Source organism: Methylorubrum podarium, from assembly GCF_040270385.1.
Lineage (GTDB): Bacteria > Pseudomonadota > Alphaproteobacteria > Rhizobiales > Beijerinckiaceae > Methylobacterium > Methylobacterium podarium.
The window spans coordinates 109,943-151,122 of sequence record NZ_JBELQE010000050.1 but is presented as its reverse complement, the minus strand read 5'-3'; the positions used below and the strand labels follow the sequence as shown (position 1 = coordinate 151,122).

Sequence of the window (41,180 nt, the reverse complement as noted above, 5' to 3'; positions counted from 1 at the left end):
GCCCCGCGCCCCCCCCCCCCCCCCCCGCGCGCCCCCCCCCCCCCCCCGGGCGGGGCGGGCCCCCCCCCCCCCCCCGGCCGGGGGGGGGGCGGCCCCCCCCCCCCCCCCCCCCCCCCCCCCCCGGCCGCGGGCCCCCCCCCCCCCCCCCCCCCTTCTCATCTCGGCTCGAACCAGAGCGTCGCCGATCAGGGCGCGACGCGGCCGACCGCCGTCTGCGGGCCGTTCAGGAACGAGACCGGCATGTCGCAGAAGCAGCGGGCTCCCAGAGGGCGCGGACCGGGAAGCGGGCAGGAAAACGGCTGCAGGCCGCTGATCCCCGACTGCACGGCGTCGCAATTGAGGCCCATGGCGCGACGCGAAGGCGGCGGGCCGCCCCCGTCGCGATACACGCGGGCGCGCGGCGGCGCGTCGTAGCCGTCGTCGTAGTATTGTGCGTGCGCGGGCGTGAGGCTTCCGACCGCGATGGCGGCCAGGGCCGCGAGGCCGAGGGTGCGAACCGAACGCATCGTCTCCAGGATCTCCGCTGGGCCGTCCACTCGGAGACGGCACGGCCGCGAGCCTTGCGGTGTCCGGGCGGCGGAAAAGAGGCGAGTCGAGCCAGGACAAGACCGGACGATGCGCGAACGGCCCGCTCCGGGCGGAGCGGGCCGTCTGAGGCGGGATGGTTCGGGCCTAGGCCCGGACGATGGCTTACGAGGTCGCCTTTTGGGCGTCGTTGGCGTTCTCGCGGGCGGTCTCGACGCCCTGCTCGTAGGCCTGGCGGGCTTCCGCAGCACCCTGCTGCATCGCGCTCTTGGCGTTCTCGGCGCTCTGCTGAAACGCGCTCTGGGCGAGACCGCCGAACTCTTTGGCCTGCGCCTGGATCGCCGCGAACTGCGCGCGCACGAACTCCGCCTGATGCTGCATCGCCTCCTGGACGTCGCGGGCACGCACGAGCTTCTGCGCGAGGTCGAACGCGGCGTTGACGTTCTGCTCGGCGTACTCGAAGCCGCGGGCGGAGATGCTGGTGGCGTTGCTGCGGGCGAGGTCCGTCGATCCCTGGACCGTGTCGGCGGTGCGGCGGGCGGCGCCGATGAAGGAGTCGAACGCCTTGCGAGCCTGCTCGACGCTCTTCTCGGCGAAGTCGCGCATCTCGGTCGGGATCTCGTAGTTGGGGGTGCTGCTCATGTCTGTCTCCTCTGTCTCACACGGAACGCTCTTGTGCGGCGCACAATGTGCAATGCACAATAGCGCGGGGGCGACACTTTTTCCACCCCTGGGGGGCCGATTAAGGTTACCAGTTGATAAACGTGTGTCGGCGGCTTTCAGTGTCCACGTCCGTCGGCGGGTAAGTTACAGAGGAACTGTGTGTTCATGCCCCGACCGACCGTCGACAGGGCTGTGAAGGGGCTCATGACCAGGGTTCGGATGTCGGACCGCGCAGCGCAGGGTTCTTCTCTCGAGGACGATTCGGCCCTCCGTGCTGCCCTGGCGCGCTGGCGCAGCGATGCCTCGACGGCGCATCTCGTCCGCGAGGGCGGTGCGCTGCTCGTCCTCGACGGCGCTGCCGAGCGGATTCTCCATGCCGACGGCGCGGCTCTGTCGCTGCGGGCGGGGGTCGCCGATTCCGAAGGGTACATCCTGCCCGCTCTGCGGCTGTCGGCGCAGATCGGTCGTGCCGGCACTCTCGACGCGCGGCCGCGCATGGTTCGCCTGCGCCTCGATCCCCGCGGTGTCGCCCCGCCGGTGGTCGCCCTCGCCGCGCGCGTCGAGATCGCGCCGGGCGATCCCGTCCTCCTCCTCGCACCGATCGGCGCCTTGCCGGCCCTGCGGCCGTTCGAGACCGCGTTGGCGAAAGTCGATCCGGCGCCCGAGGCGGTGGTCTCCTCGGACGTCGTGCCGGAGGCCCCGAAGCCCGATCCGATGCCGGAGCCGGCCGCGGAGACGGGGGATCTGCCGGTGCGCCTGATCTGGCGCAGCGACGCCGGGGGCGTGCTGACGCACATCTCGCGCACCCATCCCGACCTTGCCGAGGCCCTGCTCGGCCGGCCCTGGGCGCTGCTCGCCGCCGACGGCGTGATCGAGGGTGCGGACCTGACGGAGGCGCTCTCGGCCCGCCGCACCTTCCGCGCCCTGCCGCTCGTGGTGCACGGGCGGTCCTACGAGCACGACCTCGAAATCTCCGGTGCTCCGTCCGGTCGCGCGACGGAGGATTTCTCCGGGTTCGGCGGTTTCGCGATTCTCGGCGAGCGGCGCCCGCGGACGATCGCGCACGAGGAGCCCGCACCCGACGACGGGCCGGAGGTGGAGCCCGTCCGCGAGCCGGAGCCGGACGCCGGCCTGTCGGTGAACGAGCATGCGGCCTTCCGCGAGGTGGCGCGCATCCTCGGCTTGCGGTTCGCGCCCGACGAGGCGGCCGAGGACGCGGCGCCGGTCTCCGCGCAGCCCGAGGCCGCGGCGAAAAACTCCGTCATGCCGTTCCCGACGCCGCCGTCCCGGCTCGCGGAGACCGAGGCCCGGGCCCAGGCGGCCCTGACGGAGCTGCTCGAAAGCCTGCCGGTCGGAGTCCTGGTCTACCGCGGAAGCGAGATACTGTTCGCCAGCCGCACCTTCCTCGGCCTCACCGGCTACACGGACCTGCCGGCCCTGCGTCAGGCCGGTCTCGCCCACCTCTTCCGCGGCCTCCCGCCGAGGGACCGTGAGATCGTCGGGCCGGTCCCCTTCGCCCGGCCCGAGGGAGGCACGGTGGCGCTCCTGGTCGATCGGGCCGGTCTCGTCTGGGAGGGTGCGCCGGCCGAGATCTGCCTCGCGCGGGCGATGCCGGCCGCCGGAGCGGGTCAGATTCCCGCCGTGCCGCCCAATGCCGCGCGGCTGCGGGCGGAGAAGGTGCTGGACAGCCTGGAGGAGGGAGTCGTCACCCTCGACGCCGAGGGCCGGGTCGTGGGCTTGAATCCGAGCGCGGCCGAACTCGTTCACGCCCATCCCAAGGAGGTCGTGGGCGGGCGCTTCGCCGATCTCTTCGCGCCCGAGAGCCTGTCGGCCCTCGAGACCGCGGTCACCAATTCCCGGCGCTCGGGTGCGAGCGAGATCCACGGCGTCACGCCGCGCACCGGGGCGGCGGCCCTGCGCCTGCGCATCGCCCGGCTGCTGGGCGAGGACGCGCCGGGCTACTGCGCCAGCCTGCGCGAGATCCGCGACGAGGACACCGCGCCTCCGGCCGCTTCCGTCGGCCAACCCGCGCCGCGGAGCGAGACAGAGGCGGAAGCCTCCTGGAGGGCCAACGCGCTCGCCCGCGTCAGCCGCGAGATCCGCCCCTCGCTCAACGCGATCCTCAGCCTCACCGACATGATGCTCTCCGACCGCTTCGACCGGGCGGATGCCGAGCGCCTGGAAGCGTATCTGCGCGAGGTGCGTCTCTCCGGTGGCCGGATCGCCGGGCTGATCGACGATCTGCGCGACCTCGCCGAGATCCAGGCCGGCCGCGGCAAGCTCACCTTCGCCGACCTTGCCCTCAACGATCTCGTCGCCTCCTGCATCGCCGCGCAACAGGCACAGGCGGCGCGGGACCGCATCGTCCTGCGCACCAGCCTCGCTCCGGCTCTGCCGGCCATACGGGCGGACGAGCGCTCGATCCGGCAGGCGACGCTGAACGTGCTCGGAAACGCCATCCGCGTGACCGAGGCCGGCGGGCAGGTGATCATCTCGACGACCCTCGCCGAACGGGGAGAGGTGGCCCTGCGGGTGCGCGACACCGGCACCGGCATGACCGAGGACGAGTTGACCAGCGCGCTCGAACCGTTCCGCGCCGATGTCGGCCCCGACGCCGAGGGCGAGGAGAAGGGGTTCGGACTGACGCTCACCAAGGCGCTCGTGGAGGCCAATCGCGGCCGCTTCCGCATCACCAGCCGCAAGGACGAAGGCACCCTCGTCGAGATGCTGTTTCCGGCCGCCTGACGGCCCGTCCGGCGCCGGGTCGGTTCCGGTGGGCCCGACGCGTCGGGCGCCCGATTCTTGTGGGACGACAAGCCCTTCCCGGATTTATCCGAGTCTCGCGACCGGAGCTGGACGGTCGGTGAAAAGCGCGCAATCATTTAGCGCGCAACTCGATTGCGCAAAATTACAGAACTCGACTTTTTGGTGCTTGCCGGGTGTCTTCAACTGCGCTTATGAGTTCTGAGGAAGCCCCGGCTGCGCGGACCTTCGCGATACGATCGGGCACCGGCAGGGAAGAAACCCAATGAGCGAGAAGGTCATCGACGTTCAGGATGCCTGGCGGGAACGGGCTCTGATCGACGACGCCAAGTACGAGGAAATGTATACGGCCTCCGTCTCAGATCCCGAGGCGTTCTGGGCCGAGCACGGCAAGCGGATCGACTGGTCGACGCCGTTCAGCAAAGTGAAGAATACGAGCTTCGCGCCGGGCAACGTCTCGATCAAATGGTTCGAGGACGGAAAGACCAACGTCGCACTCAACTGCATCGACCGTCATCTCGCGACCCGCGGCGACCAGACCGCCATCATCTGGGAGGGGGACGACCCCAACGAGTCGAAGCACATCAGCTACAAGCAGTTGCACGCGGAAGTGTGCCGGATGGCCAACGTCCTGCGCAACCGCGGCGTCGGCAAGGGTGACCGCGTCACGCTCTACCTGCCGATGATCCCCGAGGCTGCCTACGCGATGCTGGCCTGCGCGCGGCTCGGGGCCATCCACGCCATCGTCTTCGGCGGCTTCTCGCCCGACTCCCTGGCCAGCCGCATCAAGGGCTGCGGCTCGAAGCTCGTCATCACCGCCGACGAGGGCCTGCGCGGCGGGCGCAAGGTGCCGCTCAAGGCCAATGTCGACGAGGCGATCAAGCGCCTCGATCAGGATCTCGTGGACCACGTGATCGTGGTGAAGCGCACCGGCGGCAACGTGGCGATGGAGCCCGGCCGTGACGTTTACTACCACGAGGCCGCCGCGCAGGTGACGGACGAGTGCCCGGCCGAGGCGGTCGAGGCCGAGCACCCGCTCTTCATCCTCTACACCTCGGGCTCGACCGGCCAGCCGAAGGGCGTGGTGCACACCACCGGCGGCTACCTCGTCTACGCCGCGATGACCCACCAGTACGTCTTCGACTACCACGACGGCGACGTCTACTGGTGCACGGCGGATGTGGGCTGGGTCACCGGCCACAGCTACATCGTCTACGGCCCGCTCGCGAACGGCGCGACCACGCTGATGTTCGAGGGCATCCCGACCTACCCGTCGAACTCCCGCTTCTGGGAAGTCATCGACAAGCACAAGGTCAACATCTTCTACACCGCGCCGACCGCGATCCGCTCGCTGATGGGCGGCGGCGAGGGGCCGGTGAAGAAGACCTCGCGCGCCTCGCTCCGGGTGCTCGGCTCGGTCGGCGAGCCGATCAACCCCGAGGCCTGGGACTGGTACTACCGCGTCGTCGGCGATTCCCGCTGCTCCATCGTCGATACGTGGTGGCAGACCGAGACCGGCGGCATCCTCATCACCCCACTTCCCGGCGCGACAAAGCTCAAGCCCGGCTCGGCGACCCGGCCGTTCTTCGGCGTGCAGCCGGTGATGGTCGATGCCGAGGGCAAGGAACTCGACGGTCCTTGCGAGGGCAACCTCTGCATCAAGGACAGCTGGCCCGGCCAGATGCGCACGGTCTACGGCGACCACGAGCGGTTCGAGCAGACCTACTTCTCGACCTACAAGAACCTCTACTTCACCGGCGACGGCGCGCGCCGCGATGCGGACGGTTATTACTGGATCACAGGCCGCGTCGACGACGTCATCAACGTCTCCGGCCACCGCATGGGCACGGCCGAGGTCGAATCCTCGCTCGTCGCCCACCCGAAGGTCTCGGAGGCCGCGGTCGTCGGCTATCCGCACAACGTGAAGGGCCAGGGCATCTACGCCTACGTCACCCTCAACGAGGGCGAGGAGGGCTCGGACGAGCTGCGCAAGGAACTCGTCACCTGGGTCCGCAAGGATATCGGCCCGATCGCCTCGCCCGACCTGATCCAGTTCGCGCCGGGCCTGCCCAAGACCCGCTCGGGCAAGATCATGCGCCGTATCCTGCGCAAGATCGCCGAGGACGATTTCGGCTCGCTCGGCGACACCTCGACGCTCGCCGAGCCGGCGGTCGTCGACGATCTGATCGAGAATCGGCAGAACCGCTCGGCCTGAGCGCGTTCCGACAGGTCCGGCCGCGCCCCGCGCGGCCGGAGCCGTTTCACGCATGGTCCACGGACCGGAGAACACCGTGCCGGGCGCCCGCTTCGGGCGCCCCGGTCTCGGCTTGCGCTGGGGCGAGCGCCAACGCCCCGATTGTCATCATCACAGAATAAGCAACCGATCCCGGCCGGTCGCCGCCGGGATACGATTGCGCCGGAGGAGATTCATGAGCACCTTACAGACGGCGGGGCCGTCCGCGACGCCGGACGCCCGCTCGCTCCAAGGAGCGGGAGCCCTCGACATGCCCGAGCCCGATCACCGGCTCGACCGCATCGCCGAGCACCCGACCTTCAAGACCCTGGTCCACGAGCGCACGCGCTTCGGCTGGATCCTCACCGGCCTCATGCTGGCGGTCTATTTCGGCTTCATCGGCCTCATCGCCTTCGACAAGGCGCTGCTCGCCACCAAGGTCGGCGGCACCGCCTCGCTCGGCTTCTACATGGGCATGTTCGTCATCGTCTTCGCCTTCGTGCTGACCGGCCTCTACGTCGCCCGCGCCAACACCCGCTACGACCGGCTCTCGTCCGACCTCATCCGGAGCCTCGCCAAGTGAGCCGCAGCGTGATCCGTCTCATCCCCCGAGCCGCCCCGTTCCTCGGCGTGACGCTCGCCCTCGGCATGGGGTCGGCGCTCGCCGCCGGCCCCGAACTGGGGGCCGTGCAGAAGCAGGCCACGAACTGGCCCGCGATCTTCATGTTCCTGTTCTTCGTGCTGTTCACCCTCGGCATCACCTACCGGGCGGCGAAGGGCTCCAAGTCGGCGGCCGACTTCTACGCCGCGGGCGGCGGCATCTCGGCGCGCACGAACTCGCTGGCGATCGCCGGCGACTACATGTCGGCGGCCTCCTTCCTCGGCATCTCCGGGCTCGTCTATTCCTCGGGCTTCGACGGCCTGATCTACTCGACGGGCTTCCTTGTCGGCTGGCCGATCGTGCTGTTCCTGATCGCGGAGCGGCTGCGCAACCTCGGCAAGTTCACCTTCGCCGACGTCGCGAGCTTCCGCCTCGACCAGACCTCGATCCGCATCATCTCGGCCACCGGCACCCTCGTCGTAGTGGCGTTCTACCTGATCGCGCAGATGGTCGGCGCGGGGAAGCTGATCCAGCTCCTGTTCGGCCTCGACTACCTCTACGCGGTGGTGATCGTCGGCGCGCTGATGATCATCTACGTCGCCTTCGGCGGCATGAAGGCGACGACCTGGGTGCAGGTCATCAAGGCCTGCCTGTTGCTCGGCGGCGCGACCTTCATGGCCGGCGCCGTGCTCTACCTCTACGACTTCAGCCCGGAGAAGCTGTTCGCGGCCGCCGTGCAGACGCATCCGAAGGGCGACGCCATCATGGCGCCCGGCGGCCTCGTCTCGAACCCGATCGACTCGATCTCGCTCGGCGTCGGCCTGATGTTCGGCACCGCCGGCCTGCCGCACATCCTGATGCGCTTCTTCACGGTGTCGGACGCCCAGGCCGCCCGCAAGTCGGTGTTCTACGCCACCGGCCTGATCGGCTACTTCTACATCCTCACCTTCATCATCGGCTTCGGCGGCATCGCCCTGCTGATGTCCGATCCGAGCTACTTCAAGCTCGGTGCGGACGGCACGACCTACGACAAGGTCAAGGACATGGTCGGCGGCTCCAACATGGTGGCCGTGAACCTCGCCAACGCCGTCGGCGGGCCGTACTTCCTCGGCTTCATCTCGGCGGTGGCCTTCGCGACCATCCTCGCGGTGGTGGCGGGCCTGACGCTGGCCGGCGCCTCGGCGATCAGTCACGATCTCTACGCGCAGGTCTTCGCCCGCGGGCGGACCACGGAGCGGGCGGAGGTGAACCTGTCCAAGTTCTCCGCCGTCGCCATCGGCATCGTCGCGATCTATCTCGGCTACGTCTTCGAGAACCAGAACGTCGCCTTCATGGTTGGCCTCGCCTTCTCCGTGGCGGCGAGCTGCAACTTCCCGGTCCTGACCATGTCGATCCTCTGGCGCGGCACCACGACCTGGGGCGCCCTGGCGGGCGGCCTCGTCGGCCTGGTCGCGGCGGTGGTCATGGTGGTGCTGTCCGACGCGGTCTGGGTGAAGACCTTCGGCCATCCGGCGGCGCTGTTCCCCTACGCGAACCCGGCTTTGTTCTCGATGCCGCTGGCCTTCCTGACGATCTGGGGGGTCTCGACGATCGACCGGACCCGCCGGGGGGACCGCGAGCGCGCCGCCTTCGACGCCCAGTTCGTGCGCTCGGAGACCGGCATCGGCGCTTCGTCCGCCCACGCGCACTGAGCGTCGGCATAGATCAAGCTGGAAGGGCGCGGCCGTCGAGGCCGCGCCCTTTCTGCGTCCCGCAGGTCTTGATCCGTTACACCAGCCCGAATTCTGTCAACTACGCATCCTTCGCAGCGATTTACCTATTGGGCGTCTTTGAGGCATGCGGTAACACAGGCGTGTGCATGCGCCGAGCGCATGGAGCGGGTCGAAGCCGGAGAACCGGACGCCCGCACGCGTGTCACTGGAGGAACGACAAAGATGGCTGGGGCAACCGCAGTACCGCGGTCCGGGGAGGCAGTCAGGCCGATGACTGCCGGCGAGAAGAAGGTCATCATGGCCTCCTCGCTCGGGACCGTCTTCGAGTGGTACGATTTCTATCTCTACGGCTCGCTCGCCGCGATCATCGGTGCGCAGTTCTTCTCCGCCTACCCGGAGGCGACGCGCAACATCTTCGCGCTGCTGGCCTTCGCCGCCGGCTTCCTCGTGCGGCCGTTCGGCGCCCTGGTGTTCGGCCGGCTCGGTGACATGGTCGGGCGCAAGTACACCTTCCTCGTCACCATCCTGATCATGGGCATCTCGACCTTCGCGGTCGGCCTGCTGCCCTCCTACTCGACGCTCGCGGCCTACAATGTCGGCTGGATCGCGCCGGTGACGCTGCTCGCCCTGCGCATGCTCCAGGGCCTCGCGCTCGGCGGCGAGTACGGCGGCGCGGCGGTCTACGTGGCTGAGCACGCGCCCGCCGGGCGCCGCGGCTTCTACACCGCCTTCATCCAGACGACGGCGACCCTCGGCCTGCTGCTCTCGCTGATCATCATCCTGTCGACGCAGGGCTACGTGAACAGCGCCTACCCGGCCACCACGGTGACCAACGCGGACGGCACCACGACCACCCTGACCGCCTTCCAGGTCTGGGGCTGGCGCATCCCGTTCCTCGTCTCGGTGGTGCTGCTCGCCATCTCGGTCTGGATCCGCCTGCAGATGCAGGAGAGCCCGGCCTTCAAGAAGATGAAGGAGGAGGGCACCCACTCCAAGGCGCCGCTCTCGGAAGCCTTCGGCCAGTGGAAGAACGCCAAGTGGGCCCTGCTGGCGCTCCTCGGCCTCACAGCCGGCCAGGCCGTGGTCTGGTACACCGGCCAGTTCTACGCCCTGTTCTTCCTGCAGAGCATCCTGAAGGTCGATCAGTTCACGGCGAACGTCATGATCGCCTGGTCGCTGATCCTCGCCACCGGCGGCTTCTTGTTCTTCGGAAGCCTCTCGGACCGGATCGGCCGCAAGCCGATCATCCTCGGCGGCTGCCTGATCGCGGCGCTCACCTACTTCCCGCTGTTCAACATGCTGACCGCCCAGGCCAACCCGGCCCTGCACGCGGCCCAGGCGAACGTGCCGGTGGTGGTGAAGACGAACAAGGACGAGTGCTCGTTCCAGTTCAATCCGGTCGGCACCGCCAAGTTCACCAAGGAGTGCGACATCGCCAAGGCGCTGCTCGCCCGCTCCGCCGTGAACTACAGCACCGAGAACCAGCCGGCCGGCACGCCGACCGTGGTCAGCATCAACGGGAAGGACTTCCCCGTCGCCGACCCGAACTTCGCCAAGGCGGTGCCGGCGGCCCTGACCGAGGCGGGCTACCCGTCCGCCACGGCCAATCCCACCGTGATCAAGGCCGCGAACCCGATCGACATCTTCACGGGCCAGAAGCTCGCGGTCGTCGGCATCCTGACGATCCTTGTCCTCTACGTGACGATGGTCTACGGCCCGATCGCCGCCGCGCTGGTGGAGCTGTTCCCGACCCGGATCCGCTACACCTCGATGTCGCTGCCCTACCATATCGGCAACGGCTGGTTCGGCGGCCTCCTGCCCGCCACCGCCTTCGCCATGGTGGCCCAGACCGGCGACATCTATTTCGGCCTCTGGTACCCGATCGTGATCGCGCTCTTCACCTTCGTGATCGGCCTGATCTTCATCCCCGAGACCAAGGACCGGGATATCCTGGCCTGAGGCTGTCGGTTCTCGTCAGTCGACAAAGAAAAGGCCCCGCCGAGAGGCGGGGCTTTTTTTTGAACGCTGGCCTGGGTTTCCGTTCGCAGATGTCGTCGCGGCTGCTTCTCGGGACGCGATGGGGGCTCGCTACCGGATCGTCAGTTCGTCCGCCGGGGACACCACATCTTCAAGCGCTTCGCCGACGGCATCGGGCAGCCGATCGATGACCTTCAAATAGCTGCGCACCGCGGCGTCGGGCTTACGCCGCCCGGTCTCCCAGTTCTGCAGGGAATTGAGATCGAGCCCGTAGCGCAGCGCGAATTGTTGCTGCGTCAGGCCGAGGCGGCGGCGGACCGCCTTCACGTCGATCGTCGAGGCCTCGACGAAACCGGCCGCGATCGCGCAGGCGGACAATTCGTCCGACAGAGCCGAGCGATCCTCGACCGTGGGAACTTCCAGGATGGCGTGTCCGGTGTCGCGGCAGGACTCGACCGCACGCTTGGCAGGAAGAAGGCCCACGCCGCGCCGGACGAGGGCCGTGACGGCGGGGATCGCGGCAATGTCAGTCCCGCCGGGAGCCGGTCTCAGGACGAGCACGGCGGGCGAACCGGATCGAACGGGTTCGAGGGCCCGGGTTCGCGCCAGTCGTTCGAACCGCTCCCTCAATGACGAGTCCATCGCAGTCCAACTCCGCTAAGACCGCATCGATGAGGCATCGCAGGGCCGCGGGACCGATCTCGTTGGGCTCGAGCCCGGTGCCGTGGACGTGGATCGCGCCAGTATGCAGCGTCCGGCCTTCGATCCGCGGTTCTCCCATCACGAACAGCGTTCCGACCGGAGTCCCGATTGCGATCGTCGCGACCGGTCCGCCGCTCAGATGAACGACGAGCGCGATGCTCAGATCGGCCGCCGACCAGACCATAAACTTATACGCCAATGGCGGGCAGGATGGAAGGATCCATCCTGTCGAGAGGCGTCATCGAAGTCACGCTATCCGCGGGCGCCGCAAACAGCGTCAGTGGCGGAAGTGGCGCACCCCCGTGAACACCATGGCGAGCCCCGCCTCGTCGGCGGCGCGGATCACCTCGTCGTCGCGCATCGAGCCGCCGGGCTGGATCACGGCGGTGGCGCCGGCTTCGGCCGCGGCGAGCAGGCCGTCGGCGAAGGGGAAGAAGGCGTCGGACGCCACCGCGGAGCCCTTGGCGAGGCTCTCCGGCAGGCCGAGGCGCGCGGCGGCTTCCGCGGCCTTGCGCGCCGCGGTGATCGAGGAATCGACCCGCGACATCTGCCCGGCGCCGATGCCGACCGTGGCGCCGCCCTTGGCGTAGACGATGGCGTTCGACTTCACGTGCTTGGCCACGCGATAGGCGAAGCGCATGTCGGCGAGTTCGCCCTCGCTCGGGGCGCGCCGGGTGACGACCTTCAGGTCCATGTCGTCCACGCTCAGGGCGTCCCGTCCCTGGACGAGGAGGCCGCCCGCGACCGTGCGGATGGTCTCGCCCTTCGCCCGCGGATCGGCGAGGCCGCCGGCCAGCAGGAGCCGTAGGTTCTTCTTGGCGCCGACGATGGCCCTGGCCTCCTCGGAGGCGTCGGGGGCGATGATGACCTCGGTGAAGATCTCGACGATCCTTTTCGCGGCCTCGGCGTCGAGCGGGCGGTTGAGGGCGACGATCCCGCCGAAGGCCGAGGTCGGGTCGCAGGCGAGCGCCCGCTCGTAGGCGTCCAGCAGGCTCGCGCCTTCCGCCACGCCGCAGGGGTTGGCGTGCTTGATGATCGCGACCGCCGCCGTCCGGGCGGGGTCGAACTCGGCGACGCATTCGTAGGCCGCGTCGGTGTCGTTGAGGTTGTTGTAGGACAGCTCCTTGCCCTGCACCTGCCGGGCGGTGGCGATGCCGGGGCGCAGCGTGCCGGGCAGGCGGTAGAAGGCCGCCGACTGGTGCGGGTTCTCGCCGTAGCGAAGGCTCTGGGCCAGGGTGCCGCCGAGAGCCTTGAAGGTCGGGGCCTCGTCGCGCCCCTCGACCTCGGCGAGCCAGTTGGCGATGGCCGCGTCGTAGGAAGCGGTGCGGGAAAACGCCTTCTGCGCCAGCCGGCGGCGGGTCGCGGCGGCGAGTTGGCCGTCCTGTGCCGCGAGTTCGGCGAGGATCGCGTCGTAATCCGAGACATCGACCACCACGGCGACGTCGGCATGGTTCTTGGCCGCCGCGCGGATCATGGCGGGGCCGCCGACATCGATGTTCTCGACGCAGTCGTCGTAGGCCCGGCCGGCCTTCAACGTCTCCTCGAACGGGTAGAGGTTGACCACGAGCAGGTCGATGGCGCCGATGCCGTGGGCAGCGAGCGCCGCCTGATGCTCCGGGTTGTCGCGCACCGCGAGCAAGCCGCCATGGACCGCCGGATGCAGCGTCTTCACCCGGCCGTCCATCATCTCGGGAAAGCGGGTCAGCTCGGACACCTCCCGGACCGCCAGCCCCGCTTCCGTCAGCGCGCGATGGGTGCCGCCGGTCGAGACCAGCTCGACGCCCTGCCGGCTCAGCGCCGCGGCGAAATCCGTGAGCCCGGTCTTGTCCGAGACGGAGAGGAGGGCGCGGGTGACCCGGATCTGGTCGCGCGGCATGGATGTAACCTGTGTCATCATCGGGAGATTTGGAGCGCGCGGTAGCACGGAACCGGCCGGGGCGGCCAGTTGGGCACAAGGATGGCCCCGTGCGGAGCCGGCGGTTTCAACCGCTTCCGTCATCCGATGTCCGATCGATCCCTCCGGGATGGCGGATGTCGGCGACGCTCGAGCGCCGCGCGGGCTTGCTGGGACGGTTGCCGGACGATCACGTCGGTTTCATCATCCGCCGTCATTGCGAGGCGAAGCCGTGGCAATCCAGGGCGCGACATCTCTGAAAAGGGCGCGCGCTGGATCATCTTGGTTCGGCCCCACCCCCGTCATCCCGGGGCCGCGCAGCGGAACCCGGGATCTACCCGTGATGCGCGGCTCAACGTGGCATCACGGGTGGATTCCGGGTTCGCCTTCGGCGCCCCGGAATGACGGGAAGCAACACCGAAGGAATCATTCGGAAACCGTCTCAGACCTGCTCGATCCGCCAGCGCACCAGGGCATCCTCGTCCACCGACAGGTGCAGGACGATCTGCGCGGTCCGCCGCGCGCCGACGACGCCCGCGAAGTAGACGCTCTCCTCGATGGCCAGGGTCGCGCCCTCCGCCGAGAAGCGCCAGCGCTCCCCGGTCGGCAGGCCCAGGGCGACGCTGCCGTCCTCCTGGGGCTGGGCGGCGACGGCGGTGTGGAGATGGAAGCGCACCGCGACCGGCTGGGCCTGCGCGCGCTTGCCCTCGCGACGGAACGCGTCCTCACCCTCCAGCCGCACCGGGCCGCCGGAGAGGCGCCAGCGGCGCTCGTGCAGGATCCCGAACTCGGCGACGTAGCCGTCGTGGCGGGCGGCGAGGACGGCCGCCCCGTTCTCCGTGCGGCGCTCGACCGCGACGGGGCCGGGGCCGCGCAGCACGACCGGGCCGCGGCGCGCCAGCAGCCAGCGCGCGGCGAGGCGGCCGATCCACCAGTCTTCCGGCTGGTCGAGAAAGCGGCAGGAGGAGGTGTCGGCCACCGTCGCCGTCGAGTGCGCGGCGGTGCTGCGCGCCGCCCGGCGCAGCTCGCCGCCGCTCGCGGGAGCTCCGCAATTGACGACGATGCGCTGCGCCCCACTCGTCAGCTCGAAGGAGAGGCACCCGGCGCCGGCCTCGCGCGACTGGTCCATCGGCGGCGGTGCGCCGACGTCGCAGACCATGACGACCCGGCCCAGTTCCAGCCGGGCGTAGCCGGAATGCGACGCGTACATCAGCGTGTCGGTGCCGGACCCGTCGTAGACCAGCAGCGTGGCGAGATGGTCGGCCGCCGTCACGCCCATGCCGTTGAAGTGGCTGAGCGAGGCGTCGCCGTGGCGCAGCAGGCGCAGGGCCGGCAGCATCCGGTCGACCGCGCGCAGGAGCGCCTCGGGGGGATCGACGCTGCGGCTGAGGAAGCTCTGGCGCAGCGGCAGCAGGTCGAGCAGCAGCTCCATCGCGAAGCGCGGATCGCGGGAGCGGTGGCCGCCGTCGGGCAGGATCTGCGTGTCGAGTTCGCGCACGAGGATCCGGGTCGCCCGGCGCAGGATCGGCTCGATACCCTCGCAACAGAGGCCCGCGTAGGTCAGCGCCACCGCGGCGAGCAGGCGCGATTGCGGCGGCGCCGAGCGGCGCAGCGAGCGTTCAAGCTCTCGCGCGCCCTTGCCGACGGCCTTGAGGAAGGCTTGGTAGAAGGCGTGGTCGGCGCCCTCCAGCACCAGCGGCGACTGGCACAGGAACGAGATCAGCCGCCGGGAGGCCACCGGCACGGGGCTGGCGCGGACGGCCTCGCCGCGCCCGCTCATGAAGTCCGAGACGAAGGCGCGGGCGTTGGCGCGGGCGAGCGCCGTGTCGGCGGCGCGCAGGTGGCGCAGCCAGCCGAAGCCGTAGAGCGCGTCCGCCCATTCCGGGGAGGGGGGATCGTAATCGAACGGGGAGCGCCCGCTCACCACCAGCGAGCGGCCCGCGAAGACGAACAGGCCGGAATAGATGTCGTCGGCGAGCGAGGCGTCGCTGGTGCGCAGGTCGTGCGGCGCGATGACGAGGCCGGTCACCCGCGCGCGGGTGAGGATCTCGGGCCGCGCCGTGAGCCGTGCCGTCCGCTCGCGGACCGCGCGAACGATCTCGTGGCCGAGCAGGCGGTAGAGCTGCCAGCGTTCGGGGCCCCTGCCCAAGCCGTATCCTCCGAGCCTTCGAGATGGGCCGCACGGGTCGCCGCGCGGATGCCGCGCAGCGGCCGTCCGGAGGCCGGCTCCGGCCAAGCTTATGCGCTTCCTCTTAACCGCCCTTTAACGCTGTGTCGTCCTCTCGCCGGCCGGCATCCCCGCAATGCACGGATGGGAGGCGGGGGCGGTCCGGCCCTCAGGCGGGACCGCTCTCGACCGGGCGGGCGGGATCGGCGCCCCATTCCGACCACGAGCCGTCGTAGAGCGCCCGCGGCTCCTTGCCCAAGGTCTCGAGCGCCAGCGCGACGATGGCCGCGGTGACGCCCGAGCCGCAGGTGGTGATGACCGGGCGATCGAGGTCGACCCCGGCCTCGGCGATCGCCGCGCGAAGGGACGCCTCGTCCCGCAGGCGGCCATTCGCCTGGATCGCGGCGTAGTGCAGGTTCCGCGCGCCGGGCATGTGGCCGGGGCGGACGCCGGGGCGCGGCTCCGCCTCCTCGCCGCGGAAGCGCGGACCGGAGCGGGCATCGACAACCTGGGCCGAGCCGTTGGCGAGCGCCCGGGCGATGTCGCCCGCATCCGCCACGGCGCCGTTGTCGAGCCGCGCGGTGAAGTGGCGCCGGTCGCGCGGACGGCCCTCGCCGTCCTCGGTCGGGTAGCCCGCCGCGACCCAGGCGGGCAGGCCGCCTTCGAGGATCTTCACTTCGCGCATGCCGAAGGTCCGGAGCATCCAGCGGACGCGCGGGGCCGAGAACAGCCCCATCCCGTCGTAGACGACGACCTGCGCCCCGTCGCCGACGCCGAGCGCGCGCATCTTCGAGGAGAACACCTCGGGCCGCGGCAGCATGTGGGGGAGGGGGGACTCGGTGTCGCTCATCGCGTCGAGGTCGAAGCGGATCGCGCCGGGGATGTGGGCCGCGCGGTACTCGGCCTCCGCGTCGCGCCCCTGCGCCGGCAGGTACCAGGAGGCGTCGAGCACGACGATGTCCGGCGCGGCGAGGCGCTGGTGCAGCCAGTCCACCGTGACGAAGGGCGATGTGGTCATGGATGTCCTCGCCTGCGCGGACCCGCGGGGAAGACACCACATCCGGCATTGGCGGGAATTCGGCAAGGCCGGGGATCGGAAACCGCCGCGTCACCGGGTCCCGTTTGTTCGAAACCCTTTCGCCGGCCTGCGGGCGGCCCGATCTTCGGGTAAGCCCCATCCGGCGAGGCGAGGATACGGAACGACGTGCGCGAGACCTATCACATCGAAGTGCTCGGCCCCGAGGAGGCCGGCGCCCCGGGGGGCGTTCAGCAGCGGATCTCCGTGCGGACGTCGAGCCAGGAGGGCGCCGAGGAGCGCGCGCGGCGGCTCTTCGCCCGCGCCCGGGTGCCGCAGCGCAGCGGCACCGCCGCCGAGGCGGTTCGGGTGATCGACGGCGCGGGCGTCGAAGTGTTCCGGATGAGTCGGTTCGACGAGGGGTGAACGCGAGAAGTCGGACCCCGGCGCGCCGGGTGCGTCGTCTCGGCGACGATCCGGCGGCTTCCCGCCGGATCGCCCCGTGGCAGGCGGCGTCGATGGCGTCAGGCGAAGGTGCCGTCGCCGAAGGTCGAGCGTCCCTCGGCGGCGCCGTATTCGAGGTAGTGCTGCAGCGGATTGAGGCCGGCCGCCGCGACATCCCCGTACGCCGCCAGGTATTGTTTGGTGTCGAACTGCGCCGAGGGATCGCGCCCCTCTTTCCAGCCGTAGGTCAGGTAGTGCTCGAGGGGGTTGATGCCGGCGGCCGCCACATCCGCATAGGCCGCGAGGTACCCCTTCGTGTCGAAGAACGCGTTCGGGTTGCGGCCTTCCCTCCAGCCGAAGTCACGGAAGTGCTGCTCGGCGTCGTTGCCGTTGTTGAAGACGTCCTTGTACTGGCTCAGGTAGAACAGGTCGTCCACGAGCGCGTTGCCGTCGCTCTGCACGATCGAGCGGTCGGCAAATTCGAAGACCTCCGTATTCTTGACGGTGTCCGTCGAGCCTGGGCCGGCGATCACCGACAGGGTCCCGGCGGACGAGACGATGGCATCGGAGAAGTTGAAGGCGAAGACCGCGGTGTCGATGCCGGACGCGCCGTCGAGGATGTTGGCCCCCAAGCCGCCCGACATCCGATCCGCGCCGAAATCGCCGAAGACGGTGTCGTTGCCCGCATCGCCGAACAGCGTGTCGTCGCCGAGGTCGCCGTCGACGAGGTCGTCGCCATCACCGCCGCGGACGGTATCGTTGTCGTCGCCGCCGGCGAGGAAGTCGTTTCCTTCATCGCCGACAACGAGGTCGACGCCGGCCTCGCCGACCAGGAAGTCGTTTCCGAGCCCGCCGTAGAGGGTATCCTCGCCGGGATTGCCGGCGGCGTAATCGTCCCCGTCCTGGCCGTAGATCGTGTCGTTGCCGGCCTCGCCGATGATCTGATCGAAGCCGTTCCCGCCGAAGATCGAATCGTTTCCACCCCCACCGGCGATGTAATCGAGGCCGCTGCCGCCGGTGATGGTGTCGTTTCCGTCCTGACCATCGATCCGGTTGAAGCCGCCCGGATCGGTAATGACGTCGTTCCCGAGAAGGCCGAGAATGATGTCGTCACCCGCCGTCCCGGTAAGAACATTGTCTCCGTTCGTTCCCGAAATCGTCGCCATTGCACATCTCCTGCCCGAACGGCTGTCAAACAGCCGATCTGGCATCCGAGACGAGATTGATCATGTTCCCAAGCTGTGCTGATTTTCCGGGATCACGAAAGCGTTACTTTAATGTGTGTTATTATAGTAGATTAAGACCACGCAGTATTTGTTGATATTTGATCGTATTGCCGCTGTTCTTGCATCGCGAAGGCGCGGGGGCAGCGGCTTGTTCTCGCCGTGCTGTCACCCGGCGCGGTTGGGAAACCGGTCCGTGAAGCCGCGCCCGGCAGGCCGAACTTCGAGCGCCGTCACCGCGGGCGCGTGCGCGGCTCTTGACCGATCTGGAGAACGCGACCCGATGCGCAACCTGCGCATTGACTTCGCAGGTGCAACGTCGCATATCGCACCTGCAGCGTCAGCGGCCATACGGGGTCGCTTGAGGGGGCTGCGTGACGGTTCGCGCCTTTTTGAGGTCGCGCCCCGGCCCCTCTCTTCAACGTGCATGCACCCCAGGCCGCCCCATCACGCGGGCAGCCTCCCGGACCGACGGACCTCACTATTTCTCCGAGCGCGTGACGCCGGATCGCGGGTTCCGCTGCCTTTGAAAGTACCGACTTGACCCAATTCACCGATTTCGGCCTCGCTCAGCCCGTGCTCCGCGCGCTGGAGGAGGCCGGTTACGTCACGCCGACCCCGATCCAGTCGCAGGCGGTTCCGCCGGCGATGGAGGGCCGTGACCTCTGCGGCATCGCCCAGACCGGCACCGGTAAGACCGCCGCCTTCGCCCTGCCGATCCTGCACCGGCTCTCGCTCGACAACCGCCGCGCGCCGCGCCGCGGCTGCCGCGTGCTCGTGCTCTCGCCGACCCGCGAACTGGCCAGCCAGATCGCCGACAGCTTCTCGGATTACGGCCGGCACCTGCCCTACACCAACACCGTCGTGTTCGGCGGCGTCAACATCAACCGCCAGGAGCGGGCGATCGCGCCGGGCGTCGACATCCTCGTCGCCACGCCGGGCCGGCTCATCGACCTCGTCGACCGCCGGGCGCTGACGCTGGAGGGCGTCGAGATCCTCGTCCTCGACGAGGCCGACCAGATGCTCGACCTCGGCTTCATCCACGCGCTTAAGCGGATCGTGAAGATGCTGCCGGCGCGCCGCCAGAGCCTGTTCTTCTCGGCCACCATGCCGAAGAACATCGCGGGCCTCGCCGACCAGTACCTCACCAACCCGGTGCAGGTGGCGGTCACGCCGGTGGCGACGACCGCCGAGCGCGTCGATCAGCAGGTCATCTTCTGCCATACGGGTGCCAAGCAGGCCCTGCTCAACCACATCCTGCGCGATCCGAAGATCGAGCGCGTGCTCGTCTTCACCCGCACCAAGCACGGCGCGGACCGGGTCGTGCGCGGCCTTGACAAGGCCGGCATCGTCGGCGCGGCGATCCACGGCAACAAGAGCCAGCCGCAGCGCGAGAGGGCGCTCGCCGCCTTCCGCGACGGCTCGTGCCGGGTGCTGGTGGCCACCGACATCGCCGCCCGCGGCATCGACGTCGAGGGTGTCACCCACGTCGTGAATTACGACCTGCCGAACGTGCCGGAGAGCTACGTCCACCGCATCGGCCGCACGGCCCGCGCGGGTGCGGAAGGTCAGGCGATCTCGTTCTGCAACGACGAGGAGCGCGCCTACCTCCGCGACATCGAGCGCACCACGCGCCAGAAGGTGCCGGTCGCCGGCTTCCCCGAGGGCTTCGTGCCGCCGAGCCGCCAGGAGGCGCAGGACACCGCCGCCGAGGAGGCGCGCCGTCCGCCGCGCCAGCCGCAGGGTCGCCCCGGCCATCGCCAGGGACGTCCGGGCGGCGGTCGCGGCCAGGAGCAGCGCGGCGAGCCGCGCGGCCACGAGGCCCGCGGCGGACGTCCCGGCGGCCAGCCGGGCCACCGTCAGGACCAGCGGACCGGCGCGCCGCGCCCCGACGGTCAGCGTCAGGATCAGCGCCGCCCCGAGCGGGCCGGCGAGGGCCGTCCGCAGGGCGCGCGTCCCCAGGGCGGCCGTCCGAACGACGCGCGCCGTGACGGACGCCCCGCGCGCTCCGGCGGCGAGGGCGGCCGGGCGATCGGCTGGCTCGACCGCGCCCCGCGCTCCTGATCGCAGCGGGCTTCGACGCGATCCGAAGCGATCCTTTCGGCGCGGGATGCGTTCTATCCCGCGCCGTGCTCGTTCGAAGCGCGGCCCGGAAGGAGACAGGCGGGATGCGCTACGAACTCTATCGCGACGCGGGCGGGCAGTGGCGCTGGCGCCTGCGCGTCCAGAACGGCAACGTGATCGCCGATTCCAGTGAAGGCTACGTCCACCGCGAAGATTGCGAGCGTGGCATCGCGCTGGTGAAGAACAGCGGCGAGGCCTCCATCGTCGACATGACGACGAAGATCGCCTGAGGCGGTCCCGCCCGAGGGCGAGGCCGCATTTTCCCGCGCAACCGTTTCGGACCCTCGCGCGTTTCCGCTCCCGCGGCACGCCGGCTTCGGCGTGACCGTTCGCGATTGCCGCAGAGGGAATGCCCACTTGCTCAAGAAACTCCTCATCGCCGCGTTGATGGTCCTGGGCCTCGCCGCGGTCGCCCCGCAGGGTGCGTCGGCCGCCCCGGTCGGTCCGTCGGCCGCGCTGGTCACGGAGACCGCGCCCGCGACCGTCGAGAAGGCGCAGTACTATTACCGTCGTGGCTGGGGTCCGCGCCCCTACTACGGTCGCCGCTTCTACGGCCCGCGCCCGTTCTACCGTCGCCCGTACTACCGCCGTCCGTTCTACGGCCCGCGTCGCTTCTACGGCCCGCGCCGCTTCTACTACTGATCCGGCCTGAATCCTCGGGAGCCGCAAGGGTCTCCTGAGCGCGGTCATCCGAGAAGCCCGGAGCGTCGTCGCCCCGGGCTTTTTCGTGTTCGCGCGGTGCGGTTTCCGCCGCGAGGCCAAGCGCTTTCCGAAACGCCCTCGGCGGATGTAGGATGACAGCCGAGCGAGCGGGTCCGCGTCAGACGGGCCCCTCCGGAGGACGCCCCATGATCGATCTCGTGACGCGGCAGCGGCGCGCGATTGCGCCCCCTCGCACCTTGTCCTGGCAGGATGTTCCGCTGGAGCTGTACGTCTGCGCCGCGGCGATCTTCCTCGCCGCCGGGCTGGAGCTTCTCGGACTGATGCCCTGACGCAGCGCTCTCCGCCTCTGGCGCGTGTTCGGCGCCCGTGCTTGGCTGTCGTCCGAGACACCGTCGAATCGGAAGAAATCGGGGGGATCGATGACGCAGGCGATCGATGGGGGCGACGAGCGTCCCGTGGGCGATCTGACGGTGCGCACCATCGCCATGCCGGCCGACACCAACGCCAACGGCGACATCTTCGGCGGCTGGGTGCTGTCGCAGATGGATCAGGCCGGCGGCATCGCCGGGGTCGAGCGGGCGCAGGGGCGGGTCGTGACCGTCGCCGTCGATGCGATGACCTTCATCCGGCCCGTGCGGGTCGGGGACGTGCTGTGCGTCTATACCCGGATCGGCCATGTCGGGCGCACCTCGATGAAGATCCACCTCGAAGCCTGGGCCCGGCGCTTCCAGACGCAGGTCCGCGAGAAGGTGACCGAGGCGACCTTCACCTTCGTCGCCATCGACGAGGCGGGCCGTCCGCGCCGCATCCCGACCGAGGGCTGACAGCGCGGGCCTTGGCGCTTCCCGGCCCGACGGTCTAGAACCGCACACGACATCCTCCATCCGACGAGTCCGCATGCCCGCCACGCCCCGCGCCGCGATCATCCCGGTCACCCCGTTCCAGCAGAACTGCACCCTGATCTGGGACGACGAGACCAAGGCCGGCGCCGTGGTCGATCCCGGCGGCGACCTCGACCGGATCGAGGCGGCGATCCGCTCGCAGGGCGTGAGGGTCGAGAAGATCCTGCTCACCCACGGCCATATCGACCATGCCGGCGGCGCCGCGGAGCTGAAGGAGCGGCTCGGCGTCCCCGTCGAGGGCCCGCACGAGGCGGACCGGTTCCTGCTCGATTCCCTGCCCGAGACGGGCGCGAGCTACGGGCTCGACGGCGCCCGCGCGGTCACGCCGGACCGCTGGCTCGACGAGGGCGACACCGTCAGCGTCGGCGGCCTCACCTTCGACATCTGGCATGCCCCCGGCCATTCCCCCGGCAGCGTCGTGTTCATGAGCCGCGACGCCCGCTTCGCGCTCGTCGGCGACGTGGTGTTCCAGGGCTCGGTCGGCCGCACCGACCTGCCCGGCGGCAGCCACGAGCAGCTGATCCGGATGATCAAGGAGAAGGTCCTGCCGCTCGGCGACGACGTCGCCTTCATTCCCGGTCACGGACCGACCGGGACACTCGGGCAGGAGCGGACGACGAACCCGTTTCTGCAGGGATAAGGGCCGGGGTGCGCCGCTTCGGACGGTGTCGGATCCTGACGCGGCCGCCTTGCGCGCGAGCCTAACGGAGGATTAACGGAACCGCGTCAGAAAACGGGTTGCGGTGGCGCTTTCCCGACGCGAAAACCGATGCAAAATCAGAGGGGAACGCCTATATGAGATGGGCACGGACATAGCAGGCACGCCCGGTCCGTCCGGGCTCGAAAAAGGGCTCACGAGCCGCCTGCCCGAGGAATTTCATGGCTGACTCCCCCAACACCGAACACGCCGACAGCTACGGCGCGGAATCGATCCGCGTGCTGAAGGGCCTGGATGCCGTGCGCAAGCGGCCCGGCATGTATATCGGCGATACCGACGACGGCTCCGGCCTGCACCACATGATCTACGAGGTGGTGGACAACGCCATCGACGAGGCGCTTGCCGGCCACGCCGACCTCGTGACGGTGACGCTGAACCCCGACGGCTCCTGCACGGTCTCCGACAACGGCCGCGGCATCCCCACCGACATCCACAAGGAGGAGGGGGTCTCGGCCGCCGAGGTCATCATGACCCAGCTCCATGCCGGCGGTAAGTTCGACCAGAACTCCTACAAGGTCTCGGGCGGCCTGCACGGCGTCGGCGTCTCGGTCGTCAACGCGCTGTCGGTCAGCCTGAAGCTGCGGATCTGGCGCGGCGGCAAGGAACACCGGATGGAGTTCCACCACGGCGACGCGGTGGCCCCGCTCGAGGTCGTCGGCCCGGCGGGCGACCGCCGCGGCACCGAGGTGACGTTCCTGCCGAGTCCTGACACCTTCACGATGACGGAGTTCGACTTCGCGACACTGGAGAAGCGCCTGCGGGAGCTCGCCTTCCTGAACTCGGGCGTGCGCATCGTGCTGACCGACGCGCGCCATGCCGAGCACAGGCGGGAGGAGCTCTGCTACGAGGGCGGCGTCGAGGCGTTCGTGCGCTATCTCGACCGCTCCCGCAAACCCGTCGACGGCATGACCAAGCCGGTGACCGTGCTCGGCGAGCGCGATGGCATCCGCGTCGAGGCGGCGTTCTGGTGGAACGACTCGTTCAACGAGACGGTCCTGCCGTTCACCAACAACATCCCGCAGCGCGACGGCGGCACCCACATGGCGGGCTTCCGCGCCGCCCTGACGCGCCAGATGACCGGCTACGCCGAGTCCTCGGGGATCGCCAAGAAGGAGAAGGTCTCGCTCACCGGCGACGATTGCCGCGAAGGCCTGACCGCCGTCATCTCCGTCCAGGTCCCGGACCCGAAATTCTCCTCGCAGACGAAGGACAAGCTCGTCTCCTCCGAGGTCCGCCCGGCGGTCGAGAACATCCTCAACGAGGGTCTCTCGACCTGGCTGGAGGAAAACCCGGCCCAGGCCAGGTCGGTGATGGCCAAGGTGGTTCTGGCGGCGGCCGCCCGCGAGGCGGCGCGCAAGGCCCGCGAGACCATCACCCGCAAGGGCGCGCTCGACATCGCCTCGCTGCCCGGCAAGCTCGCCGACTGTCAGGAGCGCGATCCGTCGAAGTGCGAGATCCTGCTGGTGGAGGGCGACTCCGCCGGCGGCTCGGCCAAGCAGGGCCGCGACCGCACCTTCCAGGCCGTCCTGCCCTTGCGCGGAAAAATCCTCAACGTCGAGCGCGTGCGCGCCGACCGGATGCTGTCCTCGGCCGAGATCGGCACGCTGATCACCGCGCTCGGCGCCGGCATCGGCCGCTCCTCGACCGACCGCGAGGGCTTCAACCCGGACAAGCTGCGCTACCACCGCATCATCATCATGACCGATGCGGACGTGGACGGCTCGCATATCCGCACGCTGCTGCTGACCTTCTTCTTCCGGCAGATGCCGGAGATCATCGAGCGCGGGCACCTCTACATCGCCCAGCCGCCGCTCTACAAAGCCGAGCGCGGCCGGCGCGCCCTCTACCTCAAGGACGAGCGGGCGCTGGAGGACTACCTGATCGACCAGGGCGTCGAGGGTGCCGTGCTGCGGCTCGCCTCTGGCACCGAGTTCGGCGGCGCCCAGCTCAAGACGCTGGTCGAGGAGGCGCGCGCCTTCCGCGGCATCCTGCTCGGGCTCCACACGCGCTACGACCGCTCGGTGGTGGAGCAGGCGGTTCTGGCCGGGGCCTTCGCCAAGGATGCGGCCGAGCATGCCGGCGAGGCCGAGGTGCTGGCCGATCGGACCGCCAAGCGCCTCGACCGGATCGCCGACGAGATCGAGAAGGGGTGGACCGGCGCGGCCGCGGAAGGCGGCTACGTCTTCAGCCGGACGCTGCGCAGCGTCAAACAGGTCGCCACCCTCGACGCGACCCTGCTCGCGTCGCAGGAGGCCCGCCGTCTCGCCGAGCGGGCGGAGACCTTGCGCGAGATCTACGAGGAGCCGGTGACGTTCGCCCGCAAGGGGGACGAAACGGAACTCTACGGTCCCGTCGGCCTGTTCGAGGCGGTGATGGCCTTCGGCCGCAAGGGGCTCCAGCTCCAGCGCTACAAGGGCCTGGGCGAGATGACCGCGCAGCAGCTGTGGGAGACGACCCTCGACCGCGACGTGCGCTCGCTGCTTCAGGTGAAGGTCAAGGATTCGACCGATGCCGACGATCTGTTCGTCAAGCTGATGGGCGACGTGGTCGAGCCCCGCCGCGAGTTCATCCAGGAGAACGCGCTGAGCGTGGCGAATCTCGACGTCTGATCGGCGAAGGGTCGGATCGAGAGGGCGGCGCGGGTCAGGCCCGTGCCGCCGCCAAGCCGTCGGGCAATCCGTCGAAGGAATCGATCAGGAAGGCGCGGGCCCGGCTGACGCGGCTCTTGACCGTGCCGACCTGGCAGCCGAGGCGCTCGGCCGCTTCCTCGTAGGTGAAGCCCTCCGCGCCCACGAGCAGGAGCGCCTGCCGCTGCGGCAGCGGCAGCGTGCCGATCAGGTTCATCACCATCCGCAGGCCGGCGGCGTGTTCCTGGTCGGGGTGGGCGGTGAGCGTGCCGGCGTGGACACCGTCGGCGTCCTCCACCTCGCGGCGGCCCTTGCGCACCTCCGTGTAGAACTGGTTGCGCAGGATGGTGAACAGCCACGCCGTGAAGTTCGTGCCGGGCGTGAACCGCTCCCGATTCGCCCAGGCCTTGACCATGGTCTCCTGAACGAGGTCGTCGGCCCGCGTCGGGTTGGCGGTGAGCGAGATCGCGAAGGTGCGCAGCATCGGCAGCGCCTTCACCAGGTCGTCGCGGAAGATGACCTCCACCTGCCCGCCATGAGCCGCGAGCGCCGTCTCGAACTGCTGCAGAAGCTCGGCGAGCCGGCCGGGCAGCGGCGCCTGGCTGGCGAGATCGAAGTAATCGCGCAGCGCGAAAGTCAGGTGACCCGTCACGGATTTTGCCGTTTTATCCTGGCTGGCGCCGGGATGTTCTGGCAATGAGGGGCGGAGCAGTTCGTCGGGCATCCGAAGCGGTACCTCGGCAGAGACAGGAGCGTTTGGAGTAGTGATTCTTCGGTAGCAATCTAAAAATGAACTGATCCTAAACGCGATCGAAGAACCCACGGCCCTGGGCGCTGTCGCCGACCAATCTGTCTGCAAAGCTAACCAGTTTGTTTCCGTCTTTTTCTAAAAGATTGTGCGCGCGGCAAATCTTGGCCGCTGAAGATTGCGGTGAGTCCCAATCTACTCTCGGCTTGGCTGTTCGCACTTCCTTGCGGGGTGCGCGACGGCTCTCGCGCCGCGGGGGTTGCGTGGCCGGCGCACGAGGGGCCGGGATCCGGAGCACGCTACGGCGACGGCCAGCGTCCCCTTGGCAGCCGCACGCTCCGGCATAGCTTCGCAGACGGCGTCCTCCGACGGAGACGGCGTCGAAGGAGGCTCGGCATGCTGGAAGAGTTCAAGAAATTCGCGTTGCGCGGCAACGTGGTCGATCTCGCCGTCGGCGTGATCATCGGCGCGGCGTTCGGCGCGATCGTCAATTCACTGGTTCAGGACGTCATCATGCCGATCATCGGCGCGGTCACCGGCGGACTCGATTTCTCGAACTACTACATCCCGCTCTCGTCCAAGGTGCAGGCGGGCATGCCCTATGCCGAGGCCAAGAAGGTCGGCGCGGTCATCGGCTACGGCCAGTTCCTGACGCTCGCCGTGAACTTCACCATCATCGCCTTCGTGCTGTTCATGGTGATCCGGGCCATGAACGTCCTAAAATCCAAGGAAGAGGCCAAGCCGAAGCCCGAAGCCGAGGTGCCGGCGGACGTGAAGCTGCTGGCCGAGATCCGGGACCTGCTGGCGGTCCGGAAGGCTTGATCCGTCCTAGGTCCTGCCGTTGCCATCGTGGGGCGTGACGCCGAAGGCATCGAGGATGCGGCCGAGCGCCTGTTCCACGGCTTCCGTCCCCTCCTCGTGCGTCTTCAGACGCGTCTCGAGACGGCGGATCTGCGGCTCGAACTTCTCCGGCACATGCGGCTCGTCGCCGAGGAAGCGCGGCTCGGGAGCCGTCTCCGTCAGGACGCCGCGCAGCTCGTGACCGAGATGGTCACGAACAGATTCCGGCAGGGGCGGGCTGTCGGAAAGCTTCTCGGGTGTGGTGTCGGCGCCGCTCATGGTCAGTCCTGATCCGTCGTCACGGTGTCTCGGACAGTTCAACGATCGAAGACATAGACCGTTGCGTCCGACATCATCGCTTGCGGGCGACCTAAGTACGATGCGGAGCTGAATTGGGTCGAAGATCGGGGCCAGACAAGAAAACGACCCCGGCACGGGGTACCGGGGCCGGGCGGTGCCGCCCTGTGCGGGCGGCCCATGGGGTCGGTGGTTAGTCGAGCACTTCGATGATCCGGTGACGGCCGTCGACCAGCACCGGACGGTCGTTGACGACCGTGTAACGGGTGCCGCGGGTCACGTTGTACTCGTTCGGGACGTCGTAATAGGTCACGCCGGAGGACGGCAGGGTGGAGCCGACGACGACGCGGCCGTCATAGTCGTAGGAGCGGACATTGCGCTCGCGGACATAGGAGCGAAAGCGCGGGCGATCCTCGACGCCGAGAATGCCGCCGATCGTACCGGTGGCCGCGCCGACCGCACCGCCGACGATGCCGCCGATCGGGCCGGCCGCATCCGCGCCTTCCTGCGCACCGCGCTCCGCACCGCGCAGGGTTCCCTGCGCCTGGGCAGCCATGGGCAGGGCGAGGGCGATGGCCGAGGCGGCGAGAAGGGTCTTGATCTTCATTCGAGCAACTCCGTCGTTATGACGTCCGCCGCGATCCAGGCGCAGCGAAGCATGGCCCTGTAACGCCCGAGCCTCGAATTCGGATGCATGGAAAATCGAGAAAGGCCGAGATTGCTCGAACCTGCCCAAATCGTAGGCAGAGCTTCTCGAAACCTGCCGCGGGCCGATACGGATGCTTTCGCTGTGTCAGCCGGGCGCGCGCTCGGACAGGAACTGCCGCATGCGGTCGAGGGCCCGCGCGATGTTCTCGGCGGAGTTGGCGTAGGAGAGGCGAAGGTACCCCTCGCCGTGGATGCCGAAATCGGGTCCGCCGATGACCGCGACGCCGGCCTCGTCGAGGAGCGCGGTCGCGAGCGCCTTGGCCTTCCAGCCGGTCCGGGCGACGTTCGGGAAAGCGTAGAACGCGCCCTTGGGCGTGACGCAGGAGACGTTCGGAAGGCGGTTCAGGCCCTCGACGACGAGCCGTCGGCGCCGGTCGAACGCGGCGACCATCGCCGCGACGTCATCCTGCGGCCCGTCGAGGGCGGCGATCCCGGCCCATTGCGTGGCGGCGTTGACGCAGGAGAAGGAGTTCACCGCGAGCTTGCGGGCGGCGTCGTGGAGAGGCTTCGGCCAGACCGACCAGCCGAGCCGCCAGCCCGTCATCGCGTAGGTCTTCGAGGCGCCGTCGAGGTAGATCAGCCGGTCGCGGATCCCGGGATAGGCGAGGAGCGAGACATGCGCTTCCCCGTCGTAGGTCATCGTACCGTAGATCTCGTCGGACAGGACGGCGACGCCGGGATGGGCGGCAAGGCCCTCCACCAGGGCATCGACCTCGGCCTTCGGCGTGACGCCGCCGGTCGGGTTGGCCGGCGAGTTGACGATCAGGAGGCGCGTGCGCTCCGTGAGCAGCGCGAGCGTCTCCTCCGCCGAGAAGGCGAAGCCGTTGTCCTCACGGATCGGCACCGGCACTGGGGTTGCGCCGGTGAACTCGATCATCGAGCGGTAGATCGGGAATCCGGGATCGGGATACAGAATCTCGGCGCCGGGCGCGCCGAACATCAGGATCGCCATGAACATGGTGACCTTGCCGCCCGGCACGACCATCACCGCGTCCGGCGAGACCTCGACGCCGTGGCGGCGATGGATGTCCCGCGCCACCGCCTCGCGCAGCGGCGGAATGCCGACGGCCGGCGTGTAGCCGTGATGGCCGTCGCGCAGCGCCTTGATCCCCGCCTCGACGATGTGGGCCGGGGTCGGGAAGTCCGGCTGGCCGATGCCGAGGTTGACGACGTCGCGGCCCTGCGCCGCGAGCGCGGCGGCACGGGCGAGGACGGCGAAGGCGTTCTCGTCGCCGATCCGGTCGAAGGAAGGTACGACACGCAGCATGGTCTCGACCTTCCGCCAGGCGCCGGCCGGCGCCGCTCTCAGCCGTGCGAGCGCGCGGCGAGACGGCTGGCGGCAAACGAGATCGCGCCGCCGATGACGAACAGGATCGCGAACGTCTTGACCGCCGCGTAGAACAGGGCCGGCTCGATCCCCGTATCCGTGAAGAGCACGGCGCAGACCGCCGCGATCGGGATGAGCAGCACGATGGAAAGCGGCACCAGCGGGTTCATTCGACGTCACTCGCGTTCGTTGAGGGACCGCGGCGCGGCCCGAACAATAATGCGGAGCGGTCTTAGCATCGCCGTTCCGCCGGAGGAAACTCCCGCGCCTCAGAATCTCGGGGTGATCGCTGAAGCGATCACCCCGGCCGTTGTCCGCCTCAGTCGCCGGCGCCCGCCTCCGCGGGCTCAGGCTTTCGCTCCGCTCGACGCCTCGGCGGAGCCGAGGCACGCTCCGCGCGGCGCTCTTCGCGCCGCGAAGCCGCCCGGGCGGCTTCGAGCGATGGCCTCGGTCGAATGTCGGGGCGATGCAACGGCGCGAGCGGCCGGGTCTCGATCAGGCCGGGATGCGGACCGTCGCCCGCAGGCCGCCCAGCGGGCTGTCGTGCAGCGCGACGTCGCCGCCATGGGCGCGGGCGATGTCGCGGGCGATGGCGAGGCCGAGCCCGGAGCCGCCGGCGTCCTGGCGCGCGTCGTCGAGACGCACGAACGGCTTGAACACCTCCTCGCGGCTCTCGACCGGGATGCCGGGCCCGTCGTCGTCGATCGCGACGACAAAGGCGCGATACTCGCGCTTGCCCGAGATCGCCACGGTGTCGGCGTAGCGCGCGGCGTTGGCGGCGAGGTTGAACAGGCAGCGGCGCATCGCGTCCGGCCGCACGGTGACGAGCGGGCTGCCCTCGATCTCGACCGCCTCGACATGGGCGCCGAGCCGCTCGACGTCGCTGCGCAGATCTTCCAGCAGGATCCGCATGTCGGTCTCGGCGGCGGTCTCGGCGGAATCGCCGCGGGCGAAGGCGAGATAGCCCTCCAGCATCCGGCTCATCTCGTCGACGTCCCGCTGAAGATCCTCGACTTCCGGCGTCTGCTCGACCAGGGCGAGGGAGAGTTTGAAGCGGGTGATGATGGTGCGCAGGTCGTGGCTCACGCCGTTGAGCATCGCCGTGCGCTGCTCCATGGCGCGCTCGATGCGCCGCTTCATCTCGATGAAGGCGTGTCCCGCCTGCCGGACCTCGCGGGCGCCGCGGGGCTTGAACTCGATCTCGCGCCCCTTGCCGAACCCCTCCGCCACCGCCGAGAGCCGCAGGATCGGCTTGATCTGGTTGCGCAGGAACAGGATCGCCACGCCGAGCAGCACCAGCGAGGAGCCCGTCATCCATAGAAGGAAGATGTGCGAGTTCGAGGCGTAGGCCTGGTTGCGGCGGGCGGTGACCCGCATCACCCCCTCGGGGATCGCCACGCGGATCTCGATGAGGCTCGAACGTCCCACCGTGTCGATCCAGAACGGTCGCCGGATCTGGCGGCGGATCTCGTCCGAGAGCACCTCGTCGAGGATCGAGAAGAACGGCCGCGGCCCCGGGCTCGGCAGCTTGGCGCCTTTCAGGATGTCGACGTCGAGATTCAGCCGCTCGCCGGCGATGCGGGAGAGCGTCTCCGCGTTCTTGTCCTGCGGATAGGACTCGTAGATGTCCATCAGCGCGGCGACGTCGGCGGTGACGGCGGCCGAGAGCCGGCGGGTCACGAGCTGCCAGTGCCGCTCCATGAAGGTGTAGGCGATCACCGACTGGAGCAGCACCATCGGCGCGATGATGATGATCAGCGAGCGGGCGTAGAGGCCCTTCGGCAGGGCGTCGCCGATCGCCCGGCTGAGGCGCCGCCATCCCTTGCGGATCCGGCCGAAGACGGCCGCGAGCGCGCCGGCCCGGCGGGGTTCGCTCGAGGAGAGGCCGGCGGGGGCCGCCATGGAATCCTCAATCGATGGCGAGGCGGTAGCCGACGCCGCGGACGGTGTGCAGGAAGCTCGGATTGGCCGGATCCGGCTCGATCTTACGGCGCAGGCGGTTGATCTGCACGTCGATGGTGCGCTCGGCCGCCAAGCCGCCGTTGCCCGCCAGCGTCTCGCGCTCGACGTTGCCGCCCCGCGCCTGGGCGAGCATGGTGAGGATCTCGCGCTCGCGCTCGGTGATCTTCACCGGCTCGTTCTCCCGGCGCAGTTCGCCCCGGTCGGCGCGGAAGCTGAACGGGCCGAAGCTGACGGCACCTTCGCCCGAGGCGCGCGCGTCCGGAAGCGCGGCGTGGCGGCGGATGATGTTGTTGAGCCGCAGGATCAGCTCGCGCGGCTCGAACGGCTTCGGCAGATAATCGTCGGCGCCGATCTCCAGTCCGGTGACGCGGTCGTTCGGATTGGAGCGGGCGGTCAGCATGAGGATCGGCACCCGCGAGGTCTCGCGCACCGAGCGGGCATAGTCGAAGCCGCTCTCGCCGGGCATCATCACGTCGAGCACGAGGGCGTCGAACACGAAGCACTGGCCGCGCAGGCGCGCCTCCGCCGCGTTCGCCGCCGCCGTCACGCGAAAACCCTGCTCCGAGAGGAAGCGGGACAGGAGTTCGCGCACCCGCCGGTCGTCGTCGACGAGCAGGATGTGGGGGGCGTGGTCCGGAAGCTCGGGCCGCGGCCTGAGGGCGCTCTGGGCCGACATCACGCGCGCACCGTCGCGCGGCGCGCCATCAGCCGGCGAATCGCGGCGCGCTCCGCCGGTTCGATCATCGCCAGCAGGAAGTCCTGGGCGGAGGCCGCGCGGGACCCGCGCCCGCGCTCCCCCTCGTCGTCCTCGGCCGGCGCATCGAGCGCCCGCACGATCCGGCGAACCTGGACGCGGGTGAGGTCGGCCGTCAGCGCCCGGCCGGACGGGGTGCAGAACAGGAGCCGCTGGCGCCGGTCGCTCGTGCCGGTCTGCTGCTCGACATAGCCCTGGTCGATCAAGTCCTTCAGCACCCGATTGAGGCTCTGCTTGGTGATGCGCAGAATATCGAGAAGTTCAGCGATGGTGAGGCCGGGATAGCGGTCGACGAAGTGCAGCACCCGGTGATGCGCCCGGCCGAAGCCGTACTGCGCCAGGATCCGGTCCGGATCACCGACGAAATCGCGATAGGCGAAGAACAGCAGCTCGATCAGGTCGTCGCTGTCGCCGCCCGTGGCGTGGCAAGCGGGGCGAGAAGTTTCACAGGAAGCCTGTAGCGCCGTGTCGGCATCGGGCGTCGTCACAGGGGTCACGTCGTGGAAACCTCGGTCGGCGGCAGTCCCAGGGCGCCGGACGGCCCGGGGAAGATAAGTCAGTGTTGTTGACATATCTCAGGCCGATTGATACCCGTCAACCCTGCCGGTACAGCTCACCGCTGCATTCATCCCGCGTCCGCGCGCCGGCTCTGACCCCACCCTGCGACCCCGCGCTTGGCCGAGGCCGCGCAGAGGAACTTCGAGAGATGTCCGTCATTCCCTTCGATCAGCGTGAGGGCACGATCTGGTTCGACGGCGCCATGGTGCCGTGGCGCGAGGCGAAGATCCACGTGCTCAGCCACGGCCTCCACTACGGATCGTCGGTGTTCGAGGGCGAGCGGGCCTATGGCGGCCGGATCTTCAAGAGCCGCGAGCATTCCGAGCGCCTGCGCCGCTCGGCCCAGCTCCTCGATTTCGAGATCCCTTACTCCGTCGATCAGATCGAGGCGGCCAAGGCCCACGTGCTGGCGACCAGCGGTCTTCAGAACGCCTACCTGCGCCCGGTTGCGTGGCGCGGCTCGGAGATGATGGGCGTCGCGGCGCAGAACAACACCATCCACCTCGCCATCGCCGCCTGGGAATGGCCGAGCTACTTCGATCCGGCGACCAAGATGAAGGGCATCCGGCTCGACATCGCCGATTACCGCCGCCCCGACCCGCGCACGGCGCCCTCCACCTCGAAGGCGGCGGGCCTCTACATGATCTGCACGATCTCCAAGCACCGGGCCGAGAACAAGGGCTACGCGGATGCGCTGATGTTCGATTGGGAGGACTACGTCGCCGAGTGCACCGGCGCCAACGTCTTCTTCATCGCCGACGGCGCGATCCATACCCCCCAGGCCGACCGCTTCCTCAACGGCATCACCCGTCAGACCGTGATCGAGCTGGCCAAGCGCCGCGGGATCGAGGTCATCGAGCGGCGTATCCGCCCGGAAGAGATGACGGGGTTCTCCGAGTGTTTCATCACCGGCTCCGCCGCCGAGGTGACGCCGGTTTCCGAGATCGGCCCCTACCGCTTCACGCCCGGGGCGCTGACCAAGACGCTGATGGACGACTACCTCGCCGAAGTGCAGCCGCGGGCGGTCGCCGCCTGAGGGACGCGTTGCGAGGTTCCGGGCGCGCCATCGAGCCCGGAACCTCATGGCGTCCCTCGCGTTCATGAGAACAATCCATGAACGATGTGAGCGCGTCGATGACTGGCAAGACGACGAAAAATCAGGCCGCGGCCGAGAACCCAAAATCCGATCCGACCGACGAGTCGAACCGGATCAAGGACCCGGACGAGTGGACCACCGGCTCCGAGCCGATGACGGGGGCGCAGGCCTCCTACCTCAAGACCCTGTCCGAGCAGGCCAAGGCCCCGGACGCCTTCGAGCCCGATCTCGACAAGGCGGAGGCGTCGAAGCGCATCGACGCCCTGCGCAAGGAGACCGGCAAGGACTGACGCGATCGAGCGTTCCGCAAAGCGGGCTGACCGACGGGCGATGGCAGGAGGACGGACGTCCCCTGGTCCATCGCCCTTCGGGTGGTCCGAGGACGGACCATCCTTCGAATGAGACGGTTCGACGGGGAATGTCCCCGCTTTCTTCAATGCTCTTAAGTTCGCTGCAAGTTCAGGCTGGCAGGGTCACGCGACTGCAACACGTCCGGGACGATGCGCCGTGTCTTCGCTTCCTCCATCCGCGCCCGTTCCGGTAGCCGCCGCGCCGTTGCGCAAGGCTCTCATTCGCTTCGCCCGTCACGAGACGGGGGCAACCGCGATCGAGTATGGGCTCGTCTGCACCGGAGTTGGAATCGCGGTTCTCGGCGCCTTCCGTCTCTACGGAAGCACACTGGTGGATTTGTTTCCCAGGATCTTCGAGCTGTTCAAATTCGAGTAGCGATACGTGCGCTGACGCCGTTTCAGATCTTTCGTGCGATACCGGTATGATAATTCTCGGCGTGAGGCGGCGTTAAGGTCGTCAGATCGGCACGGCGTCCGGGTGAAACCGGTCGGCTCAATTCTGGGATTGCCGTTCTCAAGGGCCCTTATTTCGGCCCGGTCGGCTTGCGCCTCGAGGCAACCGCCTCCTTCCCTGGGATGGATGAGGGGGCCGGAGCGGATTCAGGCTTGGCCTCTTCCGGTTTCGGCTGGCTCCAGAACGCGTCGAACGCCTCCTTCATCGCCTTGACGTTCTGCTCCTGAACCTCCGCGCCGGTCTGGAGCATCTGCTGGATCACGTCCATCGACGCCTTCGTCGCGTCCGGCAGCGGGGCGGCCTCCGGCTTCCGGGCGGTCGCGCGCGGAGCGGGGGGCGGTGCCGCGGGCGCCATCTGCGCGGCGGCGGCGCTGAGCCCGTTGAGCCAATCCGTCCAGAGCGTGCCGACCGGATAGGGCGAGGGCGGCGCCTCGGCCGCCGGAGCCGGGGCGGGTGCGTTGAGAAGCAGGTGGACGATACCGGCCACGATCATGCCGGCCATGATCGGCAGCATCTGCCGCAGGGCCTGGGATCCGACGCCGCTCGCCGCCGACGCCTGCTGGATCACCGCCTGGGCGATCATGGGCGAGCCGAACAATCCCGCCAGCATGTCCGCGCCGCCGGGCGGCGCCTTTCCCGGCTGGCCGAGCCCGAACAGGCGGCCGAACCCCATCGGATCGGCTCCGGCGTTGCGCTGCATGCCCATGGACAGGGCCGGGAGCAGGGCTTCCATGGCGCGGCGGGTCTGTTCCGGCGTGAGGCCGAATTGCTGCCCGAAGGCCTGCACGCTCGCGTCGCCCTGGCTCTGGAGGATGTCGAACATCGTGTACATGGCCGGGCGCCTCGCGGGAGCAGCAACGGTCCGGATGCCGAACGTCGTCCGGGTCCTGCCCCGATCGCGCCGTGACGACGGGCGCATGACGCGGGCTCAACCCTCGTTCCGGCCGCGCGCCGGCGATGGCCGTCGACACTCACGCCCGGAGGCTCGCCGGAACGGCCTCGGCCGCGAGTGTGTCGCAACCGGGCGGGGCTGACCAGCTTTTAGCCCGATCCCGCTCCGATTTCCTAAGGATAGCCGCCGATCGCCGCCGGAATCGTCACAGCGACATTCCGCTGGAGGGGGCCGCCTGCACCGCCTCGTCGGCCGCGGGGGGATCGAGGGCGGCAGCTCCCTCGGTGCCGACGCCGCGCTCCAGCCGGCCCACGGTCCGGAAGGCGAGGGCGAGGCCCGCCACCCCGAAGGCGACCGAGCCGATGCCGGTGCCGGCGATCACGCCCTCCGGCCCGTACCACGCCGCGCCCGCGAGGGCGGGCGGGACCGTGCCCAGCGTCGCCCGGCCCCAGTTCAGCAGGGTCGAGAGGAAGGGGAAGCCGAGATTGTTGAACGAGGCGTTGGCGAGGAACAGGAGCCCGTTGAAGAACCAGACCGGTCCGCTCACGAGGCAGAAGAAGCCGAACAGGTCGGCCGCCACGCCCTCGAGTTCGAAGGCGCCGGCCAGCGGCGTCCGCGCGAGGGCGAGGAGCAGCCAGACCACCACGACGTAGAGCGCCGTCACCCCGGCGCCGACCCGGAGCACGCCCCGCATCCGGTCGAAGCGGCCCGCGCCCCAGTTCTGACCCAGGATCGGGCCGATCGAGCCCGACATCGCGAACAGCCCGCAGAAGGCGACCGGCGCGAGGCGGTCGATCACCACGTTGCCGGCGATGGCCGGCGGTCCGAAGCCGGACAGGGCATGCGCGACGAAGGCGCTGGCGACGGACGGGGCGAGGTTCGTCAGCACCGCCGGCAGGGCGATGCGGGTCACCAGCGGCAGGTCGCCGAGGATCGCGTCGAGGCGCGGGGCTTCGAGCAGCCGGTAGCGCCGGACCCCGGCCCAGCCGACGGCGATGAAGGTGACGCGGGCGACGCAGACCGCGAGCGCGGCGCCGTCCACGCCGAGACCGAAGCCGAAGATCAGCAGCGGATCGACGAAGATGGTGATGACGGCGCCGCCGAGGGTCACGAGCATCGCCTCCCGCGCCGCGCCGACGGCGCGCAGGAGGCCGGTGAACAGCATGCCCGGCCCGAGCAGCAGGTTCGAGGGCAGGCTGATCCAGAGGTAGCGCTTGGCGACGTCGAGGGTGTGCCCCTCTGCGCCGATCGCCGAGAGCAGCGGGTCGAGCAGCGCGATCAGGAGGGCGGCCAGCAGGGCGGACGCGATCAGGCAGTGGACGGTGACAGAGGTCGCGATCCGCCGCCCGCCCGCCGGATCTCCCGCGCCGATCGCCCGCGAGACCAGGGCGCCGGCCGCGATCATCAGGCCGATATTGATGGCGATGGCGAAGAACTGGACGATCGAGGCGAAGCCGACCGCCGCGGTCAGCGCCGGATCGCCGAGCTTGGAGACGTAGAACAGCGACAGCAGGTCGACGGCGAAGATCGCCATCAGCCCGACGGAGCCGGTGGCGCTCATCACCACGACGTGGCGCAGGATCGAGCCCGAGACGAAGCGCGCCGCGCCGTCGTCCCGTCCCGGTTGCGGCACCGTCCCTTCGCCCGCTTCAGGCATTCGGCTCGGCATCCTCGGGTTCGAGCGCGCGGGCGGCGGATTCGTGCGGCTGCGGCTCGATCAGGCCGCGGGTCTCGGCGCTGAGCGCCCGCGACGGGCTCTTCGGCGCAGTGAGCGGCTCGGGCCGCAATTCCGGCGTGCCGCGCAGCCAGCCCGAGCCGTCCGGCATCGCGCCCGCCTGCTGCAGCACGAGGCGGGCGACGTCGCGCTTGCGCACGTCCTCGACCCGCCGCGCGGCGGCCTCGGCGGAGAGCCCCAGACTCTCGAGCGTGGCGCGGCCGAAGCCGAGAGCGGATTCGACCGTCTCGCGAAGCTGGAAGTCGACGTCGCGGTTCATCAGCTCGATGGCGTGGGTCCGGTCGTAGGCGCGCACGTAGGTGCGCACGTTCGGGAATTCCTCGTGCACCATGTCGACGATCTTCAGCGCCGCCGGCGCGTCGTCGATGCAGACGCAGATCAGCTCCGCCTTGGCGAGGCCGGAGGCGCGCAGCACGTCGAGCCGCGTGCCGTCGCCGTAATAGATGCGGAAGCCGAAGCTCGTCGCGTTGCGGATCTGCTCGACGTCCTTGTCGATGACGGTGATGTTGATGCCTTCCGCCAGCAGCACCTGCGCCAGGATCTGCCCGAAGCGGCCGAAGCCGACCACCAGCACGCGGGTGTCGCCGGATTCCTGCGCCTCGCCGACGTCCGAGGGCGGCTCGGCCTCCTTCGGGCGACGGGCGATCAGCGCGTCGAGCCCCTTGGCGGCGATGGGGCCGACCAGCATGGTCAGGGCAGCGAGCGCGACGCAGAACCGGGTCACGTCCGAGGCGAGGATGCGCAGGTCGCCCGCCGCCGGCAGGATCACGAAGGCGAACTCGCCGGCCGGCGCCAGCACCGCCGCGCCGCGCAGGGCGTCGAGCCAGGGCGAGCCGAACAGGCGGAACAGCCCGGCCACCAGGGCGATCTTCACCGCGATCGCCGCCATGGTCGTGGCGAGGAGCGCCACCCAGTGGTTCGTGAGCAGCCCGCCGTCGATCGACATGCCGACGCTCATGAAGAACAGGCCGAGCAGCATGCCGCGGAACGGCTCGATATCGGCCTCGAGCTGGTGGCGGAAGTTCGACTCGGCGAGCATCACGCCGGCGAGGAAGGCGCCCATCGCCATCGAGAGGCCGGCCTTCTCCATCACCATCGCCGTGCCGAGCACGACGAGGAGGGCGGCCGCCGTCATCACCTCGCGCCCGCCCGCGGCCGCGAGCAGGCGGAAGAACGGGTTGAGGCCGTAGCGCCCGACCAGCACCACGCCCGCCACCGCGATCGCCGCGCGTCCCGTGGAGCGCAGGCCCTCGTCGACCCAGCCGTCCTTCGGCGTGGCGCCGGCCGAGGCCAGCAGCGGCAGCAGCGCCAGGATCGCCACCACCGAGATGTCCTGGAAAAGCAGCACCGCGAAGGAGCGCCCGCCATAGGGTGAGCCGAGATCGCCGCGCTCCTCCAGCAGCTGGAGCGCGACCGCCGTGGCGGAGAGCGCGATGGCGATGCCGACGACGCTCGCCGCCGCCGGCGTCAGGCCGTAGGCGAGGGCCGCCCCCGCGATGACGAGGGAGCACAGCGCCAGCTGGGCGGCGCCGAGCCCGAAGATGTCGCGCCGCATCGAGACGAGCCGCGAGATCTCCAGTTCGAGCCCGACGATGAAGAGCAGCAGCACCACGCCGATCTCGGCGACGCTCGCCGCGGTCTCGGGCTCGGCGATCAGCGAGAAGCCGGCCGGGCCGATCACCACGCCCGCCACGAGGTAGCCGAGCACCGCGCTCTGGCCGAGCAGGCGCACGAGTGGCACGCCGATCACCGCCGCCGACAGGAAGGTCAGCACCGGCGGCAGGAAGCTGGCATGGTCCGTGGCGCTCGCCATGAAAGCCTGGTGCCTCGCTGGTTCCGGACGGGGGAAGGCTTCCCCTTAGCCCGCTCGCCCCGCCATCGCGAGAGTGATTTGCGTGTCGTTCGTCACATGCCCGGCCCCGCAACCCGCCCCGTGCCGCGGCCGATTCGGCGGGCATCGTTGCCACACGGGTGAGGATGCTGGGCGCATGAGCGGATGGCGGGGGTCACGGATTCGCCGTCTGTGCTATGTAAAAGATGACGGACAGGCCCCAACCTGTCGCGGCTTTCGGGCTGGCCGCTGTTGACAGACCCGGCCACCCCTCTCCACATCCGCGGGATCATGAGCGCTGACACCATCAACCTCACCGCCGACCCGAACCGGGTCCCGCAGCCGGCCGTGACGGGCGACAAGCCGCCACTGGAGATCCTGCTGTGCGCCCCCCGCGGCTTCTGCGCCGGCGTGGTGCGCGCCATCGACGTGGTCGAGCGGGCGCTGGCGATCTACGGAGCGCCGGTCTACGTCCGCCACGAGATCGTCCACAACAAGTACGTGGTCGAGACCCTGAAGCGGAAGGGGGCCGTGTTCGTGCGCGAGCTGGACGAGGTGCCCGATAGCGGCGCGCCCGTCATCTTCTCCGCCCACGGCGTCGCCAAGACGGTGCCGCAGAACGCCGACGCGCGCGGTCTCACCACCATCGACGCCACCTGCCCGCTGGTGACCAAGGTCCATCGCGAGGCCGAGATCCACCACAAGCGCGGGCGCCACGTCCTCCTCGTCGGCCATTCCGGCCATCCGGAGGTGGTCGGCACCATGGGCCAGCTGCCCAAGGGCTCGATCACCCTGGTCGAGGACATCGAGCAGATCGACGCGCTCAACCCGCCGGCCGACCAGGCGCTCGCCTGGGTGACGCAGACCACCCTGTCGATCGACGACACCAAGCACATCGTCGAGGCGCTCAAGGCCAAGTTCCCGGCGATCCACGGCCCGCACAAGGACGACATCTGCTACGCCACCACCAACCGCCAGGAAGCGGTCAAGGAGGTCGCGCCGCGGGTCGATGCGTTGATCGTGGTCGGCTCCTCCAACTCGTCGAACTCGCAGCGCCTGCGCGAGGTCGCCGAGCGGGCCGGCTGCCCCATCACCCGCCTCGTCCTTCGGGCGGAAGAGATCGACTGGGACGCGTTCAAGGACGTGCGCCGCCTCGGCCTCACCGCGGGCGCCTCGGCGCCGGAGGTTCTGGTGGAGGAGATCATCGACGCCTTCGCCGCGCGCTTCGACGTGACGGTGGATCAGGTCTCGGTCACCGTCGAGGACATGTCCTTCCCGCTGCCGCGCGAGCTGCGCAGCGAGGCCGCCGAGTAGGGCGGACCCGTCGCCGGCGCCCGACGCGCCGGCCGTACGACCTCCAGGGGCGCCCTCGGCGCCCCTTTCTCTTGCGCGAACCCGGCAGCGGCACCTTGGCGGTCTATACCGACGTTTCCGACGAGGCGCTGCGCGCCTTCCTCAGAGACTACGAGCTCGGCGAGCTGCTCTCGTACAAGGGCATCGCGGAAGGCGTCGAGAACTCGAACTTCTTCCTGCACACGGGCACGGGCAACTACATCCTCACCCTCTACGAGAAGCGGGTGAACGAGGCGGACCTGCCGTTCTTCATCAACCTCATGGGCCATCTGGCGCGGGCCGGCCTCGCCTGCCCGCAGCCGGTGCGCAACCGGGACGGCACCGCGCTGGGGCGCCTCTGCGGCCGGCCCGCGGCGATCGTCACCTTCCTCGAAGGCGTGTCCTTGAGCCGCCCGAACGCCGAGCATTGCCGGGCGCTCGGCGCCGCGCTGGCCGGGCTCCACGCCGCCGGCCGCGACTTCCCGATGGTGCGCGAGAACAACCTTTCGGTCGGCGCGTGGCGCCCGCTCTTCGCCCAGGCCGAAGCACAGGCGGACACGGTGGCGCCGGGCCTCGCCGCCCGCGCCCGCGCCGACCTCGATTGTCTCGAAGCCTCCTGGCCGAAGGGCCTGCCGGGCGGCGTCATCCACGCCGACCTCTTCACCGACAACGTGTTCTTCATCGGCGACGCGGTGTCGGGCCTGATCGACTTCTACTTCGCCTGCACCGACGCCTTCGCCTACGATCTGGCGATCAGCCTCAACGCGTGGTGCTTCGACGCCGACGGCACCTTCCACCGCGACAAGGCGGGAGCGATGATCGCGGGCTACGACGCGGTGCGGAAGCTGGAGCCGGCCGAGATTGCGGCGCTGCCGATCCTGGCGCGGGGCGCGGCCATGCGCTTCATGCTGACCCGCCTGGTGGATTGGCTCAACGTGCCGCCCGGTGCCCTGGTGCAGCCGAAGGACCCGCTGGAATACGACCGGCGGCTGGCGTTCCATCGCACCGCGACGGATGCGCGGGATTACGGCTGGGAGGGGTAAACCCTCCCTCCACGGATCTCGGGCCTGCCCGAGATCCGCAAGCATCTGCCCAAATCGGGCAAGCCCGACTTGGTCAAGGAAGGCGGATATCGGGCAAGCCCGACATCCGTAGGGGAGAGGTTCGTTCGCGCCGGCTCGGTCAGAGCACCTTCAGAAGCGCTTCCGCGCCCGAGACCTCGGCCTTCGACGGGGTGTCCTCGACATTGAGGATGCGCACGACGCCGTCATCCACCAGCATCGCGTAGCGCTGGGAGCGCGGCCCGAGGCCGAAGCCGGAGCCGTCCATGTCGAGGCCGATCG

At 69.5% G+C, this 41,180-nt stretch carries 38 protein-coding genes (1 of these 38 cut by a window edge); 19 read left to right on the top strand and 19 right to left on the bottom strand.

Annotation, left to right across the window (positions count from 1 at the left end):
* Nucleotides 1-185: 185 nt before the first annotated feature.
* Together ABS772_RS08710 and ABS772_RS08705 are read right to left on the bottom strand one after the other, a co-directional pair.
* Nucleotides 186-506: a hypothetical protein gene (locus ABS772_RS08710; RefSeq protein WP_350393788.1), complete on the bottom strand. Its 321-nt coding sequence runs from the start codon at nt 504-506 to the stop codon at nt 186-188.
* 184 nt (nt 507-690) lie between these two features.
* The gene (locus tag ABS772_RS08705) at nt 691-1,167 is read right to left on the bottom strand and encodes a phasin (protein WP_350393786.1); all 477 of its coding nucleotides are present in this window, start codon (nt 1,165-1,167) and stop codon (nt 691-693) included.
* Between the two features lie 240 nt (nt 1,168-1,407).
* Here ABS772_RS08705 and ABS772_RS08700 point away from each other — a divergent pair, with 240 nt between their 5' ends.
* The 5 genes from ABS772_RS08700 (at nt 1,408) to ABS772_RS08680 (ending at nt 10,456) form a co-directional block, all read left to right on the top strand.
* Complete coding sequence (locus ABS772_RS08700; protein ID WP_350393784.1) at nt 1,408-3,933, top strand: sensor histidine kinase; 2,526 nt, start codon at nt 1,408-1,410, stop codon at nt 3,931-3,933.
* Nucleotides 3,934-4,216: 283 nt separating this feature from the next.
* A complete protein-coding gene (gene acs / locus ABS772_RS08695; protein WP_350393782.1) occupies nt 4,217-6,166 on the top strand; it encodes an acetate--CoA ligase in 1,950 nt (649 codons plus the stop codon).
* 214 nt (nt 6,167-6,380) lie between these two features.
* Complete coding sequence (locus ABS772_RS08690) at nt 6,381-6,767, top strand: DUF485 domain-containing protein (protein ID WP_350393781.1); 387 nt, start codon at nt 6,381-6,383, stop codon at nt 6,765-6,767.
* Nucleotides 6,768-6,832: 65 nt separating this feature from the next.
* Nucleotides 6,833-8,476 carry a cation acetate symporter gene (locus ABS772_RS08685; protein WP_350393795.1) on the top strand — a complete coding sequence of 548 codons (1,644 nt, stop codon included), beginning with the start codon at nt 6,833-6,835 and terminating at the stop codon, nt 8,474-8,476.
* A 243-nt stretch (nt 8,477-8,719) separates the two neighbouring features.
* Nucleotides 8,720-10,456, top strand: a complete 1,737-nt coding sequence (locus ABS772_RS08680) for an MFS transporter (RefSeq protein ID WP_238257407.1) — start codon at nt 8,720-8,722, stop codon at nt 10,454-10,456.
* A 129-nt stretch (nt 10,457-10,585) separates the two neighbouring features.
* On the opposite strand, the gene ABS772_RS08675 is transcribed toward ABS772_RS08680, so the two are convergent.
* Entirely contained in the window at nt 10,586-11,116 is a 531-nt protein-coding gene (locus ABS772_RS08675; protein ID WP_350393778.1) for a helix-turn-helix domain-containing protein, read from the bottom strand.
* A 337-nt stretch (nt 11,117-11,453) separates the two neighbouring features.
* Nucleotides 11,454-13,052, bottom strand: coding sequence for a bifunctional phosphoribosylaminoimidazolecarboxamide formyltransferase/IMP cyclohydrolase (gene purH / locus ABS772_RS08670; protein ID WP_350393776.1), 1,599 nt, complete (start codon nt 13,050-13,052; stop codon nt 11,454-11,456).
* Nucleotides 13,053-13,207: 155 nt separating this feature from the next.
* Between purH and ABS772_RS08665 the strand changes: the two genes are divergently transcribed.
* Nucleotides 13,208-13,330 carry a hypothetical protein gene (locus tag ABS772_RS08665; protein WP_350393774.1) on the top strand — a complete coding sequence of 41 codons (123 nt, stop codon included), beginning with the start codon at nt 13,208-13,210 and terminating at the stop codon, nt 13,328-13,330.
* Nucleotides 13,331-13,512: 182 nt separating this feature from the next.
* On the opposite strand, the gene ABS772_RS08660 is transcribed toward ABS772_RS08665, so the two are convergent.
* A complete protein-coding gene (locus ABS772_RS08660; protein WP_350393773.1) occupies nt 13,513-15,219 on the bottom strand; it encodes a heparinase II/III family protein in 1,707 nt (568 codons plus the stop codon).
* 187 nt (nt 15,220-15,406) lie between these two features.
* Nucleotides 15,407-16,255 carry a 3-mercaptopyruvate sulfurtransferase gene (gene sseA / locus ABS772_RS08655; protein ID WP_350393771.1) on the bottom strand — a complete coding sequence of 283 codons (849 nt, stop codon included), beginning with the start codon at nt 16,253-16,255 and terminating at the stop codon, nt 15,407-15,409.
* A gap of 186 nt (nt 16,256-16,441) precedes the next feature.
* On the opposite strand from sseA, the gene ABS772_RS08650 reads away from it, so the two are divergent.
* Nucleotides 16,442-16,678, top strand: coding sequence for a hypothetical protein (locus ABS772_RS08650; protein ID WP_350393769.1), 237 nt, complete (start codon nt 16,442-16,444; stop codon nt 16,676-16,678).
* Nucleotides 16,679-16,776: 98 nt separating this feature from the next.
* Here the strand turns inward: ABS772_RS08650 and ABS772_RS08645 are convergent, their stop codons facing one another.
* Nucleotides 16,777-17,862 (bottom strand): calcium-binding protein, encoded by a 1,086-nt coding sequence (locus ABS772_RS08645; protein WP_350393767.1) that lies wholly within the window; start codon nt 17,860-17,862, stop codon nt 16,777-16,779.
* Between the two features lie 597 nt (nt 17,863-18,459).
* Between ABS772_RS08645 and ABS772_RS08640 the strand changes: the two genes are divergently transcribed.
* The 7 genes from ABS772_RS08640 to gyrB all read left to right on the top strand — a co-directional run bounded on the left by ABS772_RS08640 (nt 18,460) and on the right by gyrB (nt 24,935).
* Nucleotides 18,460-19,983: a DEAD/DEAH box helicase gene (locus tag ABS772_RS08640; RefSeq protein WP_238258007.1), complete on the top strand. Its 1,524-nt coding sequence runs from the start codon at nt 18,460-18,462 to the stop codon at nt 19,981-19,983.
* A gap of 104 nt (nt 19,984-20,087) precedes the next feature.
* Nucleotides 20,088-20,273, top strand: coding sequence for a YegP family protein (locus tag ABS772_RS08635; protein ID WP_350393764.1), 186 nt, complete (start codon nt 20,088-20,090; stop codon nt 20,271-20,273).
* 127 nt (nt 20,274-20,400) lie between these two features.
* The gene (locus ABS772_RS08630) at nt 20,401-20,685 is read left to right on the top strand and encodes a hypothetical protein (RefSeq protein ID WP_238258010.1); all 285 of its coding nucleotides are present in this window, start codon (nt 20,401-20,403) and stop codon (nt 20,683-20,685) included.
* A gap of 206 nt (nt 20,686-20,891) precedes the next feature.
* Nucleotides 20,892-21,035: a hypothetical protein gene (locus ABS772_RS08625; protein ID WP_238258012.1), complete on the top strand. Its 144-nt coding sequence runs from the start codon at nt 20,892-20,894 to the stop codon at nt 21,033-21,035.
* Between the two features lie 90 nt (nt 21,036-21,125).
* A complete protein-coding gene (locus ABS772_RS08620; RefSeq protein WP_350393761.1) occupies nt 21,126-21,530 on the top strand; it encodes an acyl-CoA thioesterase in 405 nt (134 codons plus the stop codon).
* A 73-nt stretch (nt 21,531-21,603) separates the two neighbouring features.
* Nucleotides 21,604-22,248, top strand: a complete 645-nt coding sequence (locus ABS772_RS08615; protein WP_350393759.1) for an MBL fold metallo-hydrolase — start codon at nt 21,604-21,606, stop codon at nt 22,246-22,248.
* Between the two features lie 239 nt (nt 22,249-22,487).
* A complete protein-coding gene (gyrB, locus tag ABS772_RS08610; protein ID WP_350393757.1) occupies nt 22,488-24,935 on the top strand; it encodes a DNA topoisomerase (ATP-hydrolyzing) subunit B in 2,448 nt (815 codons plus the stop codon).
* A gap of 34 nt (nt 24,936-24,969) precedes the next feature.
* On the opposite strand, the gene ABS772_RS08605 is transcribed toward gyrB, so the two are convergent.
* Nucleotides 24,970-25,677 (bottom strand): sigma-70 family RNA polymerase sigma factor, encoded by a 708-nt coding sequence (locus ABS772_RS08605; protein ID WP_350393755.1) that lies wholly within the window; start codon nt 25,675-25,677, stop codon nt 24,970-24,972.
* 420 nt (nt 25,678-26,097) lie between these two features.
* Here ABS772_RS08605 and mscL point away from each other — a divergent pair, with 420 nt between their 5' ends.
* Nucleotides 26,098-26,523, top strand: a complete 426-nt coding sequence (gene mscL, locus ABS772_RS08600) for a large conductance mechanosensitive channel protein MscL (RefSeq protein ID WP_238255090.1) — start codon at nt 26,098-26,100, stop codon at nt 26,521-26,523.
* Nucleotides 26,524-26,529: 6 nt separating this feature from the next.
* On the opposite strand, the gene ABS772_RS08595 is transcribed toward mscL, so the two are convergent.
* The 7 genes from ABS772_RS08595 to ABS772_RS08565 all read right to left on the bottom strand — a co-directional run bounded on the left by ABS772_RS08595 (nt 26,530) and on the right by ABS772_RS08565 (nt 32,086).
* Nucleotides 26,530-26,820, bottom strand: coding sequence for a hypothetical protein (locus ABS772_RS08595; RefSeq protein ID WP_238255091.1), 291 nt, complete (start codon nt 26,818-26,820; stop codon nt 26,530-26,532).
* A gap of 211 nt (nt 26,821-27,031) precedes the next feature.
* Nucleotides 27,032-27,445 carry a DUF1236 domain-containing protein gene (locus tag ABS772_RS08590; protein ID WP_012454488.1) on the bottom strand — a complete coding sequence of 138 codons (414 nt, stop codon included), beginning with the start codon at nt 27,443-27,445 and terminating at the stop codon, nt 27,032-27,034.
* Nucleotides 27,446-27,631: 186 nt separating this feature from the next.
* Nucleotides 27,632-28,813 (bottom strand): pyridoxal phosphate-dependent aminotransferase, encoded by a 1,182-nt coding sequence (locus ABS772_RS08585; protein WP_350393754.1) that lies wholly within the window; start codon nt 28,811-28,813, stop codon nt 27,632-27,634.
* Between the two features lie 38 nt (nt 28,814-28,851).
* Entirely contained in the window at nt 28,852-29,043 is a 192-nt protein-coding gene (locus tag ABS772_RS08580) for a hypothetical protein (RefSeq protein ID WP_238254979.1), read from the bottom strand.
* A gap of 325 nt (nt 29,044-29,368) precedes the next feature.
* Entirely contained in the window at nt 29,369-30,775 is a 1,407-nt protein-coding gene (locus ABS772_RS08575) for an ATP-binding protein (protein ID WP_238254980.1), read from the bottom strand.
* 7 nt (nt 30,776-30,782) lie between these two features.
* On the bottom strand, nt 30,783-31,511 hold the full coding sequence (locus ABS772_RS08570) for a response regulator (RefSeq protein ID WP_238254981.1): 729 nt from the start codon (nt 31,509-31,511) through the stop codon (nt 30,783-30,785).
* Entirely contained in the window at nt 31,511-32,086 is a 576-nt protein-coding gene (locus tag ABS772_RS08565) for a MarR family winged helix-turn-helix transcriptional regulator (protein ID WP_238254982.1), read from the bottom strand. Before ABS772_RS08565 ends, ABS772_RS08570 begins: the two co-directional genes overlap by 1 nt.
* Before the next feature lie 209 nt (nt 32,087-32,295).
* Between ABS772_RS08565 and ABS772_RS08560 the strand changes: the two genes are divergently transcribed.
* Together ABS772_RS08560 and ABS772_RS08555 are read left to right on the top strand one after the other, a co-directional pair.
* Complete coding sequence (locus ABS772_RS08560; RefSeq protein WP_350393751.1) at nt 32,296-33,183, top strand: branched-chain amino acid aminotransferase; 888 nt, start codon at nt 32,296-32,298, stop codon at nt 33,181-33,183.
* A gap of 77 nt (nt 33,184-33,260) precedes the next feature.
* Complete coding sequence (locus ABS772_RS08555; protein WP_350393748.1) at nt 33,261-33,533, top strand: DUF3072 domain-containing protein; 273 nt, start codon at nt 33,261-33,263, stop codon at nt 33,531-33,533.
* 584 nt (nt 33,534-34,117) lie between these two features.
* Here the strand turns inward: ABS772_RS08555 and ABS772_RS08550 are convergent.
* From ABS772_RS08550 to ABS772_RS08540, 3 genes are all read right to left on the bottom strand, one after another.
* Nucleotides 34,118-34,879 (bottom strand): DUF937 domain-containing protein, encoded by a 762-nt coding sequence (locus ABS772_RS08550; RefSeq protein WP_350393747.1) that lies wholly within the window; start codon nt 34,877-34,879, stop codon nt 34,118-34,120.
* A 265-nt stretch (nt 34,880-35,144) separates the two neighbouring features.
* Nucleotides 35,145-36,596, bottom strand: coding sequence for an MATE family efflux transporter (locus ABS772_RS08545; RefSeq protein ID WP_350393745.1), 1,452 nt, complete (start codon nt 36,594-36,596; stop codon nt 35,145-35,147).
* On the bottom strand, nt 36,589-38,487 hold the full coding sequence (locus tag ABS772_RS08540; protein ID WP_350393743.1) for a monovalent cation:proton antiporter-2 (CPA2) family protein: 1,899 nt from the start codon (nt 38,485-38,487) through the stop codon (nt 36,589-36,591). The genes ABS772_RS08545 and ABS772_RS08540 overlap by 8 nt, the downstream gene beginning before the upstream one ends.
* A 309-nt stretch (nt 38,488-38,796) precedes the next feature.
* On the opposite strand from ABS772_RS08540, the gene ispH reads away from it, so the two are divergent.
* Nucleotides 38,797-39,819 (top strand): 4-hydroxy-3-methylbut-2-enyl diphosphate reductase, encoded by a 1,023-nt coding sequence (gene ispH / locus ABS772_RS08535; protein WP_012454500.1) that lies wholly within the window; start codon nt 38,797-38,799, stop codon nt 39,817-39,819.
* Nucleotides 39,820-39,914: 95 nt separating this feature from the next.
* Nucleotides 39,915-40,880 carry a homoserine kinase gene (gene thrB, locus ABS772_RS08530; protein ID WP_350393794.1) on the top strand — a complete coding sequence of 322 codons (966 nt, stop codon included), beginning with the start codon at nt 39,915-39,917 and terminating at the stop codon, nt 40,878-40,880.
* Between the two features lie 139 nt (nt 40,881-41,019).
* Here the strand turns inward: thrB and ABS772_RS08525 are convergent, their stop codons facing one another.
* Nucleotides 41,020-41,180 carry the final stretch of a peroxiredoxin gene (locus ABS772_RS08525; protein WP_238256047.1) on the bottom strand. Its footprint extends 322 nt past the window's final position, so only the last 161 of its 483 coding nucleotides appear in the window; its start codon lies beyond the right edge, outside the window; the stop codon is at nt 41,020-41,022.

Excerpts from the sequence above, each read along its gene's own strand:
- ABS772_RS08710 (WP_350393788.1), bottom strand. The coding sequence starts at position 506 with ATGCGTTCGGTTCGCACCCTCGGCCTCGCGGCCCTGGCCGCCATCGCG.
- ABS772_RS08705 (WP_350393786.1), bottom strand. The coding sequence starts at position 1,167 with ATGAGCAGCACCCCCAACTACGAGATCCCGACCGAGATGCGCGACTTC.
- ABS772_RS08700 (WP_350393784.1), top strand. The coding sequence starts at position 1,408 with ATGTCGGACCGCGCAGCGCAGGGTTCTTCTCTCGAGGACGATTCGGCC.
- acs (WP_350393782.1), top strand. The coding sequence starts at position 4,217 with ATGAGCGAGAAGGTCATCGACGTTCAGGATGCCTGGCGGGAACGGGCT.
- ABS772_RS08690 (WP_350393781.1), top strand. The coding sequence starts at position 6,381 with ATGAGCACCTTACAGACGGCGGGGCCGTCCGCGACGCCGGACGCCCGC.
- ABS772_RS08685 (WP_350393795.1), top strand. The coding sequence starts at position 6,833 with ATGGGGTCGGCGCTCGCCGCCGGCCCCGAACTGGGGGCCGTGCAGAAG.
- ABS772_RS08680 (WP_238257407.1), top strand. The coding sequence starts at position 8,720 with ATGGCTGGGGCAACCGCAGTACCGCGGTCCGGGGAGGCAGTCAGGCCG.
- ABS772_RS08675 (WP_350393778.1), bottom strand. The coding sequence starts at position 11,116 with ATGGACTCGTCATTGAGGGAGCGGTTCGAACGACTGGCGCGAACCCGG.
- purH (WP_350393776.1), bottom strand. The coding sequence starts at position 13,052 with ATGCCGCGCGACCAGATCCGGGTCACCCGCGCCCTCCTCTCCGTCTCG.
- ABS772_RS08665 (WP_350393774.1), top strand. The coding sequence starts at position 13,208 with ATGTCGGCGACGCTCGAGCGCCGCGCGGGCTTGCTGGGACGGTTGCCG.
- sseA (WP_350393771.1), bottom strand. The coding sequence starts at position 16,255 with ATGACCACATCGCCCTTCGTCACGGTGGACTGGCTGCACCAGCGCCTC.
- ABS772_RS08645 (WP_350393767.1), bottom strand. The coding sequence starts at position 17,862 with ATGGCGACGATTTCGGGAACGAACGGAGACAATGTTCTTACCGGGACG.
- ABS772_RS08635 (WP_350393764.1), top strand. The coding sequence starts at position 20,088 with ATGCGCTACGAACTCTATCGCGACGCGGGCGGGCAGTGGCGCTGGCGC.
- ABS772_RS08625 (WP_238258012.1), top strand. The coding sequence starts at position 20,892 with ATGATCGATCTCGTGACGCGGCAGCGGCGCGCGATTGCGCCCCCTCGC.
- ABS772_RS08620 (WP_350393761.1), top strand. The coding sequence starts at position 21,126 with ATGACGCAGGCGATCGATGGGGGCGACGAGCGTCCCGTGGGCGATCTG.
- ABS772_RS08615 (WP_350393759.1), top strand. The coding sequence starts at position 21,604 with ATGCCCGCCACGCCCCGCGCCGCGATCATCCCGGTCACCCCGTTCCAG.
- gyrB (WP_350393757.1), top strand. The coding sequence starts at position 22,488 with ATGGCTGACTCCCCCAACACCGAACACGCCGACAGCTACGGCGCGGAA.
- ABS772_RS08605 (WP_350393755.1), bottom strand. The coding sequence starts at position 25,677 with ATGCCCGACGAACTGCTCCGCCCCTCATTGCCAGAACATCCCGGCGCC.
- mscL (WP_238255090.1), top strand. The coding sequence starts at position 26,098 with ATGCTGGAAGAGTTCAAGAAATTCGCGTTGCGCGGCAACGTGGTCGAT.
- ABS772_RS08595 (WP_238255091.1), bottom strand. The coding sequence starts at position 26,820 with ATGAGCGGCGCCGACACCACACCCGAGAAGCTTTCCGACAGCCCGCCC.
- ABS772_RS08590 (WP_012454488.1), bottom strand. The coding sequence starts at position 27,445 with ATGAAGATCAAGACCCTTCTCGCCGCCTCGGCCATCGCCCTCGCCCTG.
- ABS772_RS08585 (WP_350393754.1), bottom strand. The coding sequence starts at position 28,813 with ATGCTGCGTGTCGTACCTTCCTTCGACCGGATCGGCGACGAGAACGCC.
- ABS772_RS08580 (WP_238254979.1), bottom strand. The coding sequence starts at position 29,043 with ATGAACCCGCTGGTGCCGCTTTCCATCGTGCTGCTCATCCCGATCGCG.
- ABS772_RS08575 (WP_238254980.1), bottom strand. The coding sequence starts at position 30,775 with ATGGCGGCCCCCGCCGGCCTCTCCTCGAGCGAACCCCGCCGGGCCGGC.
- ABS772_RS08570 (WP_238254981.1), bottom strand. The coding sequence starts at position 31,511 with ATGTCGGCCCAGAGCGCCCTCAGGCCGCGGCCCGAGCTTCCGGACCAC.
- ABS772_RS08560 (WP_350393751.1), top strand. The coding sequence starts at position 32,296 with ATGTCCGTCATTCCCTTCGATCAGCGTGAGGGCACGATCTGGTTCGAC.
- ABS772_RS08555 (WP_350393748.1), top strand. The coding sequence starts at position 33,261 with ATGAACGATGTGAGCGCGTCGATGACTGGCAAGACGACGAAAAATCAG.
- ABS772_RS08550 (WP_350393747.1), bottom strand. The coding sequence starts at position 34,879 with ATGTACACGATGTTCGACATCCTCCAGAGCCAGGGCGACGCGAGCGTG.
- ABS772_RS08545 (WP_350393745.1), bottom strand. The coding sequence starts at position 36,596 with ATGCCTGAAGCGGGCGAAGGGACGGTGCCGCAACCGGGACGGGACGAC.
- ABS772_RS08540 (WP_350393743.1), bottom strand. The coding sequence starts at position 38,487 with ATGGCGAGCGCCACGGACCATGCCAGCTTCCTGCCGCCGGTGCTGACC.
- ispH (WP_012454500.1), top strand. The coding sequence starts at position 38,797 with ATGAGCGCTGACACCATCAACCTCACCGCCGACCCGAACCGGGTCCCG.